This window comes from Streptomyces sp. NPDC054872, assembly GCF_053610705.1.
In genome coordinates this window covers 1-57,671 of sequence record NZ_JBSGYY010000037.1, presented here as the reverse complement: position 1 = coordinate 57,671, position 57,671 = coordinate 1, and the positions used below count along the sequence as shown (strand labels likewise).

General features: G+C 67.6%; 48 protein-coding genes, 3 pseudogenes and 3 CRISPR repeat arrays (1 of these 54 running past the window's edge). Of the genes and pseudogenes, 28 read left to right on the top strand and 23 right to left on the bottom strand.

Annotation, left to right across the window (positions count from 1 at the left end; translation table 11 throughout):
• Positions 1–120: the start of an ATP-dependent DNA ligase gene (locus tag ACWGIH_RS33980; protein ID WP_453450389.1), read on the bottom strand. The gene continues 825 nt to the left of window position 1, outside the view; only the first 120 of its 945 coding nucleotides appear in the window; the start codon lies at positions 118–120; its stop codon lies beyond the left edge, outside the window.
• A 278-nt stretch (positions 121–398) separates the two neighbouring features.
• On the opposite strand from ACWGIH_RS33980, the gene ACWGIH_RS33975 reads away from it, so the two are divergent.
• The 3 genes from ACWGIH_RS33975 (at position 399) to ACWGIH_RS33965 (ending at position 2,427) form a co-directional block, all read left to right on the top strand.
• Positions 399–686 (top strand): hypothetical protein, encoded by a 288-nt coding sequence (locus ACWGIH_RS33975; protein WP_453450390.1) that lies wholly within the window; start codon positions 399–401, stop codon positions 684–686.
• Between the two features lie 211 nt (positions 687–897).
• Positions 898–1,170 carry a hypothetical protein gene (locus ACWGIH_RS33970; RefSeq protein ID WP_453450391.1) on the top strand — a complete coding sequence of 91 codons (273 nt, stop codon included), beginning with the start codon at positions 898–900 and terminating at the stop codon, positions 1,168–1,170.
• A 1,125-nt stretch (positions 1,171–2,295) separates the two neighbouring features.
• Positions 2,296–2,427 (top strand): hypothetical protein, encoded by a 132-nt coding sequence (locus ACWGIH_RS33965; RefSeq protein WP_453450393.1) that lies wholly within the window; start codon positions 2,296–2,298, stop codon positions 2,425–2,427.
• Between the two features lie 606 nt (positions 2,428–3,033).
• On the opposite strand, the gene ACWGIH_RS33960 is transcribed toward ACWGIH_RS33965, so the two are convergent.
• Positions 3,034–3,231 carry a hypothetical protein gene (locus ACWGIH_RS33960; protein WP_453450394.1) on the bottom strand — a complete coding sequence of 66 codons (198 nt, stop codon included), beginning with the start codon at positions 3,229–3,231 and terminating at the stop codon, positions 3,034–3,036.
• Positions 3,232–3,333: 102 nt separating this feature from the next.
• The gene (locus tag ACWGIH_RS33955; RefSeq protein ID WP_453450395.1) at positions 3,334–3,981 is read right to left on the bottom strand and encodes a hypothetical protein; all 648 of its coding nucleotides are present in this window, start codon (positions 3,979–3,981) and stop codon (positions 3,334–3,336) included.
• 360 nt (positions 3,982–4,341) lie between these two features.
• On the opposite strand from ACWGIH_RS33955, the gene ACWGIH_RS33950 reads away from it, so the two are divergent.
• Complete coding sequence (locus ACWGIH_RS33950; protein ID WP_453450396.1) at positions 4,342–5,982, top strand: hypothetical protein; 1,641 nt, start codon at positions 4,342–4,344, stop codon at positions 5,980–5,982.
• A gap of 209 nt (positions 5,983–6,191) precedes the next feature.
• The gene (locus ACWGIH_RS33945) at positions 6,192–6,974 is read left to right on the top strand and encodes a GAF and ANTAR domain-containing protein (protein WP_453450397.1); all 783 of its coding nucleotides are present in this window, start codon (positions 6,192–6,194) and stop codon (positions 6,972–6,974) included.
• Positions 6,975–8,277: 1,303 nt separating this feature from the next.
• On the opposite strand, the gene ACWGIH_RS33940 is transcribed toward ACWGIH_RS33945, so the two are convergent.
• Positions 8,278–9,225: a hypothetical protein gene (locus ACWGIH_RS33940; RefSeq protein WP_453450398.1), complete on the bottom strand. Its 948-nt coding sequence runs from the start codon at positions 9,223–9,225 to the stop codon at positions 8,278–8,280.
• A 251-nt stretch (positions 9,226–9,476) separates the two neighbouring features.
• Here ACWGIH_RS33940 and ACWGIH_RS33935 point away from each other — a divergent pair, with 251 nt between their 5' ends.
• The 5 genes from ACWGIH_RS33935 to ACWGIH_RS33915 all read left to right on the top strand — a co-directional run bounded on the left by ACWGIH_RS33935 (position 9,477) and on the right by ACWGIH_RS33915 (position 12,948).
• Positions 9,477–9,842, top strand: a complete 366-nt coding sequence (locus ACWGIH_RS33935) for a hypothetical protein (RefSeq protein WP_453450399.1) — start codon at positions 9,477–9,479, stop codon at positions 9,840–9,842.
• The gene (locus ACWGIH_RS33930; protein WP_453450400.1) at positions 9,839–10,510 is read left to right on the top strand and encodes a nucleotidyl transferase AbiEii/AbiGii toxin family protein; all 672 of its coding nucleotides are present in this window, start codon (positions 9,839–9,841) and stop codon (positions 10,508–10,510) included. The genes ACWGIH_RS33935 and ACWGIH_RS33930 overlap by 4 nt, the downstream gene beginning before the upstream one ends.
• 1,261 nt (positions 10,511–11,771) lie before the next feature.
• Positions 11,772–12,083 (top strand): hypothetical protein, encoded by a 312-nt coding sequence (locus ACWGIH_RS33925; protein WP_453450401.1) that lies wholly within the window; start codon positions 11,772–11,774, stop codon positions 12,081–12,083.
• Entirely contained in the window at positions 12,080–12,331 is a 252-nt protein-coding gene (locus ACWGIH_RS33920; protein WP_453450402.1) for a hypothetical protein, read from the top strand. Before ACWGIH_RS33925 ends, ACWGIH_RS33920 begins: the two co-directional genes overlap by 4 nt.
• Before the next feature lie 236 nt (positions 12,332–12,567).
• Positions 12,568–12,948: a hypothetical protein gene (locus ACWGIH_RS33915; protein WP_453450404.1), complete on the top strand. Its 381-nt coding sequence runs from the start codon at positions 12,568–12,570 to the stop codon at positions 12,946–12,948.
• 64 nt (positions 12,949–13,012) lie between these two features.
• Here the strand turns inward: ACWGIH_RS33915 and ACWGIH_RS33910 are convergent, their stop codons facing one another.
• The 12 genes from ACWGIH_RS33910 to ACWGIH_RS33855 all read right to left on the bottom strand — a co-directional run bounded on the left by ACWGIH_RS33910 (position 13,013) and on the right by ACWGIH_RS33855 (position 27,287).
• On the bottom strand, positions 13,013–13,828 hold the full coding sequence (locus ACWGIH_RS33910) for a hypothetical protein (RefSeq protein ID WP_453450405.1): 816 nt from the start codon (positions 13,826–13,828) through the stop codon (positions 13,013–13,015).
• Between the two features lie 10 nt (positions 13,829–13,838).
• Complete coding sequence (locus ACWGIH_RS33905; protein WP_453450406.1) at positions 13,839–14,336, bottom strand: hypothetical protein; 498 nt, start codon at positions 14,334–14,336, stop codon at positions 13,839–13,841.
• A 154-nt stretch (positions 14,337–14,490) separates the two neighbouring features.
• A CRISPR array of direct repeats spans positions 14,491–15,253; the repeat unit is 29 nt; unit sequence GGGACCATCCCCGCGGGTGCGGGGAGCAC.
• Between the two features lie 92 nt (positions 15,254–15,345).
• The gene (gene cas2e, locus ACWGIH_RS33900; RefSeq protein WP_453450407.1) at positions 15,346–15,696 is read right to left on the bottom strand and encodes a type I-E CRISPR-associated endoribonuclease Cas2e; all 351 of its coding nucleotides are present in this window, start codon (positions 15,694–15,696) and stop codon (positions 15,346–15,348) included.
• On the bottom strand, positions 15,693–16,676 hold the full coding sequence (gene cas1e, locus ACWGIH_RS33895) for a type I-E CRISPR-associated endonuclease Cas1e (protein WP_453450408.1): 984 nt from the start codon (positions 16,674–16,676) through the stop codon (positions 15,693–15,695). Before cas1e ends, cas2e begins: the two co-directional genes overlap by 4 nt.
• A gap of 4 nt (positions 16,677–16,680) precedes the next feature.
• A complete protein-coding gene (gene cas6e / locus ACWGIH_RS33890) occupies positions 16,681–17,472 on the bottom strand; it encodes a type I-E CRISPR-associated protein Cas6/Cse3/CasE (RefSeq protein ID WP_453450409.1) in 792 nt (263 codons plus the stop codon).
• Positions 17,472–18,215 carry a type I-E CRISPR-associated protein Cas5/CasD gene (cas5e, locus tag ACWGIH_RS33885; protein ID WP_453450410.1) on the bottom strand — a complete coding sequence of 248 codons (744 nt, stop codon included), beginning with the start codon at positions 18,213–18,215 and terminating at the stop codon, positions 17,472–17,474. The genes cas6e and cas5e overlap by 1 nt, the downstream gene beginning before the upstream one ends.
• Positions 18,212–19,399 (bottom strand): type I-E CRISPR-associated protein Cas7/Cse4/CasC, encoded by a 1,188-nt coding sequence (gene cas7e / locus ACWGIH_RS33880; RefSeq protein WP_453450411.1) that lies wholly within the window; start codon positions 19,397–19,399, stop codon positions 18,212–18,214. The genes cas5e and cas7e overlap by 4 nt, the downstream gene beginning before the upstream one ends.
• Entirely contained in the window at positions 19,396–20,091 is a 696-nt protein-coding gene (gene casB / locus ACWGIH_RS33875) for a type I-E CRISPR-associated protein Cse2/CasB (protein ID WP_453450412.1), read from the bottom strand. Before casB ends, cas7e begins: the two co-directional genes overlap by 4 nt.
• Positions 20,088–21,698 (bottom strand): type I-E CRISPR-associated protein Cse1/CasA, encoded by a 1,611-nt coding sequence (gene casA / locus ACWGIH_RS33870; RefSeq protein WP_453450441.1) that lies wholly within the window; start codon positions 21,696–21,698, stop codon positions 20,088–20,090. The genes casB and casA overlap by 4 nt, the downstream gene beginning before the upstream one ends.
• A gap of 85 nt (positions 21,699–21,783) precedes the next feature.
• Entirely contained in the window at positions 21,784–24,699 is a 2,916-nt protein-coding gene (gene cas3, locus ACWGIH_RS33865) for a CRISPR-associated helicase Cas3' (RefSeq protein ID WP_453450413.1), read from the bottom strand.
• 256 nt (positions 24,700–24,955) lie between these two features.
• Positions 24,956–26,446: direct repeats of the CRISPR family, unit length 29 nt; unit sequence GTGCTCCCCGCACCCGCGGGGATGGTCCC.
• A gap of 209 nt (positions 26,447–26,655) precedes the next feature.
• Positions 26,656–26,997 (bottom strand): hypothetical protein, encoded by a 342-nt coding sequence (locus tag ACWGIH_RS33860; RefSeq protein ID WP_453450442.1) that lies wholly within the window; start codon positions 26,995–26,997, stop codon positions 26,656–26,658.
• Between the two features lie 32 nt (positions 26,998–27,029).
• Positions 27,030–27,287, bottom strand: a complete 258-nt coding sequence (locus ACWGIH_RS33855; protein WP_453450414.1) for a hypothetical protein — start codon at positions 27,285–27,287, stop codon at positions 27,030–27,032.
• Positions 27,288–27,430: 143 nt separating this feature from the next.
• Between ACWGIH_RS33855 and ACWGIH_RS33850 the strand changes: the two are divergent.
• Positions 27,431–27,805: pseudogene (locus tag ACWGIH_RS33850) on the top strand (transposase); the annotation flags it as partial.
• Between the two features lie 13 nt (positions 27,806–27,818).
• Here ACWGIH_RS33850 and ACWGIH_RS33845 read toward each other — a convergent pair.
• The 4 genes from ACWGIH_RS33845 to ACWGIH_RS33830 all read right to left on the bottom strand — a co-directional run bounded on the left by ACWGIH_RS33845 (position 27,819) and on the right by ACWGIH_RS33830 (position 34,252).
• Entirely contained in the window at positions 27,819–28,304 is a 486-nt protein-coding gene (locus tag ACWGIH_RS33845) for a hypothetical protein (protein WP_453450416.1), read from the bottom strand.
• 221 nt (positions 28,305–28,525) lie between these two features.
• Positions 28,526–29,285: a CRISPR direct-repeat array (repeat unit 28 nt; unit sequence CTGCTCCCCGCACGCGCGGGGATGGTCC).
• Between the two features lie 451 nt (positions 29,286–29,736).
• Positions 29,737–30,129 (bottom strand): transposase, encoded by a 393-nt coding sequence (locus ACWGIH_RS33840; protein WP_453450417.1) that lies wholly within the window; start codon positions 30,127–30,129, stop codon positions 29,737–29,739.
• 680 nt (positions 30,130–30,809) lie between these two features.
• A complete protein-coding gene (locus tag ACWGIH_RS33835) occupies positions 30,810–31,472 on the bottom strand; it encodes a hypothetical protein (protein WP_453450418.1) in 663 nt (220 codons plus the stop codon).
• Positions 31,473–33,460: 1,988 nt separating this feature from the next.
• On the bottom strand, positions 33,461–34,252 hold the full coding sequence (locus tag ACWGIH_RS33830) for a hypothetical protein (RefSeq protein ID WP_453691733.1): 792 nt from the start codon (positions 34,250–34,252) through the stop codon (positions 33,461–33,463).
• Positions 34,253–34,894: 642 nt separating this feature from the next.
• Here ACWGIH_RS33830 and ACWGIH_RS33825 point away from each other — a divergent pair.
• The 11 genes and pseudogenes from ACWGIH_RS33825 (at position 34,895) to ACWGIH_RS33775 (ending at position 45,078) form a co-directional block, all read left to right on the top strand.
• A complete protein-coding gene (locus ACWGIH_RS33825; RefSeq protein ID WP_453450420.1) occupies positions 34,895–35,593 on the top strand; it encodes an HNH endonuclease in 699 nt (232 codons plus the stop codon).
• Positions 35,594–35,942: 349 nt separating this feature from the next.
• A complete protein-coding gene (locus ACWGIH_RS33820; RefSeq protein WP_453450421.1) occupies positions 35,943–36,284 on the top strand; it encodes a hypothetical protein in 342 nt (113 codons plus the stop codon).
• 346 nt (positions 36,285–36,630) lie between these two features.
• Positions 36,631–37,308 (top strand): site-specific integrase, encoded by a 678-nt coding sequence (locus ACWGIH_RS33815; RefSeq protein ID WP_453450422.1) that lies wholly within the window; start codon positions 36,631–36,633, stop codon positions 37,306–37,308.
• A gap of 77 nt (positions 37,309–37,385) precedes the next feature.
• Positions 37,386–38,291 (top strand): hypothetical protein, encoded by a 906-nt coding sequence (locus ACWGIH_RS33810; RefSeq protein ID WP_453450423.1) that lies wholly within the window; start codon positions 37,386–37,388, stop codon positions 38,289–38,291.
• A gap of 315 nt (positions 38,292–38,606) precedes the next feature.
• A pseudogene (locus ACWGIH_RS33805) lies at positions 38,607–38,803 on the top strand (TerD family protein); the annotation flags it as partial.
• Positions 38,775–39,309, top strand: a pseudogene (locus ACWGIH_RS33800) (TerD family protein); the annotation flags it as partial. The pseudogenes ACWGIH_RS33805 and ACWGIH_RS33800, both read left to right, overlap by 29 nt.
• 692 nt (positions 39,310–40,001) lie before the next feature.
• Positions 40,002–40,262 carry a hypothetical protein gene (locus ACWGIH_RS33795; RefSeq protein WP_453450424.1) on the top strand — a complete coding sequence of 87 codons (261 nt, stop codon included), beginning with the start codon at positions 40,002–40,004 and terminating at the stop codon, positions 40,260–40,262.
• A gap of 271 nt (positions 40,263–40,533) precedes the next feature.
• Positions 40,534–41,355 carry a hypothetical protein gene (locus tag ACWGIH_RS33790; protein ID WP_453450425.1) on the top strand — a complete coding sequence of 274 codons (822 nt, stop codon included), beginning with the start codon at positions 40,534–40,536 and terminating at the stop codon, positions 41,353–41,355.
• Positions 41,356–42,025: 670 nt separating this feature from the next.
• Entirely contained in the window at positions 42,026–43,051 is a 1,026-nt protein-coding gene (locus ACWGIH_RS33785; protein ID WP_453450426.1) for an HNH endonuclease, read from the top strand.
• A gap of 518 nt (positions 43,052–43,569) precedes the next feature.
• Positions 43,570–44,112 carry a hypothetical protein gene (locus tag ACWGIH_RS33780; RefSeq protein WP_453450427.1) on the top strand — a complete coding sequence of 181 codons (543 nt, stop codon included), beginning with the start codon at positions 43,570–43,572 and terminating at the stop codon, positions 44,110–44,112.
• Between the two features lie 3 nt (positions 44,113–44,115).
• Positions 44,116–45,078, top strand: a complete 963-nt coding sequence (locus ACWGIH_RS33775; protein WP_453450428.1) for a hypothetical protein — start codon at positions 44,116–44,118, stop codon at positions 45,076–45,078.
• Positions 45,079–45,305: 227 nt separating this feature from the next.
• On the opposite strand, the gene ACWGIH_RS33770 is transcribed toward ACWGIH_RS33775, so the two are convergent.
• Positions 45,306–46,697 carry a pentapeptide repeat-containing protein gene (locus ACWGIH_RS33770; protein ID WP_453450429.1) on the bottom strand — a complete coding sequence of 464 codons (1,392 nt, stop codon included), beginning with the start codon at positions 46,695–46,697 and terminating at the stop codon, positions 45,306–45,308.
• Between the two features lie 1,464 nt (positions 46,698–48,161).
• Between ACWGIH_RS33770 and ACWGIH_RS33765 the strand changes: the two genes are divergently transcribed.
• The 3 genes from ACWGIH_RS33765 to ACWGIH_RS33755 all read left to right on the top strand — a co-directional run bounded on the left by ACWGIH_RS33765 (position 48,162) and on the right by ACWGIH_RS33755 (position 50,847).
• Positions 48,162–49,142: a ParA family protein gene (locus tag ACWGIH_RS33765; protein WP_453450430.1), complete on the top strand. Its 981-nt coding sequence runs from the start codon at positions 48,162–48,164 to the stop codon at positions 49,140–49,142.
• Positions 49,139–49,864 (top strand): hypothetical protein, encoded by a 726-nt coding sequence (locus tag ACWGIH_RS33760; RefSeq protein ID WP_453450431.1) that lies wholly within the window; start codon positions 49,139–49,141, stop codon positions 49,862–49,864. The genes ACWGIH_RS33765 and ACWGIH_RS33760 overlap by 4 nt, the downstream gene beginning before the upstream one ends.
• A gap of 569 nt (positions 49,865–50,433) precedes the next feature.
• Entirely contained in the window at positions 50,434–50,847 is a 414-nt protein-coding gene (locus ACWGIH_RS33755; RefSeq protein WP_453450433.1) for a hypothetical protein, read from the top strand.
• Between the two features lie 352 nt (positions 50,848–51,199).
• Here ACWGIH_RS33755 and ACWGIH_RS33750 read toward each other — a convergent pair whose 3' ends face one another.
• The gene (locus ACWGIH_RS33750; protein WP_453450434.1) at positions 51,200–52,246 is read right to left on the bottom strand and encodes a pentapeptide repeat-containing protein; all 1,047 of its coding nucleotides are present in this window, start codon (positions 52,244–52,246) and stop codon (positions 51,200–51,202) included.
• 304 nt (positions 52,247–52,550) lie between these two features.
• On the opposite strand from ACWGIH_RS33750, the gene ACWGIH_RS33745 reads away from it, so the two are divergent.
• Complete coding sequence (locus ACWGIH_RS33745; RefSeq protein ID WP_453450435.1) at positions 52,551–53,216, top strand: hypothetical protein; 666 nt, start codon at positions 52,551–52,553, stop codon at positions 53,214–53,216.
• A gap of 561 nt (positions 53,217–53,777) precedes the next feature.
• Here the strand turns inward: ACWGIH_RS33745 and ACWGIH_RS33740 are convergent.
• Complete coding sequence (locus ACWGIH_RS33740) at positions 53,778–54,959, bottom strand: pentapeptide repeat-containing protein (protein WP_453450436.1); 1,182 nt, start codon at positions 54,957–54,959, stop codon at positions 53,778–53,780.
• Positions 54,960–55,264: 305 nt separating this feature from the next.
• On the opposite strand from ACWGIH_RS33740, the gene ACWGIH_RS33735 reads away from it, so the two are divergent.
• Positions 55,265–56,542, top strand: a complete 1,278-nt coding sequence (locus ACWGIH_RS33735) for a ParA family protein (RefSeq protein ID WP_453450437.1) — start codon at positions 55,265–55,267, stop codon at positions 56,540–56,542.
• Positions 56,539–57,615 carry a ParB/RepB/Spo0J family partition protein gene (locus ACWGIH_RS33730; RefSeq protein WP_453450438.1) on the top strand — a complete coding sequence of 359 codons (1,077 nt, stop codon included), beginning with the start codon at positions 56,539–56,541 and terminating at the stop codon, positions 57,613–57,615. The genes ACWGIH_RS33735 and ACWGIH_RS33730 overlap by 4 nt, the downstream gene beginning before the upstream one ends.
• Positions 57,616–57,671: the final 56 nt, after the last annotated feature.

Sequence of the window (57,671 nt, the reverse complement as noted above, 5' to 3'; positions counted from 1 at the left end):
GGCGAGGACCTGGCAGCGCCACCCATCGAACTTTGGCTCCAGACTCAGGCCCGTGCCACTGCGGACCTGTTCGACAGGGCGGCACAGAGCCAGCGGGACCGGAAGCGGAAGCAACTTCATGAGCTAGCCGTACCCCGCTTCCACGATCGCGCAGTTCTGGCAGGCCAGTCTTCACCTGCTCGCCGTTGCCCTCGTCGGGTGCAGCCGTGCCTTGCAGATGCCCCGCCATCCACGTTGTTGATCTGCCGGGTGGCCGTGGTCGTTGGTGATCTACGCTGCGAGCCGGTGTGTCGTTGGTGGACGTGCGGCAGGGACGTGGGGAGTGGGCAGTGGACGTAGCAGTTCCCTGCGGGTTCAGCTGAGGATCAGTAGAGATAGACCGCCTCGAAGGAGGTGCCGTGTTCCAAGTCGTCGAAGACAACGGCGGGGTCCACTTCTTCCGCCCGCACGATGCTCACTCGGTGACTCGCACCCATCGTTCGGAGCAAGTGATTGACGAGCCTGGCGTCAACTTCCAACTCTGTGCGGAGCTTGGCGTCGGCACCCTGATCGAGTGGCCGTGGGCGATCCGCGGCCACCAGGCGGACGACCAATTCGTGGCGCCTGCCGTAGGGGACGGTGCGGGTCTCTACAAGGCCCTCAGCAGCAAGACCGTTGATCGCTCTGCGCGTGGACTCGCGGTCTGACCGTTCAACGGGCTCCCCCTTCGTGGATACGACGAGGCAGCGGAAGAGCACCCACGACCCGCCGAACTCCCGCTCAACGCCCTCCAGACTCGCCAGAACTCGACGCTGGACCTTCCCGTGCCCACGACTCATGACCGCACTCTAAGCGTTGAAAAGGCTGACTCTCGGGGCCCGGATAACAACGCTTAGGCGCCTGCCGCAGTCTTCGGCCATGGAGTACTGGTTCGCAGCTGACGCCGCTGCATCTTCCGCACGCTCGGATGCCTCGACGAATGAGTTCCTGTTCGCGGGGATGTTTTTGTTCGCCGCGCTCATCGCATTCGTCGCGTACCTCGCGTTCGCGTCGCAGCGCACCCAGAGCCGACAGCCGCGGCGTTCGACGGGCGGGCGCCCGGTGGCAGCCGCGCAGTTGGCGATCGCCGGGTTGGTGCTGACCGCCATCGGGATCGTGGTGTCCATCGTGGCTCTGCTCCACGACTGGTGACAGGGTCCATGCGGATCACGGCCGGATGGGGCCAGGTCCGTAGCTGGCTGGGTGCGCTGCCCGGATGGCCTTCATAGCGATCCCCGTCAGCTCGTGCTGCGCACGGCCTGTCGGTGCGCGCCTCCGGCGGACGTCGGTGCCCGCTGCGGATCCGAATCCCGTTGGACCTACCACCTGGTGGGCGCCCGGAAGAGCCTCGCGAGGGTGCCTACGCCAAGGACAAGACCTTACCTCCGCGTCGCCCGAGGTGGTCGCCGCGGCCGCCGTGGTCCTCGCGGCCCGGCACTCGCGGCAGCCGGGACGTCGCAGTGGACGGGAGCTGCTGAGCCCCGGGTCGCTATCGATGCGTTCCGCCGGGCCGGAGATGCTGCCGGCGAGGACGACCACCGGTGCGGCAATTGCTGACTCCGCTGCACGGCGGGCTGTCGTTATTTCACCCGCTCTTCGAAGTCGCGGTTCTTGCCTATGTCGATCCACACCACCATCGACGGCAGAGAGTTCTTCGCGTTCGTGCTGTAGGTGGGCATGACGGGTCGGGCAGGCTCCTGGCCTGCGGCGCGGATGCCGCACCTGGTGGGCAAGAAGCACGATACGAATGAGTGGCGTGCTTGTTCGTCGAGGGCGAGTTCGGCAGCGGTACACCGCGAACGATGTCGTGGGAGCAAGGAGCTAGAGAGATGACCAGCGAGGCCGCACCGAGAAATTCTGTGACCTGCATCACCTGAGCGCGAAGCGGTCGAGAGATTGAACTTCCCTTTGACCAGGTCTTTTTGTCCGAGCCTGAAGAAGGCAAGAGGTCGAAACACACACTACTGCGGCATCGAAGAGACGTTCCCCCGGGTCGTAAAAAACATCCCGTTGTGGGGCCTTCGCGGCACTTACGAGCCTGAGTCGGCTGTCAACGCCCACGAGTACGGTTATGGCTACCGAAATCCCTTCGGCACGACGAAGGGAGACCTCTTCGCTGGCCATGGTTTGGACGCCCGGGCCGCCGAGAGATCTCCCTCTCGTCACGTCGAAGTGGTCCGTCCTGCTGTGAGGAGAACTGACCGAGTGACGTCCTTTGAAGGTACCTCAGGCCCGACCCCGGAGCCGAGCCCGGACCGGCTGGCATGGGCTGTCACCGTGACCGCGTTCGTCTCGATCGTTGCCGTGGTCGTGCTGGCCCTGACACACAACGCAGACGCGGCGACCCTCGTAGCGGGCATCGGAATGGCAGTCACAGGAGTTCAGTTCAACGCACGCAACCGGCGCTGAACAGCAGATCTGAGGTACACCACGCTGAGCCTCTGTTCGGGCCGAGTTCGTTGGGCCCGAACAGAGGCTCAGTCCGCTTCGAGAACCTCGGTGAGCCGCCCCGCGATGGCATGGTGACCATGACGCCTTACCGTCACAACCCGGTCGGCATATCGGACATCCGTTACGGATTCACGTCATGATCGAGCACGCTTCCGCTCGCGGTACGCGGCCTGGCGGCACTTCGCGCTGCAGTACCGGGCCGTGCTCCGCCGCCGTACTCCCGCCCACAGCACCAACCGGCACTTCGGACCGCCGCAGGTCTGCCAAGCCAGCAGCCGATCGTGTCGCCCGGTGGTTGTACGCAGGAACTCCGCCGCCTTGGCGTCGACCATGATCGTCATCATGATGTGGGCCCGCTCGCGCCGACGCCGCCAGCGGTACGCGGCCGCGACACAGTTCGGCCCGCAGTAACGGCGCCGCGGCGACGCGTTCGCCGGCAACAGCCGACGACAGCGCTTGTACTCGCAGCGCCGACGCTTCGCTGTGGTGTTCACCGTCAGCCACCCCCAGCGCCCAGCCTGGCCCGCATCGGGCCCGCCGTGAAGGGCGCCTGAGTGCCCGCAGCTATTGAGGAAGGTCTGGTCCCCTACCCCACCAGCAGAACTGCTTCTTCTTCTGCTTGGCCTCGGCCTTGGCCAGGCACGTCGGGCACAAAGGGTTCCCGCTGTCGCCGTACTTGCGGGTGGTGGCCCCGGAGAATGCGCAGGGGCCCATGCCGGGGCCGCTGCTACGGGTGGTGCGTTCTGGTGCAGGGGTGCTCATGCGCCCGATAGTCGAACGCAGATCGAACATTCCGACCCGATGCGAGGCGTCAGGCGCATCGTGTCCGGCACGCGACTGGCCCCTGTCTCGATCGGCCGGGTGCTAGTAGCCCCCCATGTAGCGCATCTCCTCCAGGTACTCCATCTGCTGCTCCTCGAACGCGTCGAGCGCGCCGGAATAGCCGGCCTGCAGAAGTGAGGCAAGTTGATGCACCCGGTTGATGTGATCGTAGAAGTTGATGTTCGTCTGGGACTCGCGGGCTGGCCTGCTGTCGGACCCTTTGCCGATCATGGAGTAGCGGAAGGTCTCGCCGGTCTCGTCCTGTGCGTCGAGCCACCGGAGGGCCTCGAACGACTCCGCGTCGATCCGGTTTTCGGGCGGGGCGAGATCGGAAATCAGACCTAGGTACCGGTTGAGACGTTCCGCGAGCTTCTTGATGCTGTGACTGTCACCGCGAAGCTTCACCTCGAGCTTCTCATGGCTCAGACACTCACCGTTCGTGCCGTACTGCCCACACCGGATGATGCGGGCGGCGGTCCGGATCAGCCACTTCAGGCTGAGCTCCACGCTGTGGCGGTAGTTGTAGAGGATCGGCACCGGCAGCGAGTCGTCGGGACCTTCAAGGCTCCAATGGGTCGCCGCGATCTCGGCCACACGTAGGTAGCCGCCAGCGATAGCCAGGTCGTCCTCGTGTCGGCCGCCGATCACGGCGATCTCTTGCTGCGGCCACTTGGGGCGGGGCAGGTCCATGAACAGACAGGATCCCCGGCGCCAGCCGCGACCACCACAAATTTGCCCGCGGCACGGGCGCGGCCGGAGGAATTGGCCGGGGGTCTTCGCTCTTCCCCTCGCCGCCCGGGCCCGTAGCGGCGGGCGAGGCGACCAACTGGCAGCCAGGGCACGCGTCGAGTGACGCATCGCCACGGCCTGACCCCGGCCCGCAGTTGCTGCACCCTGCCGATCTTCGGATGACCTGACCACCGCAGGGCTTGCTATCAATGTCCGGCAAGGCGCGTCGGCCCTGGAAGTTCCGTTCTGCGGGGAATGCGCAGCGCTATCCCTGATGATGGGGACCGCCCGGGCAACGGATTACGGCGGAGGGGTGCGCGCATGGTGGTGGAGGATGGCACACGGCAGGACGAGCGCATCGTGGGACGGGTGTGGACGGTGCGCCTGGGCCCCTACGGTCGCCCTTCCGCTGGTGCGGTCCGGCTCTCCTGCTCCCGCCCCACCTGCACCGAGCAGCGTTTCCCCGGCGGCGCCCCCGTGGGACGCAAGGCCGCGATCAGTCACGTCAACACCCACCTGGCCCATGTCCGCGCAGGCGGCGGGCCGCGCGGCGAAGCATGGTGCGCCTGCCGCGCCATGGACTGCGCGTGGCACACCCCCGACCCCGAAGCCGGACGCCGGGGCGGGACGCGGCCGCCGGTGGCGGCGGGGTGCGGGGGCCCGGTGGTTTTGACCGTGTACGCGGACCGTGCCGGACGGCTGTGGCGGATCGCGGAAATGTGCGCGCGCTGCGCGGCCTCCACCCCCGGCTGCCGGGTCCTGGACACCGCCCCGCCCACGGAACGCGCCAGCGCCCCGGCCAGGCCCAACCATGCGGCGGACAACGCCGATGCGCACCCTACGGGCGGCACCGGGCACAAAGGCGCAGCGGCGGTTTTCTCCGACCACGGCCCCTCCCCGGCTTCCGGCACTGCGGCATCGCCAGGCGCCGGTCCGTTGCTCCCACACGCCCGGGCCGCCGCCCCAGCTACGCCCTCCCGGCGCGCGAAGCGGTGGGGCAAGATCGGGCAGCGGGCTGTGCCGCACAACCTCGAGCCCGACGTCCTGCGCCTGGAGCTCATCGAGCTCGGGGACGCCTTTCGCGCCTACCAGCAGCGCCCCCAGCCCGACTTGGTCCTGTTGGCCACCCTCCACGAGCGCAAGGCCCGTGCCTTTCGGTTGTGGGCCGACGTGTCCGGCGACGGCGCCCTGCGCCGTGAGGCCCAGCGCGCCGAACTGGCCGCGCAGACCACCCGCGAGATGCACACCAACCGCACCGGCCAGGTCACCGACGACACCGTGGGCGCCGACGTGCCTGCAGTGGAACGGCTGCTGACCCGGGGCCAGTCCGTGCACGCCCGCGCCGTGCTGGACTACGTTGCCGCCCACGCTCCGCATCCCGAGGCCGAAGTACGCCTGATGGTGCTCATGCTCACCTTGCGGGCCGCGCGGGCCGGTACCGGGAACGTCACCGGCCAGGACCTCACCGGCTGGCTCCCCGACGATGCCGAACGAGTCCTTCACCAACTGGTCGCAGCCGACTGGCTACGCCTGCCCCAAACCGTCACCGACGTGATGGCCTCCCGGTCCGAGGACCCCACCGCCATCACCGTCCCCGCATTGCTGCCCGAGCAGATGCGCCCGTTCACCTTCGGCAAGACCACCCGCGCGCGAATGTCCGGCTGGGCCCAGAAAGTCGTCGGCGACCGGAAGATCCGCAAAAAGAAGCTGGGCGCCACCACCCGGCTCCTAGCCCTGTACACCGCCGCCCACGCCCGCCCTGACGGACACCTCGGACTCCCCGAGGACGGCGGCCTGCCCCTGGATCAAGTCGCCGCGTTCTGCGCGCTCTCGCCCGAACAAGTCTCCGAGCACGCCGACCTGCTGGTCACCGCCGACTGGCTCACCGAGGCCGACACCGCCCAGGGACTGCTGCGCGGGCAGCTCACCGAACGCGTCCTGCCGCTGTCCGGGCTGCTGTAGCACGCAGTAACTCGATCGCACCTTCCCTGACCTGGGGTGCGGTCAACGGTGACATCGCCGACTACAACCGCGGGGACCGCGAGGTGAGGCGTACGGTGGAGATACAGGCTGCCCATAGGCGAACAACTCGCCCTCCCTTATCTGACATTGGCTTCCGATCGGGGCAGCATCGGCGGTGAATGCCGGAGTTCGGATGCCACCATGACCACATGCTTCAGGCGCGCGCGCCTGCCCGCTTCCGCATCGGCCCTCCGGTGACGGCGGCCCGGCTGGAGGCCGTCTTTCTTGCTGCCCGCTACACCGGCGACACCGAACCCGGTCTGCGCATCGGCGAGGCGTGCCGGAGGGCCCTGCACAGCGCGTATTCGGTGGGGATCACGCTGGCGGCCGACGCCGCCCTGGCGCAGCGGGTGTCGCTCTGCGCGGTCGGGCCGCTGGCCCGCAAGGGCGAGGAACTGCAGGTCAGTCTCGGGGAAGGCCCCTGCGTGCAGGCCCTCAGCCAGCGCTCTCAGGTCCTGGTCGCCGACCTTGACGACGCCGCCACCACTAGGCAGTGGCCGATCTATGCCCAGCAGGCCAAGACACACCGCATCCGCGCCGCCTTCGCTCTGCCGGTTCTTAACGGCGCCGACCCGGGACGGCAGGCCGGCCTTGTCCTCACCCTCTACCGCCACCGCCCGGGCCCGATCTCCGACGCCGACCTGCAGGTTGCCCAGGGCCACGTCGACGCTGCCGACCTCCTGCTGCTCGCCGCGCCCCTGCCGGGGGAAAACGAACTCGTCCACGCATGGCTCCTGCCTGCTGACGCCGTAGTGCACCACGCCATCGGCATGATCAGCTACCGTCACTCCCTCACCACCGGTCAGGCCCTGGCCCTACTGCGCGCCCACGCCCACACCCAGGCGACGACCCTGAGCGCCCTGGCCCGTGACATCGTCGACGACCACATCGCCCACCTTGACCCGCCCCCCTCCAGCAGCTCGGAAAACTGACCGAGGGAGCGATCTCGTGGCTAGACGGGCCTGACAGACTGGGGCTGGTATCTGCTGATCTGCATGAGGAAGCGTTTGGTGCTGTTTCACGGCGATGCATCAGGTTTTGCCGCCCCAACGCCTTGAGGCAGGAGGGCTGAGTGAAGGAGTGAGGAAGCGGTTGCGGCGGCTGAGCTGTTCGTTCCGGAGCACCCTGTCACAACTCAACTCGGGCCAGCACGTTGCGGTTTGGCCGCCAGCCAGGCCTCCAGAAGCGCCGCACATCTCCAACATGACCCCTCATGACGGGTATCTCAGCGACCTGTCCGACGAACGCTGGGGAGCTGATCGAACCGCACAGCCTGGCGGGTCCGGCGCCGCCGAGACGCCCTGGACACCGGCCGCCTGCCCCAACACGACGGTGCAGGCGGGGCGGGTGACTGCTCCCCTGCGCTGCGATCGAGGAGATGCCCGGCCGAGCCCACCACGGTGCTGTCCCGCCCCGAGCTTGTGACCCCTTGGTGGAACGGTCTGGGCCTGATGGGACCGTCCCTAGGACGGCGACCAGGGCATGCACGACGGCCGCGACGGTGCCGCTGCTGGCCTGGCGCAGGTTGCCTCGCCCAAGTCCCGTGCTGCGTCCAGGGCCTGGGAGAAGGCTGCGCCGAGCAGGCACAGGCAGGCTACGGCTCCCGTGGCGAGGAACGGGATAACGGCGGCGAGTACGCAGAGCGGGACAGTTGGCCGCATACATCCGTGCGCCCCACGCCCAGACTGGAGGCCACTGCCGGTGCACGCCCTGTGCCGGTCAGCGACCTGCGGTTGCGATGCGCGCAACGTCCTGGATGCGGGGTCCGGGCACTCAGAACGCCCGCCGCACATCACCGAGCGGTATCCCGTCGGGCGGTACTGCGGAAGGGCACTCGCCCACGTGGAAGCTACGTGCTGCTACCTGAGTGCGCGATCCGGTTAACGCGCGCAGCATCCTGTAAACGAAGTTGATTCCGAACCTGTGGTTCGCCGTCGACGAGAGCGAACTGCACTTCCACGACGACGCCCTCACCTACGGAGCCCAGACCTTGCCGGTGACTTGGTAAGCACCCATGGCACACCGGACCCGGCACACGGGCCCCGACCATTTCGCCCGCCTCGCCACGACCGGCCGCGCCCCGCAGGCCGAGAGGATGCGCGTACCGGCCGTGGCAGTCCGAAGCGAGCCCGTGTCGCTCAGCGACCTGGCGACCGCGGTCGTCTTTGAGGGGGGCACCTGCTGTGGGCATCGCCCGGACCAGCACACGACCTGCACTGCGCAACTGCCCAGGCGTCACACCATGGTCATCTGCCGCCCCGTAGCGGCCTTCCTCATAAACGCCTCGACGTCCTCGGCCAGCTCCATCGGCGGGCGGTAGCCGCCGGACCAGTCTTGCAGCGCTTCCTTCACCCGGCGGGCCCGGGAGCGTGCACCACTTGCCCCCTCCAGCACCCCCTCGTCGGTGAGCCGTCGAGCGAGAGCAGGCAGGTCGGCTGCCATCTGCGCGAAGGCCTTCTTGCGGTCGTTCTCGACGAGGAACCCTGCCTCCCCGACCGCGAGATGCCCCAGGTAGTTCACTCCGCGGGCATCGTCGGCCGCCAGCTCCGGGATGGCGCGCTCCGCGACGCGGCGCCGCTCTGCGGTGTGCCCGGCGCTGCGGAACTCCGGCAGCCTGGCCAGATGGGCAGCATGCTTGGCCACGTCCTCCCGTGACGGACGCTGAAGGGCGAACGGCCCGTCCATCGCTGCCCTGTCGTCCGACACGGATTCATCCACGGCCTCATAGCGCCTCCACAACTCCTCTACTTCCTGCCCAATTTCGCTGGCCCAGTCGGCCTCCTCGCTCCAGGTGATCAGAACTGCCCCGTCGGAAAAGCCCAGCTCAGCTTCGGCGCAGCGCCCGTGATGGGCGCGAATGCGTTGCTGCAGGGCACGCCACTTCGCCCTGTCCGGCGTGGTGAACTCCGGAACGCCGTCTTCCTCTGCCTCCTTCAGAAGGTCGTTTGCGTCGAGGACGTCGAACTCTGCGTACACGATGCGGGCCCCGGCATGCAGCGCCAGTTCCCAGAAGGTCTCCCCCGTGACCTGCGCGGACGTCAGTCGGCAGATAAGCGGTGAGCCCTCGTCGGTCCTCGCCGGGATTTTGGGGACAACGAGAGCCCTACCGTGTTGCTCGAGCTCGGCTGTCTGCTGAACCAAGTTGTCCAGATCTGTGACGGAGGTGGTGGAAGTCAGCGGCATGTGGTGATCAGTCCTTTTGCGAGGCGGCTCAGAGAGCCGAAGCCGACAGGTGAGCGCGAAGGTAGACGCTGCCACTGACAATCCGCCTGAAATGGGCTAATAGGCATACGAACGGAGCGACGTCTTGAGCTGAGTCCCCATGCCGAACGGAGAGGACGCCCCGCCGCCAGTCCTTCGTAGAAGGCGTGACGAACCAGCCATTGAAAGGCGTCCCTGCTGACGGTTGCGCCCCGGCGCGCGATACTGGGGCCATGGCCGCACAGACCCCCTCGTTCCCGGTGCCGAACGCATTCGAGCTGCTGTGTTCGCAGTACGCCAAGCGGCTTCCCGAGCGTCTGGAGGACCTGGCGGGCCCTGCCTGCGGCACCGTCGACCTGCCACTGCACGTGGCATGGTCGGGCCGCCGCTCTTACACGCTGGATCAGCCCCGGTCCCGGATGGGCCTGTACCGCACCGTTCTGGCCGAAGGCCAGCGCCAGGACCTGATCAGCCTCCTGAACCGGGACCTGCTGACTGCTCAGTGGCCCACGCTGCGGACCTTGATCAGCCGTCCGCTCCGCGATACATGGGAAGCGGCCTTCCCGGAACTGGCCGTCGCCAGGACCACGGCCGCGTGAACCTGAGCCACCTGCACCGCCGGCTCCTGGCCGACGTCCTGGCTATCGGCGCGCCCTACCCTCTGGTCATCACCGGCGGCTACGCGGTCCAGGCCCATGGCCTGGTCGACCGCCTCAGCCAGGATCTGGACGTGGCCACCGAGAACCCCGCCCCCATGGACGAGATCGCCCGCACGGTCAGGGACGGCCTGGTGCAGCGCGGCTGGACCGTCCGGCAGATCGAGACCAGCCCGCTCTCCGGTCGGCTCATCGCTGCCGATCCCGCCACGGGTGAGGAGTGCGAGATTGACATCCTCAAGGAAGCCTTCTGGTCCCCGCCCGCGGTGAGCGAGCACGGACCGGTCCTCGCCCTGGATGACGTGATCGGCACCAAGGTCCGTGCGCTCGCCGACCGCGGTGCGGTGCGTGACCTCATCGACGTGCATGCCGCCTCCCGGCACTGCACCACCGCCGATCTTGAGATGCTCGGCCGCCGCCATGCCCGCTTCGATTTCAGCCTTCACGACCTGCGCGATCGTCTCGCGGGCGCTGAATGGTGGGACGAGGAGGACTTCAGCGACTACGGGCTGAGCCCCGAGCAGATCGCCGCCCTGCGCGCGTGGGCACTCGTCTGGATCAGCGACCTCGATACCCGGCTCTTCGCCGACACGGACCCAGACGACAGCTGACTCCCTAAGCGAGACGCTGCTCTTCCCGCATCTGCATACGGCGCACAGTGGGCCTTCGCTTCGTCGGTCCGCGGCTGGCGCGCCTGTCCTATCCGAGCCCGGTGGGCAGGCTCCACGTGGAGGAAGTACACGACCTCCTCCACGAGCGGAGTCCGGGTGACTTTCAGGCGGGTGTATGGCGTGACGTGGGCACTGCAGCAAGTGTAGGAATTGTTAACGCGGCAAGCGTTTGCCCGGCCTGGACCCCGTTGGCCTGACGTGCTGGCCCATTGGGCGGCCCGGTCTTGCTCGTATTGGCTCAAGTCCGTGTGCTGGCCTGCCGCGTGGGGGTGGGGGTGCGGAGCAATGGGTGGACGGGACCGTTTCTCCACCGTGCTGCCTTCGTTTCCCCGAGCATGGGACAGGGCGAGAGAGAACGGTGACGGCGTCTTGAATCCTGTTGTTCCGGCCGCACTTCCTTATGCGTACTGGCTGAGGGTCGACTCTCTTGCTCGGTCGCTTGCGAGCGGTGCCGGCCGGAACAGGCCAAGGACAGTGCGGCAGGGATTCAACAGTGGCGCTTGTTCAGCAGCGAACGCATGTCGCGCAGCAGGCGGCTGGTTCGGCCGGTGATACTGACCGTTGCCGCGGGTTCTGTCGTCGCCGCGGTGTGGGTGACGGCCGTGGCCGGAGGCTGAGCTCCCCAGCCGCCCCGGGCGCGAGACGTGGGCGCCTTGCGGGACAGCTCCCCCCATGGTGCGTCCCGCAAGGCGCCGCCCCCTCCCCGAAGGTCTGCCGGGCTCGCTGCACTAGCCACGCGCCGTAGATGCGTTCGGCGGCGGGGTGCCCGATGGTGCGCACGGTCGTCATCACGAGGTCTGTCTCGCCGGTCATGAACTGGCCCCAGGCATCAGCGCGCAGCTCTGCCAGCTCAGACTCGCTTACCTCAGCCTCAAGTCCGAGGGCGCGGCCGTTGGCGATGTCGTCCTGGTCATGGTGGCGGCCGTCGTTCGACGTCGCCCCGTCCGTGCCCGCCTGGGCCGACCGCTGGCTCGAACGCGGTGACGGCGGCCCGGGGAAACCGGCCGATCCCTCTTGCAGGTGATCGCCTCGTTCATCCCCACCCGGCAGATCCCGCCGCCCGGGCGCCGACGAGTAGAGCCGGGTGTGCGGCCGTGACCTGCGATGTCGCCCGCCGGCCCGCCCCGCTACCCGGCCGGGCGGTACGCTCCGACTGTCAACTGAAATCACGAACGGTGATTTCATGATCAGGGAGGCCGTGATGAGCGAACAGCCGTGGACCATCGACGCGATCGCGCACGCCCTGCCTATCCCGGACCTGCGGCAGAACTTCCTCCGCGCAGCGCATCTGGCCACCATCGACGAGCTCCCCGGCGTCTGCCGGAAATGGGCCGGCCTCGTCGAACGCTACGAAGCCGACCGGCCCGAGACGCAAGCCGTCCTCGAGTACGCCCGGGCGCACAACGGACAGCTGCCGCCCCAGTACGCTGACGACGGCAGCACCGACGACTTCCTCGTCGGCCTAGAAGCCGACGTCCGCAACCGGCACAGCCAGGGGAGCAACGCCGCGTGACATGGCGCGTGATCATTCCGCCCGACCTGCAGCAAGAGGTCTGGGGAATGTCCCCGGCGACCGGCGACGCCGTCCTCAACCTCGTGCAACGCCTGCGCACTGATCCCGACGCGGCTACCGGCCCCTTCGGCCACGAAGACACCGGGCCCGAACGCGTGCGTCAGGCCGCCGCAGACAACGCCATCGTCGTCGTCATCATCAGCGACACGACCGGCAACGTCACCTTCCAGCGGGTGCTCGACCTCTGAGGCGACACGGAGGCCCCCGCCGACTTGCTTTGGCGCGAGGCCTCGTATTGCCCCCGAAGTCAGACGAGAAGCAGGTCGTCGTCGGTGAACGGCACCGGATTGTTCAGGCCCTTGTCTCCCTCGGTACTCGAGAGGAGCGCTCCGCGCTCCTTGCCCAGCGCTGTGACGACGTCTTGACGGCATCGAGGCCGTCTCGAGATTGTCAACCATCCCGAGCTCACCGGGATGGCCGCCCTTTGAACGCCGCAGTTCGCGCCGCGCGAGCAGGCCACAGCGAAGGCGCGCAGGCGCTGGCGGGCAATGTGCTGGAGACTGCGATGAAGGGGCATGGCAACGCCTGGATCAGGCATTCCTTCCCTCAAGTGACGTACCCCAAGGGCAATCACCACGCCACCATCGGCAGCGTCCTTGACGACACGGCCGACTGGGGCGACCTCACACTGCTGCAGTTCAAGCACTTCTTCATGCTCACCGGTATGAGCAGCGCCTTCTCCCACGCTGACACGCAGAACACGTTCAACCGCTATCTCGGAAATCACTGCGCTTCTCCCGACACTTACCCCCGCAAATCGCCCTGCCGGCCATCCTCCTCGCCCACGCACTGCTGCGGGCCCTGAACCAAGACCTGGCGCATCCCGGCGACGCAAAGGCCAGCGGGTAGACGCTCCACCACATTTCTCGTCAGCATCCGATGCTCATGAGAGAGCTGCGAGCGCCGCTTGTCAGTTGCTGCGCTCGACGCACCAGGCGCTCGCCAAAGACCCGCACGGCCATATCCGGCTCCAGGCTTATGATCAGCGTCGCCTCGCCACACATCAACTCCCCTGCGGCTGCGGCGCGCAGTTCCCTCAGCTCCTGCTCGCTCACCTCGAGCGCACTCAGCTCCACCTGTGTGCGCCCGTCGTGAAGACGGCTGCTGGCGATGCCGCGGACCTGGGCGAAGGCATCCTCGGCCCTGCGCTGGACAGCCAGGCTGGGCGGGGCTCCCCAGACGTCCTCGGAGTGTTCCCTGCGGATACGGACCTGTTCAATGCGGTCGCGGCGCGCGGCTTCCTGGGCGCCGCGCCACTGTTCCACTGCATGGGCGCGCTTAGCCGGGGTGTCCAGAACCTGCTCCGCGCCAGCGAGAAGTACGGCGAGCAGACCCGAGCCACGGCGGACCCTCGCCGCCTCGCCGCGCAGGTGTAGCCAGCCCCGGACGTCGGTCACCGTCCATCCGGCATCGGCCACGTTCCGGGCCACCCAGGCGATCTGTGGCACCAAGCAGCCGCGCAGCCAGTCCAGGGTGAGTTCCCGGGCCAGCTGGAAGCGACGGCCCACAGTGTTCAGCTTCCGGCGCCCGCCGGCCTTTGCCTTGGACTTCTTCGCAGTGGTGGACTCGCTGACCCCGCTTGCGAGCTTGCTCTCAGGGGGGATGGAAGTAGTAGCCGCAGTGGAAAGAGCTGAGGTACCGACCTGCATTGGGGTGCAACGGACCTCCTCCGCAACAGCCGCCACTGCTCCTTGCTCAGCACCCCCCCAGCGCGGCCTTCGACGGGGCCTTGGAGGACGACTTCGAGCGCGGCCTGCGAACCTTCGTCGAGGCCTTCTTCGCCAGCTTCGCCATCGCCTCCCGGCCCGTCTCCGCAATCCCGGACACCGCCCGCGTGTACGACGGAGCGCCCTGGTCGCGCTGCACCGTGCGGATACCGAGAACGACGTCGAACTCAACCGGGATCACCCGCGCGAACTCGCTGGCCTGCGCCGGGCCCCCGGACACCCGCGTGCCCTTGACGATCCACGCGAGCAGCCCGGCCTCCCGCAGCATCCCCAAGTGGTACTCCACCGACCGCTCCGACAACCCGGTACGGCGCACTAGGTACTCGATGCCCGGACGGCACGGAAAGAGCTGCGCGAGCTCCTGGGCGACACGCAGGGTCGTCGGCCCGAAGCTGCGCGGCCCGTGCGAACGGTGACGCCGCGGTTCGTACAGCCCGGGGACCATCCCCGCGGGTGCGGGGAGCACATCCGGGAGTGGAGGACCGCCCGGTGAGCAAGGGGACCATCCCCGCGGGTGCGGGGAGCACGGCCTCGCCCTGACAGGGCTTGCGGCCACCGCGGGACCATCCCCGCCGGTTGCGGGGAGCACACGTTGATCCATCCAGCATCTGGCGCTTCTTCGGGACCATCCCCGCGGGTGCGGGGAGCACGGCTCCCGTACACCAAGATCGACGGCGGTGGCGGGACCATCCCCGCGGGTGCGGGGAGCACGGGCTTGAGGTCGGCTTCTGCGGTGGCCCGGAGGGACCATCCCCGCGGGTGCGGGGAGCACACTCTGTGTCGCGTGGCCGAGCCCGTTCAGGGGGGACCATCCCCGCGGGTGCGGGGAGCACCGGATGCTGCCGTTGGACTGGAAGGAGCAGGCGGGACCATCCCCGCGGGTGCGGGGGGCACCAACAAGACCGAGGCCTACCGGCCCGAGTCCTCGGGACCATCCCCGCGGGTGCGGGGAGCACCAAGAGGCATACGCAGCCTGGATGGGCCACCAGGGACCATCCCCGCGGGTGCGGGGAGCACAGGTCGTTGACGTGGTTGCGGAGTTCGGCGAGGGGACCATCCCCGCGGGTGCGGGGAGCACAGCGATAGCCAGCCGGCGATCCGTCCGACGCAGGGACCATCCCCGCGGGTGCGGGGAGCACCCTCTCGGCTCGCTCACTGAGGGCGGGATGACGGGACCATCCCCGCGGGTGCGGGGAGCACCACGGACTCCGGGACACACGGGGCGGAGCCCCGGGACCATCCCCGCGGGTGCGGGGAGCACACCCTTCCTCGCTGGCCGCGAGTTGCTGGAGGAGGACCATCCCCGCGGGTGCGGGGAGCACAGCTCTCCCCGGGAACCTCGGGCGACACGATCGGGACCATCCCCGCGGGTGCGGGGAGCACACTGCGCGGCCTGCTGTTTTATCGACCGGTAGAGCTGTTTCGGGGCAGTTTCACTGAATCCGGCAAAAGTAAGAAAAGGGGCATGACGTTTGTCAGCCCTTGCCGAATCGGCGGCGTTTCGCAGCGTTGCTCCAGCCGGGTTTCGGTGTGCCGGAGGCTTGTGGTGTCTGTGTGTTTGGGCGGCGGATCAGGGTCAGGCCCTCGTAATCCACGGGATGCCAGGCGTGGTCGTGGGTGCGGAAGGCGAAGCCTTGTTCGTTGTTGGTGGTGTGGGCGAGCAGGGCGCGGCCCTGGCCCGCGTATTGCTGAACTTCGTTCCACAGGACGTCACGGACGCGCGCGGAGGGGTTGCCAATTAAGACGCCTGCAGAGATTTCGAGGAGCCAGCGGGTGAGGAACCCACGAAGCCCGGGTGGGCAGGTGGAGAGGACGATGACGGTCACCAGATGACCGCCTCATCCGCGTCCGTGACCACGTCTGCGGAGCCGTAGTTCACTCCGGCCGCCACCTGGTGGCCCTGGTCGCTCTGGAGTGTGACGCGATCCTGGTCGCTAGCCCGGTCATCAGCCGCAGTCTGGGCGCCGGGCACCAGCAGGTGCTTGATGTCCTTGACGCAGCGGCCCATGAGTCCGGTCTCGTTGATACGGTCGCGCAGTCCGCGGCGGGTTCGGGGGCCCACGTCCTCGGGGCCCTCGGACGCGATGTCGAAGGCGAGGGGGATGCCGATCTCTGTCTTGTAGAGATCTGCGATGTCCAAAACGAAGGAGAGTTCGTGTCCGGAGTGGACGAATCCGAGGCCGGGGCTGCATCCGAGCGAAGCGACGACGGCGTGGGCGATGCCATACATGCACTGGGCTGCGGCGGTGATGCCCTGGTTGACAGGGTCGCCGCTGCCGAAGTCGCCTGGGGTGTATTTCCTGCCCTGCCAACGGACACCGGTGCGGACTGCCTGGGCGCGGTAGCACTCTTTGACACGGTCGCCTTCGCGACCCAGGAGCTGTTGACGGGTTAGGCCCTCCGGGTCCTCGTCGGGGAAGCGCAGCCGGTACATGGCGCGGGCGACGGTGAGGCGGCTGCGTAGATTGGCCCACTGCGCGGCCTGGGCTTCGACGAGTGCAGCTGAACGGCTCAGCGCTCTGCCGCCGGCGTAGTAACGCACGCCGTGCTCTCCGACCCAGACGACCGCCGCTCCGGTCTCGCCGAGAACGCTCATCGCCTGGTGGGTGATGCGGGTGCCGGGCCCCAGCAGGAGGGTGGCGATCGTGGCGGAGGGGATATGGGTGGTGCCATCAGCGTCCTCAACAGTGATGGCGTTGGCATCGCGGTGGACGGTGCAGCGCTCCAGGTAGAGGAATGAGACCCGCTCACCGCTACGGGTGAGATGGCGCGGGGTGAGGGCGGCCCGCTTGCCGACTGTCGACACCGCCTCACTCCCCGGGTGCCGGAGGCGTCGGCACCGGGGCGAGGGTCATGAGCCCGCAGCCGTACGCCTTGGCCTTGCCCAGCCCCTGGGTGAGGGTGCGGCGCAGGGCGTCGGGGTCGGTGACTTCGAGGCGGCCGTCGAAGGTGACCGTCACGACTTTCACCCGGTGGGCCTGTGACCGCTCTTCGCGGGACTTGGCGAAGGAAAGAGCGCGCTCGTCGCGGACGGTCAGTTGGTACCGGTCGCCGTGGTGAGGGTGGTTGTGGTGGGTGGTGCCGCCGGGCAGCAGGCGTTGGTCCTGGGGCTTCTCCAGGACGCGGAACCCCGCGCGCTCCTGGCGTTTGGGGTCCAGGAGCCAGCCCTGCTGGTGGACGGGGGTGAGGTGCGCGGTGCGTTTGGTGGGTTCGCCGTCCTTGCGCCGGATCTGGTGCACCGGGTTGGCGGTGAGTCGGAACTCCCAGACGTCGCCCGCGGCGAGGCGGTCGAGGAAGGAGGTGTACGGGCGGCTCTGCCAGCCGGGGGTGTCCGGGTCGAGGGCGGCAGCCGGCCAGCCGGCCTGCTCCACGAGGTGGGTCAGGTCGGGCCGGCCGGGGCTCACGACGTAGAGGAAGACCTCGGCCCTGGCGTTGTGATCCAAGCGCCACAGCACCCTGGGCCCTTCAACACCACCCGTGCTGGTGGTGGGCAGCAGGTCGGGGAAGGCGGACATGACGGCCGCGTGCAGCGACTGCGGGGACGAGAGCAGGCGGCGGGCACCGGGTCGCGCGGTGTTCACACGGAAGCGGGTCAGATACATCAGAGGGTCTCTTCCTCCACGGCGTCGAACGGTTCATGGCGCGGCACCGGGTGGGCGGCGGCCGGTTCGCGGGGAGCCACGGCGCGAGGGTTGGGCACCTCCACGGTGGTGCTGACCACGGAGCGCAGTGCGTGGCGCCGGTGCGCGGCAGCGAAGCTGAGGGGCTGATCGCGCAGGACGTCCCCTTGTTCTTCGCCCTGCACGGGCTCGCGCAGAACGGACAGGGAGACCGTGGGCTCCTTGCCGCGCAGACGTTGGTACCAGTCGGCGGCCTGCCAGGGCTCGTCGCACAGGGCTTGGGGGAGGGAGGTGTCGCGGGTGGCGAGCTCCACCGGGAGGGCTGGTGGGCAGGAACGCCGGCCGAGGAAGAGAGGGTGGACGGGCGCACGCAGGGCGGTGTGGAGTTCGTCCAGGAGGGCGCCCTCTCCTTCAAGGGCGGCAACGAAGACGGCATCGGCGAGGTAGAAGCGCTCGGACAGCGGCATGGATTTGCCGGTGACCGCGTGATGGGCGGTCTGGAAGTCCCGTACCCGGGTGCCTGGTTGGTCGATGCGGACGCCGAAGCGCAGGGCGGCCAGGCGGGAAAGGCCGGCGTCGTCGTCGCGGTCGAGGCCCTGGGCGGCGGCGAGCATGCCGATGACGCCGCTCTTGGTGGGGGCGGACTCGGTGGTGCGGCGGACGAAGCGGGCCGATGCCCCCCAGGCTTGCAGGGGGGCGGCCAGCCGCAGGAGAAGGACGCTCATACGGGCTTGTCCAGGCGTTCAGTGACGGCCTGGCCGACCGCCTCGACCAGTTCGCTCAGCCGGTGGGCCTGCGTGCCGAGGCCGGCGAGCTGTTCGGTGTTGGGGCCGACCCGCAGGACCCAGGAGAGGGTGGACTCCTCGTCCCCGTAGGTGCGTTCCACGTCCGGGACGTACTGCGCGAGGCGGTCCACGGCTCCGCGCAGGTGCCCGTTCTCCCCGGTGACGGGTTCCTCGAACGCGGCGACATAGCTGATGGGCCGGGTGGTGCGCAGTTTGACGATCACGGCGTCGGGGAGGGTGTGGTGCCCGAACGTGTTGATCTTTCCGGTCGGCAGGGACTCGAGGAAGCTCTGTACGAATGCCTCGACTGCGCGCCGCACGGGTGCGGTGCGCGGTTCGTCCTCGCGCAGTCCCTCGCCGAGGTTCTTGGCGAGCTGGTGGACGCTGAGCGCCGCGTAGCGGTAGAGGGTGGAGGAGTTGAAGTCGACGGTGCCGATCATTCCGGCTCCCGATTCCGCGTCGGTGTTCTTGTCGTCCACGGCCGTGTAGTAGTCGGACTCGTTGTCGACGCGGTGCACGCTGATGGCGTGGGCGACCTGGACGGCGGCATCGACGTTGAAGTCGGCGGAGTCGGCGACCATGCGGCCAAATAGGGCGATGTCGACGGAGTGCCGGGTGTCGGCGATCTCCCGGGCGCGCGCCTTGTTGTCTTTGAGGTGGGTCTTGATGTCGGCCGCGCCCTCGATGGCCAGCGCGGCGAGGCCATCGATCTGGCGTGCGCTGAGGAACATCAGGTATTTCGACTCCGGCGCCGCCTCTGGGCCGCCGTCCTTGGCGGCATCAGCCTTCCGCTTGGGTGCCTCCATCTTGGAACCGGTGGCGCCCTGAATGACCTCGGCGGCCAGCTGGAGGGCCTCGGCTCCCTTGAGGGTGGGTTCGAGGGCGGTGAGGCGGGCGGCGAGGACCTCGGCGACCTTCTTCGTGCGCACCCCCAGTTCGCTCGGGTCAAGGAGGTGTTCCTGGCTGAAGTAGGTGCGGGTGGCGCGCTTCCAGGCCTGGCTGGACACGCGTGCGCGGGGCACCCCGCCGTAGACGGCTGACTTCGGCGCGCCGGTGTCATCGCGGTTCAAATTGCTGGGCGGCACCGTCTGCAGCGCGTGCACGTCGAGGAAGATGCGATTCACGAGGCGTCCTTGTCCGTGTGGTCAGTGCGGTCGTCGATGTCATGGGCAGCAGCCGGGGCCTGCTCCTTGCTCTTTTGGGGAGCCCGGTAGGAGTGGAAGGATCGTCCCCAGGCCCGGCGTACGGCCTCGCGTCCGGTGGGCTCCTGCCAGCCGTAGAGCTGCCCGGCCAGGAGGGCGTAGTCCAGGGGGATGTCCGCGCTTCGCAGCAGGAGAACGATCTCGCGTAGCCGCTGGGCGAGGGTGGGCAGGCCGGGTGCGGTGCCGGCCCGGACGAATCGCTTGCGGATGGGTTCGGCGATGTCGCCCGGCGGCATCAACTGCCGTACAGCCGAGCCGAGTCCCCTGGGCGCGGTGTGGGAGCCGGGCTTGTGCATGGCCGTGCCGCGGGACTGCTGGTGCAGGGCCCACAGAGTGAGCGCCACATGCACCGCGTCCTCGGCACGGGTCAGTTCGTCCTCGCGCAGCGACCGCCCCCCGTCTGCCGGTGCCTCGTGCAGGGCTCCGGTGTCGGCCAGCCCCCACAGATCCGGTACCTGGGAGAACTCCTTGCCCGCGCCCCGGCGCAGCCGGGCCAGCGCCCCCACCGCGTGGGACTGGTCGCCCAGATACCCCCGCTGGAGCGGGGCGATGATGTCGCTGGTAAGTGTGCTGACGCGCTGCACAATGGTGGGGGGTGTGGTGAGGGTGGTCATGCGGGCGCCTCCAACGAGGAGTTGGGCTCCTGGGCCGGGCGGCCGTCGTCCGGCGGCCGGTCGAAGGGGTAGGGATCGCTGAGCGCTTTGGACAGGCGGATGCGGAACCACCGTTCCGCGGACGCTGAGTTGAGCCACTCGGAGCCCTTCTTCGTCGCCACCACCCGGCCGCCCCACGCGGCGTCGCCGGCCTGTCTCACGAGCTGCTCGCCCAGGCGCCGCAGGTGCCGGTGGGCCTCCTGCTGCCAACGGGTGCGGTGCGCGTCGGGGTCCTGGGCCGTGGCCAGGTCGCGCAGCCACAGGCGGTAGGGGCCATCCAGGGCGGCGAAGCCGAGGCTGCGGGCGGCCGAGCGCAGTCCTTCGCTCTCGCTGCCCGCCGCGCGCGCAAGGTCCGTGGCGAGATCACCGAGCGCGGTCACCGCCCGCTCCGTCTCCCCGACCGCATCGATGGCCTGGCGGGCATACACCCGCTCCTGCTGATGCAGCAGCACCACCGCCATCGCCACCCGGTCGTCGACGACCTCGTCGATCACCGACTGCTGGGTGCCGTAAACAGCCCCCACCACGCGCGCCCGGATCAAAAAGCCGCGGGGCAACTCGGCCTCCGTCACCAGCCGTGCGATCCATTCCAGAATGCCGGGCCGCAGCATCTTGGCTGCCTCACCACCCTGGCCCGCCTCCGCACGCCCCGCCACCAGGGCCTCGATACCCCGCCAGGCCGACCGGGCCGGATCATGCTCCCGCGGCAGGTACACCAGCGGCTCACCGCGCTTCTTCTCCTGCGCCGGGCTCCTGCGCCAGGCGGTCATCGGCTCGTCACCGTGCATGTTGTGCGCGGCGAGCGGATCGCCGTAGCCCAGGATCACGCCGTAGGCGCCCTGCGCGTCGAAGCGCAGACGCAGCCGGCGACTCTGCCAGGTGTACAGGTCACACACCCCCGAGGGACGCGTGCGGCCCGAGGCGCCCGGACCGCACGGATCGCGCCGCCAGGCCGGCACGTCATCGCTTGAGATCCGCACGCCGCTGGTGTCGGCGGCCACCAGATTCAGCAGCAGCGTCTCGCGCAGCGTGCGCCCCTCGGCGAACACCCCGCCCAGCGAGCCTGCCCAGCCGACCCCCAGTGGGTACACCTTGCCGCCCTTGACCCGCCCATCGCCGTCGATGCCCGTCTTGATGCCGGAGGTGTCATAGGCGTGCGCGTGTACGATCCAGCGGGCCGCCTCGGCGAAGCCGAGCCGCTCGACGGCCGGCATCCTGGAGCTGAAGAACGGCTCCCCGTTGGGGACGTCCGCGACGATCCGGTTGAGTGAGAACACCTCGTCGCGGACGGTGCGTAACTGGGCGACCTGGAAGAACGGTGTGGAAGGGTGGAGCAGGTCGAACCGCTGGTGGTGCTCGTCGAGGTAGGCGGCGACCGGCGCGAAACAATCATCGTCGGCCCACAACTCTGCCCAGTGTTCCGTGTCGCGCGGCCCCTGCAGCGCATCGTGGGCCAGCGCGAGCAGCAGACGTATCAGGGCGAATTCCTGTGTGGGCAGATCCCCCACCACGCCACGGAGCTGGCCCGCGCGGGCGAACACCTCCCGCAGCGACAGTTCGTCCTGCATCCCGCTCTGATCAAGCACCGAAATCCACGGCCGGCTGGTCAGATCGAAGGTCAACGCCGCGTCTAACGCGCCCGGTTCATCGGATTCAGTCACTGCTCACCTCAAGGCCGTCGCTTGGGCTGTAGCGGAGGGCAAAGCCTGCCAGGGAGGTCTGACAATCGGCGTCGAGCGCCAGAATCAGCTGGCCGGCCAGCCAGTGGCTGTCCTTGCCCTGCCACGCCGGTACGTACAGGTCCTCCAGCTCGGCGATCGCACGGTCCATGACATCGGCGTGTGAGAACTGGATGGGCAAGCGCAGGCCGCAACTGGCCGCGGCCCGCGCCGCAGCCGCCGTCGGAGGCCGGTCGGTGGGCAGTTCCAGTCCGCCTTGGCCCTTCGCCAGCCAGGGCAAAGTGGCCAGCGACCCATCAGCGCGCCGCTGCACCACCACTACTTCCAGGCTTTCCTTGCTGTCACGGACCTGGGCCCGCCCGGCCCGGGTGTCATCCGCGTCCCCCACACCAGCCGTGATCCACCCGATCAGCGGTCGTCCCGGTCGGCCCACCTCATCCAGCCGGAACACCTCCGCCCTCCCAGCCTGCTCCGCACGGTGCTTCGCATGACGCTCCCCCGCCACGGTGAACGCATCGGCCCATGCTGCGGGGCCGACAGGTGCCTCGCCGTACGCGCCCTGGACCAGAGGGCTGATGTCTCCGGGCAACCGCACGGGCCGCCGCGCACCCTCCAAGTGGGGCAGCAGAACGGCAGCGGAACGCAGCAGCGCATACGGCCCATACACGGCAACCGACCCCCGCACCGGCACCGGCACCTGCCCGCTCCAGTCGACACCGGTGACCCAACACCGCGCTGCACGCAGCCGCTCGGGGCGCTTAGCCTGTCCGATGCCGCGCTGGTGGCGGTGCAGGCGTCCCATCCTCTGGAGCATCAGGTCGACCGGGCACAAATCGGTGACGAGCAGGTCGAAGTCGACGTCGAGGGACTGCTCGGCGACCTGGCTGGCGACCACGATGTGAGGCCCGGCCGGGCGCCGCCCGCCCGCCTTTTCCGGCGGCCCGAACCGGGCCAGGAGATCGGCGTCCTTCGCCGCCCGGTCCACATCGACGAAACACGAATGCGCGACGGTCACAGCCTGGTCCCCGAAGTGCTCACGCAGAAACTGCGCGGTCTCCAAGACCCGCCGGACCGTGTTGCGTACAACCAGGACGCAGCCTCCGCCCACCAGTTCAGCCGCCAGCCGCTCGGCCAGCACCCTCTGGTCATCGTCGAGCCGTTCCAGATGGACATCGCCACCCCTGGACGAGGCCGCGGTCCCTTCGACGACCGGATCCTGACCGGGCGTCACAGCGGTCAGCAGCGGATAGGCGGTGGCCCCATCCACCTCCTCGAAACCACCCGCCGCCCCATCGGTTTTACCACCGGCTCCGGCGTAGGCTTCCGCGAGCTGACGGCGACGGGCCGAGGGCAGCGTCGCGGACAGCACCACCACCGGCACCCGGTAGGCACCCAGCCACGACAGCACCCGGTCCAGATAGACACTCATATACGTGTCATAGGCATGCGCCTCATCAATCACCACGACCTTTCCTGCGACCGCCAGATGACGCAACACCAGATGCCGGCTCTTGAGCCCGGCGAACAGCAACTGGTCCACCGTCCCCGCGACGAACGACGACAGCATCGCCTTCTTCCGCCCCCGCAGCCACGCATGGGCGACCAACTCGGCCGGAGCCGACCGCGTCTCGTCCGAGGGCCGCCACCGCCCCACCTCGCCGTCCACGTCAACGGCAGCAATCCTCTGCCGGCTACTGCGCATCAACTGGGCGTACTCATCGTTAAGAGCGGCCTTGGAATGGGCCAGCAGAACCGACCGCTGGGCGCCCTCCTGCGCGGGCAGCAGGTCGAGCCACGCCAGCAGCCGCGGGAACATCGCGTTCCCCGTCGCCATCGTGGGCAGGGCGAAGAAGACCCCGCCCGCACCGGATCGGGCCGCGAAGATCTCAGCGACAGCGAGCGCCGCCTCCGTCTTCCCTTCACCCATGGGGGCTTCGACAATCATCAGTCCAGGCGCGGGCATCTCACGTGCCAGCCGGACCGCTGCTTCTTGCACGGGCCTGGCCTTCGCCCCCGGCGGCAGATCGAACCGCGATGCAAACACCTCCCGCGCCGTCCCAGCCGGCTCCTCAGCCCGCCACGGAGCAGGCAACCGCAGCCCCTGCCAGGCCGCCGCGATTCGCTCCTCGCCGGTACGGGTCTCCTGCGGAAAATACGGGAACAGGTCCGGGTTGCTGGCGATCCAGTCAGCGACGATCACCACGGCGGTGAGCAGCACCTGCACCGGCTGCGACACCTTCACCGTCTGCCAGGCCTCGAGCCGCTCGCGCACGCCGTACTCTTCGGCACACGCCTCCAGCAACTCCTCCTGCACCCGCCGCCACAACTTCGCACTGCTCCCCGGCGTCCGCAGCAGATGCGGACGGTCGAACAGATCAGCAACCTGTCCATGCTCCGGCGGCACCCCGTGGTGGCCACCCGCAACGACCGTGAACTGCCCGCTCTGCCGGGCCGACCAGCCGTGCCGCTCCTCCAGCCACTCGGCTAGCAGCACCTGCCCCGCCAGCGCGTGCGGCGCCATCGCACGATCGGCCCCGATCTGGCGCCGGGTCCTCATCTCAAGGCCCTGCCGCCGCATCTCGTCGGCAAGTTGATCGACCTGACACGCGAACGCCGGCGTTGCCTTGCCGATGTCATGCACCGCTGCCAGCCACACCACCAGCGACCGGGCATCGTTAGCCCCGCCCGGCAGTGCCTCAGCCATCAACGCCCGCACACTCACGGGCAGCCACTCGTCCCACAGCAACCCGGCCACCGCCGCACTGTCGCCCATGTGCCGCCACAACGGCAGCCAGCCATCGGTATCCCGGTCGTGCTTGGCCCACACAGAACGCACCGGCCCCGCAAGCCGACCCCCCAGCCCCGCACGTAACTCCCCCTCAACCGCCATGCCACAGGCATACACGCCAACTCGAGAACACGGCAGCAATACCGCGAAAGCGCGCCCCTCTACGAACAGATCAAGGAGAATCCGGAAAGCAGCTCACAGCACGACATACCATCCGCCCTCACGCCTTCCGACGCACACACATCTACGAGGACTAAGGAAGTCGATAAGCTCGATGCCGCTTATGCGTGTTATGGCCGAATCGGCGAAACTGCTCGAAACCAGCACTCGGCAGCGATAGACCCGCAGGTCGCGGAGGGTGCTCCCCGCACCCGCGGGGATGGTCCCACATGGCGAAGGTCGTGCACCCGAGGCCACCAGTGCTCCCCGCACCCGCGGGGATGGTCCCGCCGCCATCGACGGCGGCGCCCTCGACGTGTAGTGCTCCCCGCACCCGCGGGGATGGTCCTACGCGGCTGGCCGTTTCCGGTAAGGGCAACCGGTGCTCCCCGCACCCGCGGGGATGGTCCGGCGGTCTCCCCGCCGTAGCGGTGGGAGAGGGTGCTCCCCGCACCCGCGGGGATGGTCCCGGTGCAGCCGGGACTGCGTTCGGCGCGCTGAGGTGCTCCCCGCACCCGCGGGGATGATCCCGCCGCGATGGACGTCGAGGGGTCCGGCTTGCCGTGCTCCCCGCACCCGCGGGGATGGTCCACCACCCCGATCACTTCCGGAACCGGCTGGAAGGTGCTCCCCGCACCCGCGGGGATGGTCCCGGATCCAGGGCCGCAGCTTGTGGCTCCGGTTCGTGCTCCCCGCACCCGCGGGGATGGTCCCACCACCACCGAGCCCACCCGCTGCCTCGGCTGGTGCTCCCCGCACCCGCGGGGATGGTCCCACCACGAAGACCCCGAAGAGGAACATCACGATGCGCTCCCCGCACCCGCGGGGATGGTCCCTCCGTCTGGCCGGCGTGCCCTTCGACGACGAAGTGCTCCCCGCACCCGCGGGGGTGGTCCCAGCAATTACATCGAAAGTCTCGGCGGGAAGTAGTGCTCCCCGCACCCGCGGGGATGGTCCCGTCTGCCCGTTGGACCACGCGTAGGTGAGGCTGTGCTCCCCGCACCCGCGGGGATGGTCCCTGGCGGTACACCTTGCGCGGGTTGCCAGCGAGGTGCTCCCCGCACCCGCGGGGATGGTCCCGTGGGGCGCCGCGACCAAGGCGCCCGCACCGAGTGCTCCCCGCACCCGCGGGGATGGTCCCTTCAGTCGCCGTTGGGCGTCGTCGGCGTACCAGTGCTCCCCGCACCCGCGGGGATGGTCCCGACTGGACGGCAGATGTGCCGCCCCACGAGACGTGCTCCCCGCACCCGCGAGGATGGTCCCCTCCGGGTTGTTCTGCCCCAGGGAGTTGAGGCGTGCTCCCCGCACCCGCGAGGATGGTCCCCTCCGGGTTGTTCTGCCCCAGGGAGTTGAGGCGTGCTCCCCGCACCCGCGGGGATGGTCCCACTCCGGAGGCGCGCGAGGAACTCATTCCGGCGTGCTCCCCGCACCCGCGGGGATGGTCCCTCGGTCACCGCGGCGGAGATCGCGGCAGGCGTGTACTCCCCGCACCCGCGGGGATGGTCCCGAGATGTCCGAGTCCATCGCGATGGTCTCCAAGTACTCCCCGCACCCGCGGGGATGGTCCCGACTTGCCCACCGGCAGGTGGCGCGAGCAGGAGTGCTCCCCGCACCCGCGGGGATGGTCCCGACAGCACCGCGAACGGATGATCGGCGACGTGGTGCTCCCCGCACCCGCGGGGATGGTCCCCACTCCCGTTCTCGTCGGCGCGTTATGGCACAGTGCTCCCCGCCGCGGGGATGGCCCCACGGCGGGCTCGGACCCGTGGAACGCCAAGCTGTGCTCCCCGCACCCGCGGGGATGGTCCCGAGTCTCACCGGATTCGTCGGCTGCTCCCCCGTACTCGCGCGGAAGGTTCGGCTAGCTAGGTCGCTCTCAGTTGTCGTCTCGTGGTCCTGTCACGCACGTACGTCCAGGACCCGGACGGGGCGCCCTTCCCATTGTTCTGGGGCGATGGTGGCTACGATCGCGCCGTCGGGGCGGTCCGGTGTGGGCTGGGCGGCGTACTCGGTGTGGGCGCTGGCCCAGCTTTGCTGTTGTGCTACCGCGAGCGCGGCGGGCAGGTCCAGGTCGAGGACGGTGACGCCGGGCAGTGCGGCGAGGTGTTCGGCTGTTCCGGGCCGCGCGCGGTCTGCTTCGACGAGCACGCAGGTGGGGGCGTACAGGTACCAGCCGGCCTCGGCGTGAGCGCGGTGGATCAGTCGGGAGACCAGCACGTTGCCGGCGCCGGCCGCGGCCATCGCTGTTGCGTCCAGGATGATGTGGGTGTCGTTCACCGGCCGGTGGCCTTGGCCAGGCGCCGGTCGAGCTCGGCATCCAGTTCTTGCTGTTCGGTGGTGCTGGGGGCGTATCCGGTCCACTCCTGCAGGGCGGCGCGTGCCTGCTCAGCCCGTTCGGTGCGTTCCTGGGGAGTCAGGAGGGTGTCGGCCAGGCGCGCGAGGTAGGCCCGCAGGGATAGTCCTTCGCTGGCCGCGATGGCCGCCAACCGGTCCTTGGCGTCCTCGGGGATTCTCACGTTGGCATCAGGCATAGCGTTCCTTCCCATAACCCCATGGTACGGGTACGTACCCGTACCCGCTACCCAGGGCGGCATTGACACGGGCCTGCGGTGCGGGGCGACTACGCGGCTTGTCAGCCGCTCTGCCACGGAGGCGGGACTGCGGACACGGCGCCCACCTTCTTTCCAAAGTCCTGCCGTCGATGCCGGGAGCGTCAGGACCGGAGCACGCATCCTGATCGAGGTCGGTGACGGCAGCACCTTCCCGACCGCCGGCGACCTCGTCGCCTACGCGGGTCTCTCCCCGGCGACCTGGAGCCCGGGCTCATCGGTCCGCGGTGAACAGCCGTCCCGGCGGGGAAACAAGCAGCTCAACCGGGCCTTCTTCCTCTCCGCGTTCACCGCCTTGAGCGATCCGGCCTCTCGGGCCTACTTCGACAAGGAGATTGCCCAGGGGGAAGCACCGTACCCAGACCGTGCTCTGCCTCGCCGGGCGCCGGGCCGGCGTGCTGTTCGCGATGCTCCACGGCGGAACGTTCCACGAACCCTAGCCCGCCGCAGCGGTTACCTGACCTGCGGGTCTGCGAGGAGAACGACTTGATCGGCCTCAATGCCGAAGCCGAGCACCGGATGGCCGGAGTCGCCTTCCGGGTCCATGAGCACCGGCTTGCCAAGCCGCCGCCCGATCTCCCGAAGGAAGTCGCAGAACACATTTAGGTGCTCCTGGCCCTGCAACTCCCGCAGGTCGACGTCGAAGTCGATTTCATCGTCGGCATGAAAACGGAAGATCGCCAGCACATCGGCAGCCGGCCAGACTCGCAGGGTCGGGCACTCGGCATCCGCCGGACGGGACAGCACGGCCTCCGCCCGGGGCACCGGAAACACCGTCTCTCCCTCGGAGTACTGGCACTTCCAGCCCTTCTCCACGACCAGATCGAGGACCGCCTGCCAGTCCTCCACCGAGGCGTCCGGGACGCGCACGTCTGGCAACGACCCCATCAAGTCCGGGTCGAAGAAGCACTTCACGTCATCCCACAGCAGATCAGCCACCCCGCCATGCTGCCCCGGCTCACCGACCCACCGCACCCCCGTTTCCCTCGACCAAAGACGTTGGGGCCCGCCACAAACGCAGCAAGGGTTGAGCTCGAGTGCTCCCCGCACCAGTGGGATGCCTTATGGGGAGAAGAGCTGTGGCGGTGTCCGCTTTGCCGGACTCGGTCAAAGTGCTGAGTTCTACCGGTTGGTGGCGGCAGAATGCCTGGTGAAAGAGCCTGCTCCCCGCACGCGCGGGGATGGTCCACAGGGCGTCTCCGATGCCTCCATCGCCAAGGTCTGCTCCCCGCACGCGCGGGGATGGTCCCGGCCAGCTCGACACCGCGACGACCGCGGCCGACTGCTCCCCGCACGCGCGGGGATGGTCCTTCGGGCTCGGAAAGAGCGACGGGGAAAGTCCCCTGCTCCCCGCACGCGCGGGGATGGTCCCCAGGAGGACTGCACGATGGCTCGCTTCCGTCCCTGCTCCCCGCACGCGCGGGGATGGTCCCGGGGCCGGCGGTATGACGGTGCGCTGGCCCAACTGCTCCCCGCACGCGCGGGGATGGTCCCTACGGCGTCGGCGACGAGGCAGACGACTTCCACTGCTCCCCGCACGCGCGGGGATGGTCCCTCGGAGAACGCGCGCCCGCTAGGGTCCAGGTACCGCTCCCCGCACGTGCGGGGATGGTCCTTCGGCGTACAGGGTCGTCGCCCACTCGGTGATGTGCTCCCCGCACCCACGGGGATGGTCCCATGCGGCCGGTGTCGTCAAGGAAGGTGACGCCCTGCTCCCCGCACGCGCGGGGATGGTCCCCCGGCCGGCCTCGAGCTACTCACCTCCCTCTGCTGCTCCCCGCATGCGCGGGGATGGTCCCTACGTGCTGGGCGTGTCCGGTTGGTCGATCAACTGCTCCCCGCACGCGCGGGGATGGTCCCAGCTCCTGCCGGTCCGCGATGGACGTGCCCGCCTGCTCCCCGCACCCGCGGGGATGGTCCCACCGCGCGGACCAGGAAGGAGGAGACGTTCAGGTGCTCCCCGCACCCGCGGGGGATGGTCCCCACTACCGCAAGCACGACCGGATCAAGGGTGAGCGCTCCCCGCACCCACGGGGATGGTCCCGCGCTGCTCGTTCTTTCCGACCTGGTGACGAAGTGTTCCCCGCACCCGCGGGGATGATCCGAGATGACCCTTGATGCCGCGCGGTACGTCCTCTGCTCCCCGCACGCGCGGGGACGGTCCCGACTTCGCGAAGGCAGCGCCCTGGTCGGGGCCCTGCTCCCCGCGCGCGGGGATGGTCCTGAGATGTCCGCCGAAGTCGGCGCTAGCAAGCTGCCCTCGCGCGTGCGGGAAAGGTCCCAGGAACTCCGACGTGCTCAATCGCGGGACGTCGTGAGGACGAAGGCCAAGGTCCGGCATCGGCTGTCGGCGGCGAGGTGGATCTTGTTGTCAGGCCGCCGCGCGAGCGTCCGAGGACACGGTGGTCAGGCTCGCCAGCCGGAACCTCTTCCGGCGGGCCCCGGCCACGCGCTGGTGAACGCGGACGACCGTGGAGTCGACGGCGACGACCCAATCGAGGTCGCCGTCAGTGTCGGCCTGGGCGAGCGAAGTGGTGAACGCCTTCTCGCAGGTGCTGTAGGCGGCCCAGGCCCGCAGCCGGTTGGGAACGCCCTCCACGATCCGAAAGTGTTCGGGAAGGTCCATCCATGGCGTGCCGGCGCGGTGCTGGAAGGCGATTGCAGTCGTCACCTGCCGGGGATCCTGCCAGCGCCCACCCCGCCGAGGTGTCCGGTTCGGCAGCAACGGCTCGATGCGTGCCCACTGGGCGTCAGTCAACGACACACCCAGGCCAACGATCGGATGATCATGCTACTCAACTGCCTTGGCGCTGCTGGCGCTCTCGAAGTCGCCGCACGTGCCTAGCGTACTGCCCGGCCCGCGACCTCTGGGCGCGATCGATCGAAAGCACTTGAGGATCCGTCGCGCGTTCGTACAACTCGACTTCGAAGGGGTCCGCGCCTACCTCGACAAGCCGTGCCAACGCGTCCCGATCCTGCTCAGCCGTCGGACGCACGCGAATCTCGTCTCTCCACACCTGACCGCTCGCTTCGGCTTCGTCCACTTCGCCAATATATGCGCGGGCAGGCGGCGTACGGACTCCCCGAATCAAGATCCGAAAGAGTCGGAGTGGAGATCGATGCGCTCCCCCGCCGGATGCCTTGCGAGCAGGTGCGGGGTGTTCTACCCGCTTTGCCGGACTCGGTGAAAGTGCTGAGTTCTCCGGGTTGGTGGCGGCAGAATGCCTGGTGAACGAGCCTGCTCCCCGCACGCGCGGGGATGGCCCCGTCACCCGCCGCCCCGCTGCCAGCCTCGCCACCTGCTCCCCGCACCTGTGGGGATGACCCCCAGTAGACCCCCACCCACTTCGAGGGCGAGGCGCTCCCTGCACCCGCAGGGATGGTCCCCGGACGTGCCCTCGACTTCCAGACCCATGTCGGCAAGGCGTTCGAGGAGGCGCACCCTCAGCCACTCCCCACCTCCGTCAGGGAAGTCATGCACGCGAGGTTCAGACCGCGCTGCACCAGTTCGGCTCCGAAGACGTCCTCAGCCCAGCTGCGGCCCATTGCATCCACGGCATAGGTCACGCGACTCGTCTCACCCATCATGAGCTCACCCCACGTCACTTCCAGCAGCTCCCGCAGCTCGTCCTCCCCCACCACCTCCCGCAAGCAAGGCTCCTCGACCACGAGCGGAGCACTTCCCCGAAGCCTGAGGCCGGCCGTCCGACGGACCTGTTCGAAAGCGTCCTTCACATGCCGCTGCACGTCGCGGTTAGACGGGCTCTGGCAGGGATGCGCGGCCTGCTCGCGCCGGTCACGGACCTCCTCGATGTGCCACTGCCGTGAGACTTCCTGAGCGTGACGCCACCGAGCGACGGCATCGGTCCGCTTCTTGGGAGTGTCCAGTACCGTCTCCGCGCCCTTCAGCAGCACGGCTAGCAGTCCGGAAGCACGCCGCACTTGGCTGGCGCCACCGCGCACATGAAGCCAGCCCCGAACCTCTTCCGCGGTCCACCCGGCATCCGCGACGTCCTTTACCACCCAAGCGATCGGGCGCACGGCGCATCGGCTCAGCCAGTCGACCTGCTGAATCAATTCGTACGCCAGTTGGTAGCGGCGTCCCACGCGGTTGAGCTTGCGCCGACTCCTGCGATTGGGCTTCTTCGGGGGCGATGACTTGCTGTCCCCGCTGGCGAGCTTGCTCTCAGGGGGGAAGGAAGTAGTACCCGCAGAAGAAGTAGTTGTTGAACCCACCTGCATTGGGGTGCAACGGGCTCCGGCCGAGACACCCGCCCCAGCACCCTGCTTGGTCCCCCGCCCCGAGGTCGTCGACGACGTCCCTGCCCGAGGCTTGCGGGTCGTCCGGGTAGCCTTCCGTCCGAGCTTCGCCATCAACTGCCGCCCTGACGTAGAGATCCCGGCCGCCGCACGCGTGTAGACAGGGGCTGTCTCGTCCCGCTGCACCGTGCGGATACCCAACGCAGCGTCGAACTCGGCAGGGACCATCCGCGCGAACTCCGATGCCTGAGCCGCTTGCCCGCGCACCCGGGTCCCCCGGACGATGTACGCCAGCAACCCGGCCTCCCGCATCATCGACAGGTGATATTCCACGCTGCGCTCGCTCAGGCCGGTGCGGCGAACCAGATATGCGATGCCAGGACGGCACGGGGACAACTGTGCGAGCTCCTGGGCCACACGCACGGTGGTCCGTCCGAAAGCCCGCGGCCCGTGCGACCGGTAGCGGCGGGGGTCGTACATGCCGGACCCGGTGACCCAATGGACAGCCTGCAGCCACGAGTAGCCGTCTGCGGCCAGTCGACCCGACGTCGTCGACAGCCACTGCTCCTGCGGCGGCACCCACAGTACGCAGGACTCGTCGGCCGTCTCGGGCGCGGACCGCGGAGATGGGATCCGGGAGGGCGCCTCGAGTAGGGCGGCGGTCACGATGATCACCGCGCAGCGATCGCACGAAAGTACGAGACGCCCTGAAATCCCGCATATCTGAATCTTTGGGAACAGGTGGAAGGCGACGGGTGGTTGAAACGTGACCGAGATGACGGGGCATTCTGCGCCATCCGGGCACGGCAGAGCTGACAAAAGGCAGCACGATGCTGCACCATGGGTCTTGCCTTTCGGTTTTTTGGTCGAAGGCACAACGAAGCCCCCTCTGGGACCTCGTTGGTTCGGGTAGAACCGTGTTCGAACGGTTGGACGGCCGCTAACCGTCTGACCAGCCGCTTCGGATGGGCCCGCTAAGCCCGTCCGGTGGCATGTGGGGCGCTAGCCGAGGTGACCGCTAATCACCTGGGTGGCCGGGCGTCCCGGCGGCAGAAGCCGCCTTACTTCCTTACAAACACCACCCCCGCTGGGGGACAGGTGTGCCCGCGCTCGGTTCGGCGCAGAAAGCGAAGAGGGCACGCTGCCGGAGCGACACTGGTGTCGTCGCTGCCACGGCTGGTGCCCTGGTGTGTGTCCGCAGGCAGGGGCGGGTACCCTGCATCATGCGTCCGCCTTTCTGATCAAAGGTGGGTCGCCGGGTCGGAGTTACCTCCGGCCGAGAGCCCCGCGACTTGCTCAAGGTCCGCGGGGCTTTTTCTATTTGAGTGGATCAAGTCCGAGGCAAACCCTACTCCCCAGGGGCCTGTGCTGGGACGGCTGGTGCCTCCGTGTCGGGCCCTGGCCTGATGGCCCATCAATCCCTGTCCCCAGCCTCCGCGGGCGGAAGCTAGAGCAGGTAGATCCCGGCAGCGGAAGGGAGTTCGCGGCGACGACAAACCGGTGGCCATCACGAGCATCGCCCAGATCCGCCACCAACTCGCGGCCCGTGCCGCGGGCCTGCCCGCCACCATACCGGTCATCAACACGCGCAAATCGGGCGCAGATACAGCTGGCGCGTGACCCTCCCGCATACCGAATCAGTCCGTCCGGATCCGGATCTCAGGTCAACACTGCAGCAGCGCCGCGCCCCCGAACCGTCGGGCGCGGCGCTGCTGCCACCAACTCCTGGAGTACCTCAACGTGCTCATCCCCCGCCGGCGGATCGGCTGGCCCCGCGCTGACATGCGCATAGCAGAGGAGTGAATCCCTAACGGGAACTGCGCTGCCGGACTGGATCAGGGTGTAGTGGGCGGGTCCAAAGGCGGGTAGTAAGCGGCCAGGCTTTCTGCTGTGGAGCACAGGACGCGCAGGTCGTTGAGGAAGTGCCCCATGGCCGCCGCGGCGTCCTGTGCGTCGAAGGCCTCCTGTCCCATCCAGGGGTTGCGCTTGTTCTCGCTCAAGAGCCGCCGTACTGCCTGTTCGGCTGCCGCAGCCGGAGACTTCGAAAGCCAGCGCAAGCCGCATTCGGTGATCTTGGGGCGTACCTCATCGCTCAGGACCCTCCACTGGGTCTCAACCCGGATGTGCCACGTCTCGAGTCTCCTCCACTGCCAGCGGTCGGCAGCCAGAGCTTCCCAGCTAGTCGGTTGCCGGTACGACTGTGTTGGCCCCCGGCCGAGGTCTAGCAGAGCGTTGAAGTCACGGAGAAACTTCCTTGTTGCTGATCCATCACTGTCTCTTAGCTGACGCAGGCGGTGCAGGTCACTGAGCAGGGTCCGGGCCTCGGAGGCCACGGCCGCGGGGGTGGCGACGCTGAAGATTCTGGTCAGGGCTATGTGGAACTCGTGGATCTCGGCCCGCGCGAAGTCCTTGGTCCGCTGGGTCCGGCGGAAATCCGCCTGGGCGTTCCCGAGGTGGCTGAGGATAAGCAAGGCGGTGGGAACGCCGAAGCACAGCGATGTGAGGCTGGAAACAAGGTTGACGAAGAAACTGTGCCCCTCCCACCAGTGTGTGTGGTCAAGCCAAAGACCTGTGCTAGTGAGAAGGGCGCCGAGGGTAAGCAGCACAATGCTGAAGTTCCGAATCAACGGTGGGGTGCTGCGCCACCATCGCCGTGCTCTGGCTGTCCGCCCCTGCTGTGCCATGCTCCCCCTCTTCGGACTGGATCAAGGACAGTAGCGCAGACTCTCTACAGCTCGACGCCCTTGGCCCGCGCATGCGTGAACACTCCGCTTGGACAGGGGGCGCCGCACAGCACCCAAAGCGCCGCCCCCGGCGGCCCGGGGGCGGCGCTTCGATGTCCCCGCCTTCCCAGGTGTGGCGGCCCGTGACGGCCGACGCGCTGCTGAACCCCCGGAGCACCCCGACTTTCTCGCCCTGCCCCGACCGGCCATCGAACTGGAACCCTTTATGAAGTGATTCCTCCGCCGCTGCGCCCAGGCGCCCTGCGCCACTACGCCCGAAGACCAGGCCCTCGTCGACGAGTTCCGCGCAATGCTCACCGCCATGCTGCGTGGAAGAAGGCGGTGTACTCCAACACCGCGCTGCCTGAGGGAGCGGTGGACAGCGACGCCTACGTGGTGTGTGTTCTGGGGCAGCTGCACCGCGCACTGACCCGCCGCGACGTCTTTGCCTCCCCGTCGAACCGCGTGACGATCGACCGACGGCTTCGGATTGTCAGTGCCCTGTCTTACGGTCCCGCTTAGCCAGCTACGGGCAGGAGGGGTGCAGTGGAAGCTATTCGCCGAGGTGACAGAGGCAAGCAGAAGGCCTGGGTGTGGCTGATGGTGCTGACTGCGCAACGTGGCCTGTGCGTGTATTGCGGCCGCTCCCCATCCACCACACTGGACCACGAAAGGCCGATCGCCGGGGCAGGCCACGACATCTGGTGGAACTTCGTCCCTGCCTGCAAGCCCTGCAACCTCCGGAAAAGCAAGCACGAGAGCGCCGCGCATTGGGTTGCAGATATGGATATCTGCCACCGATATCCGGAGCTGACGCGCTCCAAGTGGAGGATGAGCCCGAAGGTCTTCGCCGGCATCACAAGGCGCGTGGAACGGGTTCAGCGAGAGATAGCCGACGCGGATCGCCGCGAGTGGTTCGAGCTGCACTACGGAGAGGAGAAGTGGGGAAACAAGACTGAGCTGTTCAAGATCCTTGGTCGCTGCAAGGCGGAGCTCAAGAGGTACCCGCACTACCCATGGCGGACCCCGAAGGTCAGGGAGCTGGAGGGGCGCTGCACGCGCCTGATCTGCTGCGGTGACTTCCATCCGCAGGCGAGGCTCCTGTACGCGTTCCTGGAGCGGGAGGAGGTCAGAGCCTTCCAGCGCGCCGTCTTCAACGAGCGCGCGCACGAGGGGGAAGTGCTCGGCCGCCTCGTCCGGGAGTACCTCGCTGACAGGCAGCGCGATCTCGACGGCGAGGCATAGCCCCGTTGCTGCGGCAGGCATCCGGTTGATGCCTCGGCCACCCGGCGGCCCAGTTCTCCTGCCATGCCCGACGTCTTCCTACGGCCGGCACTCGCACCCTTGTGCATAGGTGGTCAGCACCAGTCCGTGGTGGCGGTACCTCGGGGCGTGTGGGTGCCGCTGAGGATCTTTGAAGTCGGTCAAAGCTGCCGATTGCCTCTGACGTTCCTCACTAGATGCGTGCAGCATGACGCTGGGCAAAACCGGAGTCCGTGCAGGAGGCCAAACGCCTGGCTGTCGCGTAGGCGCCGAAGGTGGAGTATGTGCAGAGCTGGACGCCGGTGACGACGAGCAAGCTGGAGGGGCCGAAGTGAGCGAGATGAGGCGCGACGAGTGGGTTGGGATGACCAAGTCCGACAGGAGGTACGAGCCGTTCTGGGAGAGCGTCCGGGAGGCGGAGGCGCAGGGTCGTCCGGTGATGCACGTCGTTAAGGTCGGCAAGTTCATCATGCAGGCGTCCACGGACATCGAGCTCGCCAAACTGTTTGCGGAACACCAGATCTCCGATCGGGACGAGGTCGGCGAGTTCGACTGGGTGCCGGACGAGTTCGAGGTGCTGCATCTTCGGTTCAAGAACACGCGGACCGGGGAGTGGGAGTCCACTATCCAGCCCGTCTCGACGGTGCCGGCGCTGCCGGAGGTGCCGAAGTGAGGGCGCCTCTTCAGAACGGCCACGATCGGGTGACGGCCGTATCCGCGAAGGCTGAGCGCGACCGCAGATCAGATACGCACCTGGAGCGGCCACGGAAGAAGGTCACTGACCGGTGACCGGTTAGTGACCGCGGGTGTTGAGCAGACCCGGGTGGACAGTGCACCTCGTGAGCCGCGACATGCCTGCGCCCACGACCACGCGTTCTTTTGGACGTACGGCCCGGCGACCTGGTGTCGTGGCTGGATGAGGCAGGCCTGCCGGACGGCCTGCCGTTCCTGCTTTCGCCGCGGCTCGAGTACGACGTCGAGCTCAACTCGTACTTCCTTCAGGCGAATCTGACAGCGCCGTGGAACAGCAACGCCACGGGGCCCGAGCCCTGGCCCGGTTCTTCTCGTTCCTGCATACCGCGCGCGGTGGGAAGTCGTGGCGGGCCGCCACGGAGGGGGACCACCTGGCGTTCCACCAGTGGCGCCGCCGGGATGACGCAGGACCGCATGTCGAGGGCAGCACCTGGAATCACGAGGTGTCGCTGGTCAACCAGTTCTACGAGTGGGCGGTCCGCCAGCGCTACCACGGTCTGGAACCCGCGATGCTCTGGCTGAACGAGAACGGGCTGACGATGTCGATCTCCGGCTGGCAGGCGGTGTTCTGCACGGCCAACGACCGCTGTCACAAGGCCAATGTGCTGGTCGAAGCACACGCCCACCTCCTGCGCCACACATTCGCGGTGGTCACCCTCGAACAGCTCCAGCGGGCCCACGTCGCCCAGCTCGCTGAACTCAACTCCGAGCAGCGCGGGCACTACACCCGGATCTTCGGCGACCCGCTGGACTGGGTCCGCTGCAGGCTCGGACACCGGTCGATCCTGACGACCTTGATCTATCTGCACGCCCTCCAGGAGCTGGAGATGGAAACCCGCATGGCCTTGGTCCCGGACACCTGGGACGACCCGAGAGACACCCCGCTGACCCAGATCGGCGACGACGCCGTCCCGGCCGACGCGGAACAGGAAGCGGTCCGGTGACCCGCCGGGGCCGTGGCAGCACGGGGCCAGGCCGGCCGTCGGTCTTGCCGCCGGGCAAGTACGACCCGCCCGGCCCGGTGAGGGCAGGTCCCGCGGGCGCGACGGTGGTCTTCTTCCATGGCGACGATGGCCGTCACGACGTCTTCGACATAGTCCGGCTGCCGCTGCCGGGCTGGTGGATCCCGCTGGCCGGAGCCTTCGCCCAGCGAACGGGCCCCGGCGGCGCACTGCGCACTCGAACCTCAGCATCGGGAGTCTGGTGGTGCCTGGGTCGTTGGATGCGGTACTTGGCCCGACTTCCCACCCCGCCCGATCCCGGCCGGCTCACCGCCGCTCACGTCGAAGGGTTCGTACGGTTCCGCACGGCCCAGGCGGGCGAGGAAACGGCTTTCAAGGACGTGCAGGACATCAAGCTCCTGCTCGACATGGACGCGATCGTCTCACTCCTGGCACCCGAAGCCCGGGACTCCTTGAATCGGCGGCAGCCAAGATCCCGCGGCTTCGGCCAGGCCGGCTACTCCGACGCCGAGTTCGAGCGGCTGCTGGCCGCGGCACGGGCCGATGTTGCCCAGACCCGCGACCGGATCGGGGTCGGGGAAGAACTCGTACGCCGCCACGGCGACGGCGCCAGCGACGGGAAGGCGGCCCTGCTGGCCGACATGGCGGCCAGCGGAAGGGTTCCGCGGCTGAGCGATGACGGTCGTCACGACCATCTGACGCGACGGATCGCGCTGGCCCAGCACTTGTTTCTGCAGCTACGGGACCTGGCGCCGCTGATGGTCATGCTGTGTGCTCTGACCGAGCGCACCGGCGAGACGATCAAGGAACTGCCCGCACAGCACAAGATCCTGGATGGCCGGGTTGTCGAGCTCACCCTCATCAAACGGCGCCGCGGGCCGCAGCGATGGTTCGAGACGGTCACCTGGGAGATCGGCCCCCCCCGCACCGGGCCCTGCACACCCCCGGCGGTCTCTACCTGCTGATCCACAAGCTGACAGCCAAGCACCGAGGTCCGCCGCACACGCCGGCTGGGCGGACATCTGCTGGCGGGTCGCGTGGTGACCCTCGAAGTTCGGGCCCAGCGTTCAGCCCAACTATCTGGTGCCGTGGCTCGCGCGCTGCTGCTCGGCTAGGGCGAGGGTCTGCATGCCATGCACCCCGTGAAGGACAGGGACCATTAATTGGTAACCAGCGGCGACACGGTCGGGAACGTCACCGTTTCGGCGGTCTCGCCGGCCGGGTACTTGCGCGATCCGCCCGTCGATTGCCGCTGGGACACGCGCTCCACCACCGGAGCCGCCTTCATCCGTGTGGTCAACCAGGCCGACGGCCAGGAGCTCGCCCGCTACGACCTGAGCGGGGACGCGTCGACCAAGACCGCGATGGTCTTCGGCGAGCTGTCCGCAGTGGCGCGGAGTGGAAGTTCCGCGCCATCGGCCAGGGCTACGCCTCGGGCCTGCGCGGCATTGCGCAGGACTTCGGCGTCAACGTCTGAGCGAACCGCTCTCCCGCGTCCGGCGCCGGACGCGCGCTCCACCACCGGAGCCGACCTCGACCTCGACGCCAGCGCCCTCTGTGCGCGAGCGGCGGGTGTTCGGCGACGAGTACTGCGTCTTCTACAACAACCTCAAGAGCCCAGAGGGCTGGGTTGAGCACACCGGCGACAACCTCACCGGTGAGGGCGAGGGCGACGACGAGTCGCTCATCGTCGACCTGACGAAGGTGCCCGCCACCTGCGACAAGATCGTCTTCCCGGTCTCGATCCACGACGCGGACGTACGGTGCCAGGCGTTCGGCCAGGTCAGCAACGCCTTCATCCGTGTGGTCAACCAGGCCGACGGCCAGGAGCTCGCCCGCTACGACCTGAGCGAGGACGCCTCGACGGAGACCGAGATGATCTTCGGCGCGCTGTGCCGCAACGGGGGCGAATGGAAGTTCCGGGCGGTCGGACAGGGGTACGCATCGGGGCTGCGAGATATCGCCCTAGACTTTCGCATCAACCGGGCCAACTACCTTTCCAGGAAAGGCGGTTCGTGCGAACGGGCCCTCTCGGCCCAGCCGGCAAGCATTCGGCCGAGAGAGCCCGACTGGAACCACCCGTATCCATCGAGTCGGACAGAAGGGTTCCCATGAGTGAGTCTAGGGAAGGCAGCGAGCCAGTACTCCACCAGACCCCTAGGAAGTGGTTGCACGTCTTGGCCAGTGGTGCCCGCGAACTTGGCGACGGCGCTCTGCGCGGGATCGGATATGCCGCCGGGACTACAGCCTTTGGCCTGGTGTTCGTCTGGTGGCAAAGCCACCACTGATCACTGATCTTGGAGAGTGACCGCCGAACCGGATCACGGAGCCACGTCTCATCACGAGTCCTGGCCCGCCGGCTGCTGAGATAGCGTCATTCGCCCCTGACTCGCATGACCAGAAACCATGTCATGGAGCCCGGCTCGGGTCAGGGACGAGTTCTGGGGGACGAAGCCCACGGCCGGAGAAGAAGGGGAATAGTGCACGTTCGGAATAACCCCCTCCCGCCAGTAGTCAAAGAGCTCCGGCGCGGCTGCCTGCGGACCGAGGGGGACCCCGAGGGACGCCCCTACCGCTGGAAGGTCGACGGGATCGCCTTCAAAGGCCAGGACGACCCGAGAGGAGTACCGGCGACCTGGATCGTCGGCGAACCCGTCGCACGAGCCATCGCGGTCATGGAAACGCAGATCGCCGCCCTCCGGTCAGCACCGCCGACGCCAGGAGCCCCAAGCGAACCGACCCGCTACGACAGGCTCGTCGCCCGAAACGCCAAGCTCAAGCGTCACAACCGCGAGCTCACCGAGACCCTCACACTCGCCGCCTGCCACATCCAGCGCATCACCCTGGAGAACCAGAAGCTGAGAGAAGAACTTGAAGCCGCCTCGGGCGTCGCTCGCCTGACCCCCATCCCCTCCAAGCGGCCGGCAACCAGCTGAGGAAGTGGTTAACGGTCAACTGCAAACCCTGGGGCAAGCGGACGACAACGGCCGCCGCCCCAGCGCACCCAGCACTTGGCCATCGCCGCCGAGATCATGCGGCTAACTCTTGAGAACACGAAGCTACTGACGGACCTAGAGGCTGCCCGAGGCGTCACCAGGCTGAATACCGCTCCCTCGAGCCGACGGCCTTTCAACTCAATTTGCACAGCGGTGACGTCTCGCGAAACGACGTGACGAACAGCCCCTTACTCACCGAGGATGTCCATTCATGCAGACCCTGTCGAGCCCAACCCTGGCCGTCCTCACCAAGATCGCTGTCATACGGCTCAAGACCGCCATCACCACCAGCCTCCTCGCCGCTGATCTGGACCGATTCATCACGGAGGACTCCTCCAAGGAGAGGCTGGTCCAGCTGACCTTGATGAACGCTCGGAAGGCAGCCCAGAAGGGGGACAAGGACGCACACCGGGGTCTACTGGCGTTCGCCAAGGAGCTGACCGGCGACTTCCGACACCCTGACACGCACGGCCCGGAAAGCCTCTTGTTCCGACTCGGGGATGCACTCCTCGCGGACGGCTACGACCTGCAGTGGGAAGACCCGACAATCCGGAAGCCCGACGGCCTGTTCGGCAGGATCGAGATCGACCAGGGGCCTATCGGCTATCACATCCGCCCGACCGAAGCCCCAGGCGCGGAGATGGCCCAGGAGATCACTGCGCTGGAGGCCCAGCTCGCCACCGCCGGCTACGACGTCGCCCTCAACCACTACAAGCAGGCGATCGACAACCTCAACCACCACAACTACGAGGCGAGCAATGGCGCACTCCGGCCCATGCTTGAAGAGTTGATCCTCCGGGTCGCGCATCAGCATGGCTACTTGGGAACCCAAAAGGGCGGCGCCGCCGTCAACTGGATGGTCGATCAGAAGAAGGTCGTGCCGGAGAGCTGGGGCCGCCTCCTGCAAGGGGCTTGGGACATCTCGCACCCCGAAGGCGCTCACCCCGGCCGATCCAACGCCGATGAGGCACGCTTCCGCATGGTGCTGATCACCGCCATCGCCCGGAGGCTCCTACAGCACGCAGAGTCCTGAATCTTCTCTCTCCAGCGACTGCGGTCGCTCCCGACCAACTCCACGGCCGTGCCTGAACGCCGTTTCAGTGGTCAATGGTCAGCCCGAAACCGTCGCCGCAAGCACCCCGATCACGGCTGTGGGACGACGCCTGGCGCATGGTCTGGGCCGCGGTCATCGAGCCGGGCGGCGTCCCGATCACCGCCATGCGGCACCCCGCAGCCGCAGTATCCGCCGCAGGCATCCCCGACCCCGAACAGAGTGCGGCCGGCGGCCTGGGCTCCCCCGGACGCCGTTACCGCCGCGTGCACTGCAGCGCCTGCGGACGTATAGGCGACCCCGCTTGGGCTGCGCACCCACGCTGCCCCAGCCCACCGCGAGCACCCCACCGGAGTGCCCGCCCAGAGGACGGGCCAGTTCCCGCCGCCACACCTGGGGCGGCCGTCGACTTCAAGTCTGGCCGCCCCGGACGCGCGCCCATGCCGGGCGTTCATCAGGCAAGCCCGTTGCCCGGATCAGCAATGTCGGCTGCTGCGGACCACGCCGGGGAGGGCGCCCGCACCGCCCGCTGGTGGCGCCTGGACAAACCGGGCCGGCACCGGCCGCCTCGGGGGAACCACGCCCCAGGAGCTTGGTGTCCTCCAGTCGGATGCCCCACACTGGGGGGCGCGTTGAGAACAGGGGACTCTCGGTGGTCAGTGCAGTGCGCTACCGCAGCGGCGGAGACAACGCAGTACTGAAGCTCTGCCTACACAGGGTTTATCGGACCTGCTGCTACTTGTGCGGCGAGCCCAAGGACTTCCCGGATGTCGAGATCGATCACATCCTCCCGAAGAGCCTCTCAGGACCGGACATGGCGAGGGAGATCAAGTCCTACGGCCTGCCGCGCGACTTCGATGTTCAGGGGCCCGAAAACCTCGCGCCGATCTGCAGAGAGTGCAACGGGCGCAAGAGCAACCGGACGTTCAACGGGGCGCGCAAGGTATTGCTGTATCTGGGAAAGGCGGCCGACCTACGTTCCCGGGTGATCACTGAGGTCGAGAAGTTCGGGGCCGGAACCCGGCTGTCCAATCACCTACTCAAGGCCGTCGAGGCTGACCTCACGCAGAAGAAGGCTCGTGAGGTGTTCGAGACTTACGCGCCAGCGATTGTGCAGAAGCTCGCGCGGTTGGACGAGCGGAAGGCCGACTACGTCTCCTTCGGCGAGGTCGATCTCCCAGTAGACGACGACCGTGTTCCTGAGCTGATCCAACAGGTCGGAATGGTCCTTCGCGGCTCAGACCGCACTGCTGTGACCATCCTCCAGGATGTCTGCGGCGGTTCACTGCCAGACCTCCTTGTGCCTTGTATGGCTGAGATGGTTGGTCTCATGCGAGCCCGCACTCACTCGGACTTCGAGCACCTCATGGACCCGTCGCCGACTACCTCGGGACCAGTCGAACTGGACTACATCGAGGTTCAAATCAACGGGGTCGACTACCACCGTGTCGGCACCGCGCTTGAGTTCACGTTTCAAGGAATGTTCGACGCCTATCTGTCGGCCTCTCTGGTCCAAGACACATTGGACGGAGGAAGTATCAGGGACCGTCAGGGACAGGCGATCGTCACCGGCACCTTCTCCTTTACCGCTGACTGGGGCTTCTCAGCGACGCCAGGGGAACTTGAACCCAGCGAGTGCGCGATCGAGAGCTGGCGCACCACCCTGGAAGTCAGCTGAAGACGTTCGACCGCCCGGCCAGGGCGGACTAGGCATCTGCTCGCGACGCCCAAGTTGGCTGAGACTGGTCGGCTTCACCGAGGCGATGCACACGTCCCACGCCAGCCAGCAAGGTGTCTGCCTCGCGCTGTGCAGCTTCGGCAGGCCCTCGTTTTCGTCGACGAAATCGACCATGTCTCGCGCACCCCACCAGGGCCCCAAGTCCGGATGAGGCCGCCCCGTCTCGGTGAGGTCGATTTCTTCTGGGGCATCCGCTCTGGTTGCCCAAGAAGGACTGAGACGCTGGAGAGGAGGGCTTTGCGTGATGTGAACGCGCGACGGGTTGCCTCAGCTCGAGTGAGACGGCTGCGAGCGGCCGGCCTGCCTCGCAACCATCCAGACCACCGATTAGCGCGTGTTCGGAACGTCTCGACGAAACCAGGGGCAGTGTCGGTCCATGTCTGATGGAGTGACGTGGTGACGGCTCCAGTGCAGCGCACCCCAGGGCCAGATCTGTTCTCTCGGGAGGAAGGGCGAGGATGCTGTCGGAGGCGATGACTGCGCTGGCTGCGGCGGGCGGCACCGCGGTGGTGCAGGCCGCTGGCACAGACGCATGGGCGGGGTTCCGTCAGCAAATGGCCCGGTGGTTCGGCCGAGGAAACCCGCAGCGAGAGCCTGCAGAACTGGCGCGCCTCGACCACACGGCAGGCGAACTGGCGCGTCTGGACCAGACAGCAGGCGAACTGGAGGCGGCCGGGCAAGCCAAGGTGGAGCGGGCGCGTTTCCTTTCGGTGACGGTGTGGCAGGCCCGTATCGAGGCCCTGCTGGAGAGCTTGGACGACTCTGAGCGGGCCCAGGCCGCCGAGGAGTTGCGCGTGCTGCTCGCCCAACACGCCACCCATGGCGGGGCGTCGGCTAGCCAGGACGTGTTCGCCGCCGGCCGTGACATGCACATCCGCGCTGACCATGGCTCGATCGCCGGCGTTGTGCACGGCGAAGTGGACTGGGGCCCCCACATCGTCAGGCACACCTCTCCCGGACCGGAGAACGATCCGGACGACGACTGGCCGCAGGAGTCCTGATCCGTGGGTGATATCGCCAAGGGCGTCCTTGGGGGCGGATGGGCGCTGGTCGTTGGCTGGGTGCTGCCCGCCGCGCTCAACCTCGCGGTCTTCTTCCTCACCGTCGCTCCCAGCCTGCATCAGACTGCAGCCATCAAACGCGTCTGGCCCGACACGGCCAGTCAGACGGCCCTGCTGCTCCTCTGCGCCGCCGTTCTCTTCGGTATCGTGCTCAACGCTCTCCAGACCCCCCTCTACCGGATCCTTGAGGGCTATCTGCTGTGGCCGCGCAGTGCCTACGATCGTGGCTGCCGACGGCAGCGGGCCCGCAAAGAGCGGATCACTGATCTGATTGCTCGGCCGGAAGGCCGTACGCCGGTACAGCGTGCTCTGCTCAACGAGCAGCTGGCCCGCTACCCGGCCGACACCGACCAGCTCGCCCCGACCCGGCTCGGCAACGCGATCCGTCGATTCGAGGAGTACGGCCACAACCGCTTCCGCCTCGATACCCAGGTGCTGTGGAACGAACTATGCGCGGCTGCGCCCGCGCAGGCACGCCGCCAGGTGGAGACGGCACGTACCAGCGTGGACTTCTTCGTGGCGCTGCTATACGGGCACGGCGTAGTGGCGGCGCTCGCCCTGCTAGCCCTGCCGTCAACCGCCGCCGAGCGGCCCCTGCTGGCCGTCACCGCCACCCTGCTGTGCGCACTGATTCCGCTGTGGTACCGCTCCGCCGTGTATGCCACCGATGAGTGGGCCGCCGCAGTGCGGGCCATGGTCAACTTGGGCCGCAAACCGCTGGCTGACGCGCTCGGACTCGTGCTGCCGCAGCGACTGTCCGAGGAACGCACCATGTGGCAGCTCGTTACCCGGATGTCCCGGCGCCCCTACCGGGATGCTGCAGACACGGCCTTCGCACCGTACCGGGCTGCCCCACCAGATCCGCACTGCCCACTGCATCCACCGGTTCCCGGCCCGAGTGCGTGATTCCTACCGCGCTGGAGGTCCTTGCAGAGGAGCCATACCCATCCCCGAGTAGCGCATGGATGGAACACTGCCTCTCCCCCAGCCCCCAGTGTGTGAGCAGCGATCAGCAAGGCCTCGCAGCCGCCCAGCCTCGTGGTACGGGCCTTGCTGGTTGAGAGCCGTCTTGATACCACCGGCTTGAAGGTGCTCGTCGCCTTTCACCAAGCCTTCGTCCGTGGACCGTCGTGCTAGTCCGCATGAGGGAGCCAGGTGGAAGGCAGGCCAACGATTTCGGGCACAGGACTGCCGAGGGCAGCGAGGAGCCCCTGGGGAACCGGGCCTGTCACGCCGATGAAGGACACGCGGGCGCCGGAGAACTCCGTCTCGTTGAAGTCCACGGTGCTGCCGGAGAACCTTGCGCCTAGGAAGTCCACGGTGCCGTCGGAGAACCTTGCGTTGAGGAAGGTCACAGTCCCGTCGGAGAACGACGCGTCGACGAAGGTCGCGGTGCCGTCGGAGAACGACGCGTCGACGAAGGTCACAGTGCCGCCGGAGAATGTCGCGTGGCTGAAGGACACGGTGCCGTGGGAGAACATTGCGCCCTTGAAGGACACGGTGCCGTTGGAGAACATCGCGCCCTTGAAGGACACAGTGTTGCCGGAGAACGTCGCGTCCTTGAAGGACACGGTGCTGCCGGAGAATGTCGCGTGGCTGAAGTAGCCGGTGCCGCCGAAGAACGTCGCCTGGCCGAAGTACACGGTGCCGTCGGTGAACGTCGCATGGCTGAAGGACACGGTGCCGTCGGAGAACATCGCGCCCTTGAAGGACACGGTGCTGCCGGAGAACGTCGCGTCCCTGAAGGACACGGTGCTGCCGGAGAACGTCGCGTTGTCAAAGGACACGGTGCCGCCGGAGAAGACCGCACCGGTGAAGTCCATGTTGCCGTCGATAGCGACCCCAGTGAGGTCGAGGCTGTGGCCCTGCCAGGAGCGGTGAGTTCCCAGGGAGCGTCGGTAGTGGTCGCCGATGAGGCGCAGGATCGTGTGCCGAACCTCGCGCAGAGCATGATGTCGGTCCTTCCTGTCCTGGTGGGCGTCGCGTTGTTCTTCAGTAGGTGAGGTGCCGTCGGGCAGGGGGTCAGACAGAACTCCAGGGTCGGTAGGGAACGGCAGGCGGAGATAGGCGCATAGGACGTCGATACAGGTCTGACGCAGGTTGTTGTCAGGGGCGTCGTCAGCGAGGCCGGCCAGGGCATGGACGCCCCCGAGCCGGACGGCCGGGGAGTCTGCTCCGAGTTTGTCGACAGCTTGGGAGAAGCGCTCGGTGTGGAGGCGGGTGGCTTCGCGGTGGGCGCCGGCCTCGTCAACGCGTTGGCGGCGGTAAGCGACGACCAGGGCGACGAGCGCGCCGGCTCCGGCGACCACTCCGAAGGAGAGCTTCACCAGGTCGAAGAGTGTCTTCGCGTCGAGCTTCGTGCTGCGGTCGATCTCCTGGAAGTCCAGCAGGGCCACCAGGCCGTAGAAGACACCGCCCGCGGCCAGAACCGCGGTGACGAAGGCGATGGCCAGGGCGCGGCCGACCTTCCACAGCCGTAATTCGCGATCGTCTGGGCCGGAGCGAGGCCTCTTGTTGGCTGTCATGGGGAGGGAGACTCGGCAGACAGTCCCGCGGTTGCAGATTCGCCGTAGGGCCAGGCACCGCTGGGCCACCTGCACGGCGCGCGGCTCCTGTCGGTGGGAAGACGACTCAACGCTCTTGCTCTGGAGGTAGCGAGACGGGTTCTGAGGGCGCCCGCAGCCAGTTGGTGGCTGGGACGACTTCCTGACGGACGGTCGAAGGTGGCCCGCGGCGCAGGGTGTAGTCGATCGCGTATTCCGACGGAATACGATCCTGCCGCCCGACGGCCAGCTGGTTGCGGGCTGCGTCAGCCGGCCCCGCACTCTCTCTGCGACTCACTCCCCGACGGCTGCCCAGCAAACGCCAACCCCAGCATCCTGGCCTGGGCCTGCGGCGCCCGCATCCGTGGGGACGGATCGGGGTTCTCGGTTCCGTGGGGCGGGGCAGGGGTGGCTCTGAGTGGGAAGCCCGTAGGCTATTACGCCGTAATAGCCCGCCTCCTCCGGTCAGTCCGGCCTGGCGGCCAGGGCTACTACGGCGCAACCGAGCAGAGGTGTGACGGAGCTCGGCCAGCGGCGGGTAGTCCCGTCGGAAAACCGAGTCGATGGCGAGCCGTCTCACTCTCATCTGGAGCGGGCTTCTCCAGAAGTCGCTAGTCCGCCCAGGGCACTGAGTCGCGGTCGACTGGACAGGGTGGGAACAGACGTCGCCCGCTGTAGCGCACCACCGTCAACAAGGCGGAGGCCCGGCGGCTATTACGCCGTAATAGCTTCTTCGTGTCCCTTCGGGCTCTTGCAGATTATTACGCCGTAATAGAGCTCCTCCCCCAGCCGCCGGTGCGGTGCTGCCGAGGCTGGTCGCGCAGTATCTGATGGCCTTCAGGTGCATCAGTGCTTCAGCGTGCCGGGCGGTGGAGTCAGTGTGAAGAGGACCGAGTTGAGGGTGACGTACCGGGCTGCGCCACCAGATCCGCACTGCCCATGGCATCCATCGGTTCCCGGCCCGGTGCTTGATTCCCACCGCGCTGGATGTCCTTACAGAGGAGCCATAGCTATCCCCGAGTAGCGCATGGTTGGAACACTGCCTCTTCCCTCGGACCCTGCCGTGTGAGCAGTGCGATACGCAAGGCCCCGCAGCCGCCCATGAATCGCCGGAGCGCGTGCAGGGCCCTCCCCTATGCGCAGCGCGACGTCGCCACATCTCTGGCGGTACTCGAGACGGTTCCGTTTCGTATCTCGGTGTCGGCATGAGGTGGCACAACTAGCCGACTACACAGTGCGCTAGGAAGCGCGCTAGGCGGCGCGTCAGCCGTCCTCGCCTGCTGCGTGCCCGATACCGGGCGAGGCAGCCCGCAGGCAGGTCACTCCAACCAGGTGAAATCAGGCGACGCGATATCCATGCCGGGGCGAGTCCCGCTGGGCACGCACTGACTCCCCCATAAATTCGATCATCACATGATGTCCGGACTGTGACGGGAAGTGGTGTCGGTGCCTCTGCGCACAGTGAGGTTCGACGTCGTCGACCTCGACCGAGTCAAAGCCGCCCTGCGACGGCGCATGCAACTCATGACCGAAGGCCTGTTCATCACCAAGGTTTTCGTCGTGGTCAACGGCAAGGGCGGAGTCGGAAAGAGCTCGCTGTCCACCGCCATCGCCGCCGCCCTGGCCAAGACCGGGCAGCGCGTCCTGCTCGTCGAGATGGACGAACAGGGCAACCACGATGAGGACCTGGGTATCGGCGGCACCGAGCTCGCCGACGATGGCCAGGCCCAGGCCGCGGCAATCCTCGAGGGCAAGCCCTTCGCCCCGACCGGCCAGGCACGACCCAATCTCTTCATCGTCCCGGGCGGGGCCGCGCTGGAAGAGGTGGTCGAGGAGCTCTACTGCCAGCGCCGGCTCGCCTCCCGCAGCGATGATCCGGAAGACCAGCTGGCGTGGATGGGCATGTACGCCGCCGCCATCGACGCGGTCCGTGACGACTACGACGTCATCATCCTGGATGTGGCACCCGGCTGTGAACCGCTACAGCTGCAGGCCCTCGTCGCGGGCGAGCGGGTGATCATCCCGTCCAAGTCGGATCCCTCATCCCGTAAAGGACTGCGGACCGTGGCCCGCCGATTCGCCCGGGCCCGCGTTCTCAACCTCGTCCTGCGGCTGCTGGGCGTGGTCATCTTCGCCACCAACAGCTCAGCAACCAAGGTCCAGAACAAGATCAAGGACCAGCTCTCGCAAGACCTCAACGGGGCCGCTCCCGTGATGGAGCAGACGATCCGGCACGTCGAGGCAGCCGCAGTGCTGTGCCGGACCCGAGGGCGGCTACCGCAGGAGCTGGCCGCAGATCCTGACCTCGACCCCAAGATGCGGCCCTCCATGAAAGGGCTGGCCGGCGACTACCGCTCGCTGGCCCTGGAAGTCCTGCAGGCCAAGGCCGAACTCGACGCCGCAGAGCACAAGGAGCGCGTGGCATGAGCAGCAAGACGACGAAGAACAACGCCGGCGCCAAAAGGGGAGGGCTGCCTGAAGACGCGGCTCTGGATGCCTTCGGCCTCGACGCTCCCACCGTGCAGGCCGCGTTCGCGCCGCGAAGCCCTGCCGCACCTGCACGGCCTACCGCCCCCGACGACGACACGGGTCAGGGCCCTGCCGGGGAAACGGCGCCGCATTCCCTGCCTCCCGAGCCGCGAAGGGAGATGGCCTCAGCGACGCCCGCCGGGGCGGCACCGGTGCCCATTCCCGTTCCGCCCGTCAGCAGCGCGGGCAACGATGCCACGCAGTGCACCATCATGGTGCACCTGCAAGTACGGGCGAGGTTCTCCCACTACCAGACGACGCTCAAAGCACAGACGGGTTGGGAACCCACCAATGCCGTCGTCGTCCGGCGGGCTTTCCTCCAGGCTAAGAAGCAGGAGCTGTGGGGCGATCTCCTGCAGCGGGCCCGTCAACGTCAACACCCGGTCAGCGACGAGGACCTCGACCCCGACGGGCTGTTCGGGGAGGTGCCCAACCGCCGCGTCGATCGCGGGTCGATCAAGGAGAACACCCAGCAGAGCTTCCGCCCCTCCAAGCAAGAACTGGCGGTGTACGACGCCTTCGCCACCGCTCACGGCTTCGACAACCGAAGCGACTTCCTCAACGCCGTCCTCGATGCGTTCCTGCCTGAACTGCCGAGCAGCCGACGCGCTGGACGGTAGCGAGCAGGGTCGCATGCACGGTTCGTTGGCGTCGCAGCGCGCTTCACTGCGACGGAGCCGCTGAGTATTACGCCGTAATAGCCCCGGCCCTGAAAGCTACCGACTCAGACCCAAGCGTCTTCGTGGCCGGAGTATTACGGCGTAATAGCAGGCGCGGCAGGTGGAAGCTATGCCCGCCCGGAGGCAGCAAGCTCCATCCGTTCGTGGGGAGGCATCTGGAGCGCACCGGCATGAAGCAACGGAGTCAGTGCCTCTGAGGCCCCGCGACCCGCGAAGTGGACGACTGCGCGCCCATGGTCGGCCGCTCGCTCGCCCAGGACACCGGCTCGACGCGAGGCCGAATGCACGGCGGGGTCGCACGGCAAGCTGATCCAGCTGGCGGAGACCACAGCAGGTGACAGTAGTGGAGAGGGCCTACCGCGAACCGAGCCGAAGGTGCCGCCCTGGCTATTACGCCGTAATAGCTCTCGATCTGGGTGGACGGCCGGCGACCCAGATGTCGTGCCACACAGCTATTACGCCGTAATATGACAGGATGGCCGCCCCGACGATCCGGAGGGGCCACGTCCATGCAGACGCCTTCCGACTACCTTGAACTGGCGCGCACTGAGGATGACAGCACCGTTCTGCATCGACTAGCGCGTTGTCCTTACCCCTTCGTCTGGCAGGCGCTGGCCGCCAATCCCTCCACGCCGCCTGTCACCTTGTTGGAGCTGAGCACCGCCCAAGACAGTGCCTGGAACGACAACAGACTGCTTTGCCTGCTGGCGCAGCACCCGAACGCAGATCACTCAGTGCTGCGCGCCGTCCGTGACGCCGTGGCTGCAAAGCTCGCCGCGGGTGAACGGCCCTATGCCGCCGTGCTCGCGCTGGCAGAGCGGACGGAACTCGCAACGACAGAAGTGCGACAACTCGGTGCTCTAAGCGGAGCTTCTGCGCGTCTGCGGAGTCGGCTGGAGCGGCAACTACAGCTCCGCACCTGATCCCATGGGGGATGCAACGATCTTGATGTGACCGCAGCAGTCCACTCAGGCCGGGTGCATCCGATCGACGGATCTGGTTTCCCAGGACAGCAGTCGACACAGCAGTGCTGGCCGTGACGGAGACTCAACAGCTAGGCCTGTTCCAGTCGTTCGATTCTTGGCTGTGCGTCGTTCTAAGGCCAGGCACCGTCTCGGCATCTCCGGATCAACTGGACTGAGCGTCTCACCTGGCCCGTGAGCGCTATGGTCGGCCTCACTCAGCGGCGTAGGTGGCCCGCAAGGTAGAGCCCGTCCTGATACCCCCGACGCAACGTGCTCGCCGCCTGGTTTCAACCGTCCACAGATCGGTCTGCTAGCCCGCATGTGGGTGCCAGGCGGAAGATAGAACAACTGTATCGAGGGAGCTGCCAACGGCGGCGAGGAGCCCATTGGGAACCGAGCCTGTCGCACCTTGGAAAGACACGGCGGCGCCGGAGAACACCGCCTCGCGGAAGTACACGAAGCCGCCGGAGAACACCGCCTGACCGAAGGACACGATGCCGCCGGCGAACACCGCCCCGCCGAAGTGCATGGAGCCGTCGGAGAACACTGCATCGCGGAAGGACACGGTGGCGCCGGAGAACACCGCCTGACCGAAATCCACGAGGCCGCCGGAAAGCACCGCCCCGACGCAGTCCACGACGCCCTCAGAGAACTCCGCCCCGCGGAAGGACACGGTGGCGCCGGAGAACACCGCCCCGCGGAAGGACACGACGGCGCAGGAGAACACCGCCCCGCTGAAGTCGATGTTGCCGTCGATAGTGACGCCGGTGAGGTCGAGGTCGCAGCCTTGCCAGGAGCGGTGGGTTCCTTTGGGGCGTCGGTAGTGGTCGCCGATGAGGCGCAGGATGGTGTGCCGGACTTTGCGCAGGGCCAGATAGTGATGGTGTTCCGCTCGGTGGGTGGGGTCTTCGCCGGGGTCGGGGGTGTAGGGGAGTTGGAGGTAGGCGCTCAGGACGTCGATGCAGGTTTGGCGCAGGCCGGTGTCGGGGGCGTCGTCGGCGAGGCCGGCCAGGGCGTGGACGCCGCCGAGGCGGACGGCGGGGGAGTCGGAGCCGAGTTTGTCGACGGCCTGGGAGAAGCGTTCGGTGTGGAGGCGGGTGGCTTCGCGGTGGGCGCTGGCCTCGTCGATGCGCTGGCGGCGGTAGGCGACGACCAGGGCGACGAGCGCGCCGGCTCCGGCGACCACTCCGAAGGAGAGCTTCACCAGGTCGAAGAGTGTCTTCGCGTCGAGCTTCGTGCTGCGGTCGATTTCCTGGAAGTCCAGCAGGGCCACCAGGCCGTAGAAGACTCCGCCCGCGGCCAGAACCGCGGTGAGGAAGGCGATGGTCAGGGCCCGGCCGACCTTCCACAGCCGCAATTCGCGATCGTCTGGGCCGGAGCGAGGCCTCTTGTTGGCTGTCACGGGGAGGGAGACTCGGCAGACAGACCCGCGGTTGCAGATCCCACCGCAGGGCCACCTGCACCGCGCGCGGCTCCTGCCGGTGGGAAGGCGCCTCAACTCCCTTGATCTGGAGGTATCGACACGGGTTCTAGTGGAGCTGCCCATTGGGAAGCCTTTGAGCACACGAGTTGGCTCCAGAGCGTGATTCCTGGCCCGCCAGACCTCGGGCGGGGGACACCCCCGAAGTGCTGCCAGACCCCCGCAACTAGACTCCGGCACCATGACGGCCGCCGCTCCCGTATCGCCTATCCCGGTCGCGCCCGCCGGCCTCACCCGCAGGGCCAAGAGATTCGTAGAGGTGGAGGGCATCCGCCTTCCCCAGCACGGCATCGGGCGCCACCGCGACGCGTGGATGAGGCACGGCATTCCGGCCGCGGAGGTCGACCGTGTCGCGGCCTTCCAGGACCGATGGGGCGGTCTCGCGCTGCCTCCGGCCCCGTTCTACGAGAGCGGCCCGCGCATCCTGGACGCGGACGTTCCCGAGGGCTCGACCGCGGAGGGCTGGTGGATTCCGGCCGGGAACGGCCGGGTATCCATGACCTACGGATTCATGATCGGCCCCGGTGGCGAGTTCGGGATCCACGGCTCCCGTTGGGCACCGCTGCATGCCACTACGGACGGCTGGGTGAAATCACTGGCCCTGGCCGCCCACGCAAGACGCTGGGCCCAGACCATCACGAGGACCACCGGCAAGATCGTTGACTCCCTAGACCTCGACGGGTACGAGCAGGTATCTGAAGTACAGGGTTTGACTGACACCTGGTGGCGGGGCAAGGGCTCACTCATTGCCCTCTACCGCGGTGAGGCCGTCGGCCTCGACGCACCTCAATGCCTTGAGGCTCACGTATACAGCGGCCTGGACGAGTGGGGTCTCCACGGCGGTTGACCGCTCGCCGATGCCTCCGGCTGAGCACCTACTTGGCCGGACGTCAGACTACGCCGAAGTCACAGAGAGGTTGGAGACGGCGTCTGAGGAGTACTTCCTGGATTCCTGTCAGGTCGCGGACGCGCGTGACCGGCCATCACATCGCCTCCTGGGTACGTCGCAACAGTTAGAGCTTGGGACAGCTCACTGGCAACCCGAAGAATTCCTCTCATCCACGCAGAAGTCGTACGGAATGGGGCTATATGCACAGCCCGCTTCCAAAACCGTGACGGCTTCGACTCGCTCTGCCTGAGTACCGGGGCGGCCACCCGAGGGGGTTCACCTTGCCCCGTGTGGGGCGTGAGGGTCCGGCCCCGCCGACACCGGGTATTACGCCGTAATAGCTGTCCGGTCGCGAATACCTCCGGGCACGACGCCTCTCCGGACTGCGGTGCCCGGACTTGGGTGAGACACACAGCGCGCCCGGTGTCTCACCCAAGTCCGGGTAGTCGTCCGTGCAGGTATGTCAGGTCGGGAGAGCCCCCGGGGAGTGTCGGAACGACAGTTGGCAGTAGCTAGTAGCTATGCCTCCTCTGCGACAACTTGCAGCCATCGCAGATCCGGTGGCACGGGCCTGCGGGCTAGCGTCCGCCGCGCGACCTGCAAATATGACTCGTCTCCCGCGCTCGCTGCTCGCTCGACCCACCCGGCCGGCCACATTCGATGTGTCCCCCAGCTTGTGTTGAACTCGGCGCCAGCCCGCGCGTTCTTGAAGTTGAAGCCCTCCGGGGCTGTGACGTCGTGGTACATCGCGATGCCCTGAAACGTTGCGTTCTCGAAGTTGGGCTGCTTGTGAAAGGTCACGTCGACGAACACCGCTCGCAAGCCGAACCAGGTGCCGCGGAACCATGCGTCGTCGCCGAAACGAGCATTGTGGAAATGGACGTGGTCGGTGAACTCGCCATTGCTGAAGTTCGCCCTGTCGCGGAACGTGACGTCCGTGAAGTTGCCGGTCCGGATTCGGCAGCCGGACAGATCCAGCTGCTCGAGCTCAGCACCGCGCAGATCAATGTCGATGTCGGGCCAGTGCAGACCTTGCGGCGGCCATACCGCCTCTTCGTCCTTGACGGGAGCGTAAAGATGCCTGGACAGGATCGTGTTGACCGTCTCCCTCACGACCCGCTCCTGACCGCGGAGCAGGTGGGCGTTCTGCTGCGACGTCAGGTGAGCGCTCCTCTGGGCGAAACTCATCGCCGCAATGTCTGCCTCAGGATCCGTGGGAGGGGCCTTAGGCGCGAGCGGCATCCGTAGATATGCGCAGAACACGTCCACGATCGTCTGCCGGTGTGTGGGGTGGTCGTGGGCGAGGCGCTCCAAGGCATACAGTCCAGCCAGCCGCACTGACGCATTGTCACTGCCTAACTGCCCCGACGCGGCGGTGTACAGCTCGGTGATGCGCCGCTCCGTCGCGTCGAACTCGGAGACCGCGTCCGCCGTCTTCTGCTGGATATGGGTGTGCTCACTCAGCCACTGCCGCCGCAGCGCGAGCAACAGCGCAGCAGCGCCCCCTGTACCCGCCCCGACAGTCAGCGACGTCTTGATGGCCTCAATGCGGGCCGACGCCCGCTCCGCCCCCGTAAGCGGCTGAGTCTGTTTCAACATCACCCACATGGTCACCGCGACCGACACAACGACCAGCAGGCTGGCCAGTGCCGCCCACCACCACGAGATCGGCCGTACACGACCCGACTTCAGATCCTCCATGCCATCCCCCAAGGACACGAGTGTCTGCCTCCACTGTGCCCAGCCGCGAGGCAGTCGGATCGCGAATTGAGGAACACCAGAGGGAGCAAGATGGCCCCGCACACGAGCGCAGCGCGGATCCTTGAGTTCCGGTGCTGCCGTCGCCCTACAGCCAAAGTGTGCGGATTCCTTGGGGACGCCGGGTCAGATACCCGGAGATCTTTGAGATTGCCCCGACATCACAGCGACGGGACAACAGCTCGATGTTGTGAAACCTAACGTGTCGAAGTCGCAATTGGGTGGCTCACGTTAGTAAGGTGCCCTCCATGAGCTCGCCATCCAGCGACCGCGAGAAGGTCGTCTCCAAACTCCCCAGCCAACTACGGCACGATCTGAAGATCCGAGCCGCCCAGCACCGGGTCGACCTCCAAGACGCGGTGGAGCAGGGCATCACTGCCTGGATGAACCTTGCCGCCGCACCTTTGGCCATCGACACCGCAGGCGCGGACTCCTTCTCGACCTGGCTGCCGGCAGGACAGTGGACCGCTTTCACGCAGGTTGCCAAGGACCGAAAGCTCTCCCTGATCCAGGGACTTGCGCAGTCGGTCACGCTGTGGCTCGACACCAACCCGCCGCCCACCATTGAGCGCCGCAAGCATCCCAAGCGCCGGATCGTCTGCAACCAGAAGGGCGGTGTCGGCAAGACAGCCGTGACATCAGGCCTTGGTGCAGCACTCGCGGAGGACCCCAACTCTCTCCACCCGGTGCGGATCTCCAGGCACTTGGCCGATCAGGTAGCCGCACAGGAAGCGGCCGCACTAGACGAAGAGGCACAGCGCGGCTCGTCAAAGTCACCGCTCAAGATTGAAGAACTTCCCGGCCTGGGCCGCCGCATCCTGATGGTCGACTTTGACCCCCAGCGCCACCTGACCAAGCAGCTTGGCCAGGAAGACATCCCGATGAGCCCGGACCACGACAGCCTGAGCAAGCACATGTCCGGCGAAGCCAAGGGCGACATCCACGACCTTGTCGTCACCCTCGACGATGATCGCTACGGCGGCCGCCTGGACTTGCTGCCCGGCTGCAAGGACGCCTTCCTCCTGGATGTCGCTCTGTCCAAGGTGCGTTTTCGTGAAGCAGCCCTGGAACGCGCTCTGGCACCGCTCGAGGCTGAATACGACGAGATCCTCGTTGACTGCCCGCCCAGTCTCGGCCTCAGCATGGATGCCGCGATCTACTACGGCCGACGCCGCGATGAGGAAGGCCCCGGCGTTTCCGGACCGCTCATCATCGTCCAGGCCGAGGACAGCAGCGCAGACGCCTACGATCTGCTCATCGAGCAGATCGAGGACCTCCGCGAGGACATGGGCATCGACCTCGACTATCTCGGCATCGTCGTGAACCTCTACGACCCACGCCGCGGATACATCGCCACCTCTTCACTGGATGCCTGGATTGCCATAAAGGATCCAAGGGTTGTCGCCGTCATCGGTGACCTGGGAGACCAACGCAAGGCCGTCCGCATGAAGCAGCCGCTGCTGTCCTTCGCACCGCGCGGAGAGCAGGCCATCACCATGCGCGCACTGGCAAGGGAGCTGCCGTGAGCCGGATCGCTGATCAACTGGGAACGGGCGCGTCCTTCGGCAAGGCACGCGGGGGAGTGAGCGCGCGACGAGCGGCCGTAGCCGCAGCCACCGGCGGCGTGCCCACTGAGGGAGTACCCGACCCGACGAAGCTCGCCGTCGCCCTCATCAGCCCCAACCCCGACAACCCGCGCACCACGCTCGGAGACCTCACCGACCTGGGCAACAGCCTCAAGGACCACGGCCAAAAGCAGGCCATCACGGTCATGAACCGCGATGCCTACGTCGCGGCGAACCCCGCCCTGGAAAGCAAGTTGGAGGACGGCACCACACACGTCGTCGTCGACGGCAGCAGCCGTCTGTGGGCCGCCCGCGAGGCAGGCCTCGACGAGCTCAAGGTCATGGTCGACGACACGCAAGGCAGCACCGAAGAGGAGCTCCTTGAGTCGGCCCTGGTCGCCAACGTCCACCGCCAGGACCTGGAACCGATGGATGAGGCACGCGCCCTGCAGCGGTTGCTAGCCATCCACAAGACACAGACCAACCTGGCCAAGCGCCTGCACCGGTCGCAGGGGTGGGTCTCCCAGCGTCTGTCCCTGCTGGGCCTGACACCCGAACTGCAGCAGAGCTTGGAAGAGGGCACCGAGAACGTGGACCTGCTGCGAGCCGTGGGCAACAAGCCCCCAGCCCAGCAGAAGCAGGCGCTTAAGGAACTCAAGGAGAAGAAGGCGGCCGAGGAAGCCAACCGCCGAGACGCACGGGGTAAGCCACGCGCCAAGGAGCGCAATGCCGGCGGCGCGAAGGATGAGGCTGGTGAGACGAGCGGGCCCGCATCCGTGAGCAACCAGCCCTCGACGAGCAAGGCGAAGGCGTCAGGTGCCGACGAGTCATCCGGGCAGCCGGCCACCAGCACGCCAGCCAACTCCACGGAGAGCACGGCCGAATCGACGAAACAGCGCGAACCACTGCCGGAGCTCGTGGGTATCACGTCCATGCCGTTCGGTCGGCCGGAAGCAGTCCTGCGGATCCTCGAGGAACACATGCCCACCGAAAAGCTGGAGCAGCTGATCAAACTGCTCAACAACCGGGTCTGAAGAGCAGGGAGGGCGTCGCCCCTTCTCTCCAGCCGACCGGCTGGAGAGAAGGGGCG

Coding starts and splice junctions, on each gene's coding strand:
- ACWGIH_RS33760 (WP_453450431.1), top strand. CDS start 49,139: ATGAGCAGCAAGACGACGAAGAACAACGCCGGCGCCAAAAGGGGAGGG.
- ACWGIH_RS33955 (WP_453450395.1), bottom strand. CDS start 3,981: ATGGACCTGCCCCGCCCCAAGTGGCCGCAGCAAGAGATCGCCGTGATC.
- ACWGIH_RS33970 (WP_453450391.1), top strand. CDS start 898: ATGGAGTACTGGTTCGCAGCTGACGCCGCTGCATCTTCCGCACGCTCG.
- casB (WP_453450412.1), bottom strand. CDS start 20,091: ATGACCACCCTCACCACACCCCCCACCATTGTGCAGCGCGTCAGCACA.
- ACWGIH_RS33950 (WP_453450396.1), top strand. CDS start 4,342: ATGGTGGTGGAGGATGGCACACGGCAGGACGAGCGCATCGTGGGACGG.
- ACWGIH_RS33935 (WP_453450399.1), top strand. CDS start 9,477: ATGGCCGCACAGACCCCCTCGTTCCCGGTGCCGAACGCATTCGAGCTG.
- ACWGIH_RS33755 (WP_453450433.1), top strand. CDS start 50,434: ATGCAGACGCCTTCCGACTACCTTGAACTGGCGCGCACTGAGGATGAC.
- ACWGIH_RS33735 (WP_453450437.1), top strand. CDS start 55,265: ATGAGCTCGCCATCCAGCGACCGCGAGAAGGTCGTCTCCAAACTCCCC.
- cas6e (WP_453450409.1), bottom strand. CDS start 17,472: ATGTATCTGACCCGCTTCCGTGTGAACACCGCGCGACCCGGTGCCCGC.
- ACWGIH_RS33795 (WP_453450424.1), top strand. CDS start 40,002: ATGGAAACGCAGATCGCCGCCCTCCGGTCAGCACCGCCGACGCCAGGA.
- ACWGIH_RS33855 (WP_453450414.1), bottom strand. CDS start 27,287: ATGCCTGATGCCAACGTGAGAATCCCCGAGGACGCCAAGGACCGGTTG.
- ACWGIH_RS33960 (WP_453450394.1), bottom strand. CDS start 3,231: ATGAGCACCCCTGCACCAGAACGCACCACCCGTAGCAGCGGCCCCGGC.
- ACWGIH_RS33740 (WP_453450436.1), bottom strand. CDS start 54,959: ATGGAGGATCTGAAGTCGGGTCGTGTACGGCCGATCTCGTGGTGGTGG.
- ACWGIH_RS33860 (WP_453450442.1), bottom strand. CDS start 26,997: ATGGCCGCGGCCGGCGCCGGCAACGTGCTGGTCTCCCGACTGATCCAC.
- ACWGIH_RS33925 (WP_453450401.1), top strand. CDS start 11,772: ATGAGCGAACAGCCGTGGACCATCGACGCGATCGCGCACGCCCTGCCT.
- ACWGIH_RS33940 (WP_453450398.1), bottom strand. CDS start 9,225: ATGCCGCTGACTTCCACCACCTCCGTCACAGATCTGGACAACTTGGTT.
- ACWGIH_RS33770 (WP_453450429.1), bottom strand. CDS start 46,697: ATGACAGCCAACAAGAGGCCTCGCTCCGGCCCAGACGATCGCGAATTA.
- ACWGIH_RS33745 (WP_453450435.1), top strand. CDS start 52,551: ATGACGGCCGCCGCTCCCGTATCGCCTATCCCGGTCGCGCCCGCCGGC.
- cas5e (WP_453450410.1), bottom strand. CDS start 18,215: ATGAGCGTCCTTCTCCTGCGGCTGGCCGCCCCCCTGCAAGCCTGGGGG.
- ACWGIH_RS33790 (WP_453450425.1), top strand. CDS start 40,534: ATGCAGACCCTGTCGAGCCCAACCCTGGCCGTCCTCACCAAGATCGCT.
- ACWGIH_RS33780 (WP_453450427.1), top strand. CDS start 43,570: ATGCTGTCGGAGGCGATGACTGCGCTGGCTGCGGCGGGCGGCACCGCG.
- cas3 (WP_453450413.1), bottom strand. CDS start 24,699: ATGGCGGTTGAGGGGGAGTTACGTGCGGGGCTGGGGGGTCGGCTTGCG.
- ACWGIH_RS33945 (WP_453450397.1), top strand. CDS start 6,192: ATGCTTCAGGCGCGCGCGCCTGCCCGCTTCCGCATCGGCCCTCCGGTG.
- casA (WP_453450441.1), bottom strand. CDS start 21,698: ATGCAGGACGAACTGTCGCTGCGGGAGGTGTTCGCCCGCGCGGGCCAG.